This window comes from Georgenia satyanarayanai, from assembly GCF_009193135.1.
Taxonomy (GTDB): domain Bacteria; phylum Actinomycetota; class Actinomycetes; order Actinomycetales; family Actinomycetaceae; genus Oceanitalea; species Oceanitalea satyanarayanai.
This window is the reverse complement of sequence record NZ_VUKC01000017.1, coordinates 1-57,671: the sequence shown is the minus strand read 5'-3', so window position 1 is coordinate 57,671 and position 57,671 is coordinate 1. Positions and strand designations below refer to the sequence as shown.

General features: G+C 74.4%; 41 protein-coding genes, 1 pseudogene and 1 riboswitch (1 of these 43 running past the window's edge). Of the genes and pseudogenes, 29 read left to right on the top strand and 13 right to left on the bottom strand.

Translation table 11 applies throughout. The features are described 5' to 3' along the window. Nucleotides 1–98: the 3' portion of an ABC transporter ATP-binding protein gene (locus tag GD632_RS14215; protein ID WP_152192876.1), read on the top strand. The gene continues 679 nt to the left of window position 1, outside the view; only the last 98 of its 777 coding nucleotides appear in the window; the start codon falls outside the window, past its left edge; the stop codon is at nucleotides 96–98. A 78-nt stretch (nucleotides 99–176) separates the two neighbouring features. On the opposite strand, the gene GD632_RS14210 is transcribed toward GD632_RS14215, so the two are convergent. Next, nucleotides 177–635, bottom strand: a complete 459-nt coding sequence (locus GD632_RS14210) for a Dps family protein (protein WP_152192875.1) — start codon at nucleotides 633–635, stop codon at nucleotides 177–179. Nucleotides 636–887: 252 nt separating this feature from the next. Between GD632_RS14210 and leuS the strand changes: the two genes are divergently transcribed. After that, on the top strand, nucleotides 888–3,797 hold the full coding sequence (gene leuS / locus GD632_RS14205) for a leucine--tRNA ligase (protein ID WP_152192874.1): 2,910 nt from the start codon (nucleotides 888–890) through the stop codon (nucleotides 3,795–3,797). 60 nt (nucleotides 3,798–3,857) lie between these two features. Here leuS and GD632_RS14200 read toward each other — a convergent pair whose 3' ends face one another. Beyond that, complete coding sequence (locus GD632_RS14200; RefSeq protein WP_152192873.1) at nucleotides 3,858–4,373, bottom strand: flavin reductase family protein; 516 nt, start codon at nucleotides 4,371–4,373, stop codon at nucleotides 3,858–3,860. A gap of 115 nt (nucleotides 4,374–4,488) precedes the next feature. Continuing rightward, on the bottom strand, nucleotides 4,489–6,369 hold the full coding sequence (locus tag GD632_RS14195) for an HNH endonuclease signature motif containing protein (RefSeq protein WP_226924888.1): 1,881 nt from the start codon (nucleotides 6,367–6,369) through the stop codon (nucleotides 4,489–4,491). A gap of 109 nt (nucleotides 6,370–6,478) precedes the next feature. Continuing rightward, nucleotides 6,479–6,603, top strand: a riboswitch (SAM riboswitch). Between the two features lie 285 nt (nucleotides 6,604–6,888). Here GD632_RS14195 and GD632_RS14190 point away from each other — a divergent pair. From GD632_RS14190 to GD632_RS14175, 4 genes are all read left to right on the top strand, one after another. Further along, the gene (locus GD632_RS14190; protein ID WP_152192871.1) at nucleotides 6,889–7,860 is read left to right on the top strand and encodes an LLM class oxidoreductase; all 972 of its coding nucleotides are present in this window, start codon (nucleotides 6,889–6,891) and stop codon (nucleotides 7,858–7,860) included. A gap of 81 nt (nucleotides 7,861–7,941) precedes the next feature. Continuing rightward, nucleotides 7,942–8,841 carry a DegV family protein gene (locus GD632_RS14185; RefSeq protein ID WP_152192870.1) on the top strand — a complete coding sequence of 300 codons (900 nt, stop codon included), beginning with the start codon at nucleotides 7,942–7,944 and terminating at the stop codon, nucleotides 8,839–8,841. Between the two features lie 112 nt (nucleotides 8,842–8,953). After that, nucleotides 8,954–9,907: a ComEA family DNA-binding protein gene (locus GD632_RS14180; protein WP_152192869.1), complete on the top strand. Its 954-nt coding sequence runs from the start codon at nucleotides 8,954–8,956 to the stop codon at nucleotides 9,905–9,907. Beyond that, on the top strand, nucleotides 9,904–12,267 hold the full coding sequence (locus tag GD632_RS14175) for a ComEC/Rec2 family competence protein (protein ID WP_152192868.1): 2,364 nt from the start codon (nucleotides 9,904–9,906) through the stop codon (nucleotides 12,265–12,267). Before GD632_RS14180 ends, GD632_RS14175 begins: the two co-directional genes overlap by 4 nt. Here the strand turns inward: GD632_RS14175 and GD632_RS14170 are convergent. The 5 genes from GD632_RS14170 to GD632_RS14150 all read right to left on the bottom strand — a co-directional run bounded on the left by GD632_RS14170 (nucleotide 12,258) and on the right by GD632_RS14150 (nucleotide 17,046). Further along, nucleotides 12,258–12,767, bottom strand: a complete 510-nt coding sequence (locus GD632_RS14170; protein ID WP_152192867.1) for an NUDIX hydrolase — start codon at nucleotides 12,765–12,767, stop codon at nucleotides 12,258–12,260. The two genes, GD632_RS14175 and GD632_RS14170, sit on opposite strands and share 10 nt — an antisense overlap. Then, entirely contained in the window at nucleotides 12,764–13,765 is a 1,002-nt protein-coding gene (holA, locus tag GD632_RS14165) for a DNA polymerase III subunit delta (RefSeq protein WP_152192866.1), read from the bottom strand. The genes GD632_RS14170 and holA overlap by 4 nt, the downstream gene beginning before the upstream one ends. Nucleotides 13,766–13,827: 62 nt before the next feature. Next, the gene (locus tag GD632_RS14160) at nucleotides 13,828–14,784 is read right to left on the bottom strand and encodes a DMT family transporter (RefSeq protein WP_152192865.1); all 957 of its coding nucleotides are present in this window, start codon (nucleotides 14,782–14,784) and stop codon (nucleotides 13,828–13,830) included. A gap of 87 nt (nucleotides 14,785–14,871) precedes the next feature. Then, the gene (rpsT, locus tag GD632_RS14155) at nucleotides 14,872–15,132 is read right to left on the bottom strand and encodes a 30S ribosomal protein S20 (protein ID WP_152192864.1); all 261 of its coding nucleotides are present in this window, start codon (nucleotides 15,130–15,132) and stop codon (nucleotides 14,872–14,874) included. Nucleotides 15,133–15,318: 186 nt separating this feature from the next. Further along, the gene (locus GD632_RS14150; RefSeq protein ID WP_193311493.1) at nucleotides 15,319–17,046 is read right to left on the bottom strand and encodes a BCCT family transporter; all 1,728 of its coding nucleotides are present in this window, start codon (nucleotides 17,044–17,046) and stop codon (nucleotides 15,319–15,321) included. 98 nt (nucleotides 17,047–17,144) lie between these two features. Between GD632_RS14150 and GD632_RS14145 the strand changes: the two genes are divergently transcribed. Further along, nucleotides 17,145–17,708: a hypothetical protein gene (locus GD632_RS14145; protein WP_152192863.1), complete on the top strand. Its 564-nt coding sequence runs from the start codon at nucleotides 17,145–17,147 to the stop codon at nucleotides 17,706–17,708. A gap of 23 nt (nucleotides 17,709–17,731) precedes the next feature. On the opposite strand, the gene GD632_RS16065 is transcribed toward GD632_RS14145, so the two are convergent. Beyond that, nucleotides 17,732–17,875, bottom strand: a complete 144-nt coding sequence (locus GD632_RS16065; RefSeq protein WP_193311497.1) for a hypothetical protein — start codon at nucleotides 17,873–17,875, stop codon at nucleotides 17,732–17,734. 130 nt (nucleotides 17,876–18,005) lie between these two features. Here GD632_RS16065 and lepA point away from each other — a divergent pair, with 130 nt between their 5' ends. Both lepA and hemW read left to right on the top strand, forming a co-directional pair. Further along, entirely contained in the window at nucleotides 18,006–19,880 is a 1,875-nt protein-coding gene (lepA, locus tag GD632_RS14140; RefSeq protein WP_152192862.1) for a translation elongation factor 4, read from the top strand. After that, complete coding sequence (gene hemW / locus GD632_RS14135) at nucleotides 19,877–21,115, top strand: radical SAM family heme chaperone HemW (RefSeq protein ID WP_152192861.1); 1,239 nt, start codon at nucleotides 19,877–19,879, stop codon at nucleotides 21,113–21,115. Before lepA ends, hemW begins: the two co-directional genes overlap by 4 nt. A gap of 30 nt (nucleotides 21,116–21,145) precedes the next feature. On the opposite strand, the gene GD632_RS14130 is transcribed toward hemW, so the two are convergent. The 3 genes from GD632_RS14130 to GD632_RS14120 all read right to left on the bottom strand — a co-directional run bounded on the left by GD632_RS14130 (nucleotide 21,146) and on the right by GD632_RS14120 (nucleotide 25,259). Next, the gene (locus tag GD632_RS14130; protein ID WP_152192860.1) at nucleotides 21,146–21,787 is read right to left on the bottom strand and encodes a hypothetical protein; all 642 of its coding nucleotides are present in this window, start codon (nucleotides 21,785–21,787) and stop codon (nucleotides 21,146–21,148) included. 284 nt (nucleotides 21,788–22,071) lie between these two features. Beyond that, entirely contained in the window at nucleotides 22,072–24,363 is a 2,292-nt protein-coding gene (locus tag GD632_RS14125) for a DEAD/DEAH box helicase (protein WP_152192859.1), read from the bottom strand. Beyond that, nucleotides 24,360–25,259, bottom strand: a complete 900-nt coding sequence (locus GD632_RS14120; RefSeq protein ID WP_152192858.1) for a DUF3097 domain-containing protein — start codon at nucleotides 25,257–25,259, stop codon at nucleotides 24,360–24,362. Before GD632_RS14120 ends, GD632_RS14125 begins: the two co-directional genes overlap by 4 nt. A 138-nt stretch (nucleotides 25,260–25,397) precedes the next feature. Between GD632_RS14120 and hrcA the strand changes: the two genes are divergently transcribed. The 7 genes from hrcA (at nucleotide 25,398) to era (ending at nucleotide 32,235) form a co-directional block, all read left to right on the top strand. Beyond that, nucleotides 25,398–26,414 (top strand): heat-inducible transcriptional repressor HrcA, encoded by a 1,017-nt coding sequence (gene hrcA / locus GD632_RS14115; protein WP_152192857.1) that lies wholly within the window; start codon nucleotides 25,398–25,400, stop codon nucleotides 26,412–26,414. Nucleotides 26,415–26,459: 45 nt separating this feature from the next. Further along, nucleotides 26,460–27,578 carry a molecular chaperone DnaJ gene (dnaJ, locus tag GD632_RS14110; protein WP_152192856.1) on the top strand — a complete coding sequence of 373 codons (1,119 nt, stop codon included), beginning with the start codon at nucleotides 26,460–26,462 and terminating at the stop codon, nucleotides 27,576–27,578. Beyond that, the gene (locus GD632_RS14105) at nucleotides 27,578–28,336 is read left to right on the top strand and encodes a 16S rRNA (uracil(1498)-N(3))-methyltransferase (RefSeq protein WP_152192855.1); all 759 of its coding nucleotides are present in this window, start codon (nucleotides 27,578–27,580) and stop codon (nucleotides 28,334–28,336) included. Before dnaJ ends, GD632_RS14105 begins: the two co-directional genes overlap by 1 nt. 195 nt (nucleotides 28,337–28,531) lie before the next feature. Continuing rightward, a complete protein-coding gene (locus GD632_RS14100) occupies nucleotides 28,532–29,578 on the top strand; it encodes a PhoH family protein (RefSeq protein ID WP_152192854.1) in 1,047 nt (348 codons plus the stop codon). After that, nucleotides 29,575–30,027: an rRNA maturation RNase YbeY gene (gene ybeY, locus GD632_RS14095; protein ID WP_152192853.1), complete on the top strand. Its 453-nt coding sequence runs from the start codon at nucleotides 29,575–29,577 to the stop codon at nucleotides 30,025–30,027. Before GD632_RS14100 ends, ybeY begins: the two co-directional genes overlap by 4 nt. 1 nt (nucleotide 30,028) lies before the next feature. Further along, the gene (locus tag GD632_RS14090; RefSeq protein ID WP_152192852.1) at nucleotides 30,029–31,333 is read left to right on the top strand and encodes a hemolysin family protein; all 1,305 of its coding nucleotides are present in this window, start codon (nucleotides 30,029–30,031) and stop codon (nucleotides 31,331–31,333) included. Next, the gene (era, locus tag GD632_RS14085; RefSeq protein WP_152192851.1) at nucleotides 31,330–32,235 is read left to right on the top strand and encodes a GTPase Era; all 906 of its coding nucleotides are present in this window, start codon (nucleotides 31,330–31,332) and stop codon (nucleotides 32,233–32,235) included. Before GD632_RS14090 ends, era begins: the two co-directional genes overlap by 4 nt. 90 nt (nucleotides 32,236–32,325) lie before the next feature. Here the strand turns inward: era and GD632_RS14080 are convergent, their stop codons facing one another. Continuing rightward, complete coding sequence (locus GD632_RS14080; protein WP_152192850.1) at nucleotides 32,326–33,270, bottom strand: hypothetical protein; 945 nt, start codon at nucleotides 33,268–33,270, stop codon at nucleotides 32,326–32,328. A 356-nt stretch (nucleotides 33,271–33,626) separates the two neighbouring features. Between GD632_RS14080 and GD632_RS14075 the strand changes: the two genes are divergently transcribed. From GD632_RS14075 to GD632_RS14015, 13 genes and pseudogenes are all read left to right on the top strand, one after another. Further along, the gene (locus GD632_RS14075) at nucleotides 33,627–35,108 is read left to right on the top strand and encodes an alpha/beta hydrolase family protein (RefSeq protein ID WP_226924885.1); all 1,482 of its coding nucleotides are present in this window, start codon (nucleotides 33,627–33,629) and stop codon (nucleotides 35,106–35,108) included. Nucleotides 35,109–35,164: 56 nt separating this feature from the next. Further along, nucleotides 35,165–35,968, top strand: coding sequence for a PP2C family protein-serine/threonine phosphatase (locus GD632_RS14070; protein ID WP_152192849.1), 804 nt, complete (start codon nucleotides 35,165–35,167; stop codon nucleotides 35,966–35,968). After that, complete coding sequence (locus tag GD632_RS14065) at nucleotides 35,965–37,599, top strand: FHA domain-containing protein (RefSeq protein ID WP_152192848.1); 1,635 nt, start codon at nucleotides 35,965–35,967, stop codon at nucleotides 37,597–37,599. Before GD632_RS14070 ends, GD632_RS14065 begins: the two co-directional genes overlap by 4 nt. After that, a complete protein-coding gene (locus tag GD632_RS16425) occupies nucleotides 37,596–39,104 on the top strand; it encodes a serine/threonine-protein kinase (RefSeq protein WP_152192847.1) in 1,509 nt (502 codons plus the stop codon). The genes GD632_RS14065 and GD632_RS16425 overlap by 4 nt, the downstream gene beginning before the upstream one ends. Before the next feature lie 8 nt (nucleotides 39,105–39,112). After that, nucleotides 39,113–39,823 (top strand): hypothetical protein, encoded by a 711-nt coding sequence (locus GD632_RS14055; RefSeq protein ID WP_152192846.1) that lies wholly within the window; start codon nucleotides 39,113–39,115, stop codon nucleotides 39,821–39,823. A 132-nt stretch (nucleotides 39,824–39,955) separates the two neighbouring features. Next, complete coding sequence (locus GD632_RS14050) at nucleotides 39,956–46,162, top strand: Ig-like domain-containing protein (RefSeq protein WP_152192845.1); 6,207 nt, start codon at nucleotides 39,956–39,958, stop codon at nucleotides 46,160–46,162. Nucleotides 46,163–46,206: 44 nt separating this feature from the next. Further along, entirely contained in the window at nucleotides 46,207–47,202 is a 996-nt protein-coding gene (locus GD632_RS14045) for an AAA family ATPase (protein WP_152192844.1), read from the top strand. 3 nt (nucleotides 47,203–47,205) lie between these two features. Then, complete coding sequence (locus GD632_RS14040; protein ID WP_152192843.1) at nucleotides 47,206–48,477, top strand: DUF58 domain-containing protein; 1,272 nt, start codon at nucleotides 47,206–47,208, stop codon at nucleotides 48,475–48,477. Then, nucleotides 48,474–50,732, top strand: coding sequence for a transglutaminase-like domain-containing protein (locus tag GD632_RS14035; protein ID WP_152192842.1), 2,259 nt, complete (start codon nucleotides 48,474–48,476; stop codon nucleotides 50,730–50,732). The genes GD632_RS14040 and GD632_RS14035 overlap by 4 nt, the downstream gene beginning before the upstream one ends. Then, a complete protein-coding gene (locus tag GD632_RS14030) occupies nucleotides 50,732–55,153 on the top strand; it encodes an FtsK/SpoIIIE domain-containing protein (protein WP_152192841.1) in 4,422 nt (1,473 codons plus the stop codon). The genes GD632_RS14035 and GD632_RS14030 overlap by 1 nt, the downstream gene beginning before the upstream one ends. A gap of 117 nt (nucleotides 55,154–55,270) precedes the next feature. Further along, nucleotides 55,271–55,567, top strand: a complete 297-nt coding sequence (locus GD632_RS14025) for a WXG100 family type VII secretion target (protein ID WP_152192840.1) — start codon at nucleotides 55,271–55,273, stop codon at nucleotides 55,565–55,567. Nucleotides 55,568–55,650: 83 nt separating this feature from the next. Continuing rightward, nucleotides 55,651–56,874, top strand: a complete 1,224-nt coding sequence (locus GD632_RS16420; protein WP_152192839.1) for an FHA domain-containing protein — start codon at nucleotides 55,651–55,653, stop codon at nucleotides 56,872–56,874. 1 nt (nucleotide 56,875) lies between these two features. Continuing rightward, nucleotides 56,876–57,671: pseudogene (locus GD632_RS14015) on the top strand (hypothetical protein); the annotation flags it as partial.

Here is a 57,671-nt window from a genome sequence, read left to right as displayed (position 1 = left end):
CAGGCCCGCTGGGCGAGCTCCTCAACGGCACGGACCAGCACCCGACGGTCCGCGAGCTGGCCGAGGCCGCGCCCCTCGCCGTCCAGCGCTTCCGCTGACCGGCCCACCCGCGCCCCGTACGCCGCGAGCCGGACCCCTCCTGGAGGAGTCCGGCTCTCGGCGTACGTGTGGGTGGGTCAGCTGGGGTCGCCGCTCGCGGCGCGGAACATCCACGCCTGCTTCTCGAGGCCGCTGGCGACCGTGACGAGGAGGTCGTGGCTCAGCGGGTCGCTCTCCTCGACGGCGTCGAGCTTGGACTTGATGCGGTCCGCGACCGACTGGAGACGCTCCTCGAACTGGCGGATGACCTTGTCGTCGGGGAGGCGGCCGCCGGAGAGCGCCTCGACCTGGGTGGAGCTCGCCACGGTGGAGGCCCGGCCGTCCGGCTCGCCGCCGATCGCGACGAGCCGCTCGGCGACGTCGTCGGAGGCGAGGCGCACCTCGGCGGTGACCTCGTCCAGCTGGAGGTGGACGGAGCGGAAGTGGGACCCGTAGATGTTCCAGTGGGCCTGCTTGGCCTGCAGGGACAGGTCGATGAGGTCGACGAGGGTCTCCTGGAGGCTGGTGAGGACCTTCTCCGTGGGCTTGGCAGCCATCTGCTCTCTCCCTTCCGCGGCGCACGTCCCGTGCCCGCGACGACGATGACGAACGCTGTCGAGCATATGGCGGGCCCTGGGCGGCCGCCTCCCGCAGCCGCTGCGGTAGGGTGGGCCGCATGTCGCGACGGGTCCTCCTTACGCAGCCGCGCTGACCACAGCGGGCGCCGACGGCGCCGCGCCAGCGCGGCCCACCTCCCTGCGGGGAGGTTTTCTCATGCCAGGAGCGACCACCCCCACCGTGAGGATCACATGAGCACCGAGACCCCCGTCCCCGCGGAGCCCCGCTTCCGCTACACCGCCCGGCTGGCGAGCGAGATCGAGCAGGCCTGGCAGGACCGGTGGGAGGAGCTCGGCACCTTCCACGCGCCCAACCCCGTCGGCGACCTCGCCGGTGACACGACGGACTCGACCTTCTACGTGCTCGACATGTTCCCCTACCCCTCGGGCAAGGGCCTGCACGTCGGGCACCCGCTGGGCTACATCGCCACCGACGTCGTGGGCCGCTACCAGCGGATGAAGGGGAGGAACGTCCTCCACGCGCTGGCCTACGACGCCTTCGGCCTGCCCGCCGAGCAGTACGCCGTCCAGACCGGGCAGCACCCCCGGATCACCACCGAGGAGAACATCGCCACCATGCGCCGCCAGCTGCGGCGCCTGGGCCTGGGCCACGACGACCGCCGCTCCTTCGCGACGACGGACACCGACTACGTCCGCTGGACGCAGTGGATCTTCCTGCAGATGTACCACGCCTGGTACGACGAGGACGCCGAGCGTCCCGGCGGCGGCCGCGGTGCGGCGCGTCCGATCAGCGAGCTGGAGGCAGCGTTCGCCGACGGCTCCCGGCCCACGCCGTCGGGCCGGGCCTGGTCCGACATGGACGCCGACGCCCGCGCCGCCGCCCTGGACGCCCACCGCCTCGCCTACGTCTCCGACGCGCCGGTCAACTGGTGCCCCGGGCTGGGCACCGTGCTGGCCAACGAGGAGGTCACCGCGGACGGGCGCTCCGAACGTGGCAACTACCCGGTGTTCAAGCGCAACCTGCGCCAGTGGATGATGCGGATCACCGCCTACGCCGACCGCCTCGTCGACGACCTCGACCACATCGACTGGCCGGACAAGGTCAAGACGATGCAGCGCAACTGGATCGGCCGCTCGGAGGGCGCCGTCGTCAGCTTCGCGCTGCCCTCGCGGGTGAGCGCGGGGGAGGCGCCCGGCGGCGCCGCGGACCTGGCGCTGGACGTCTTCACCACCCGCCCCGACACGCTGTTCGGCGCGACCTTCATGGTGCTCGCCCCCGAGCACCCCCTCATCGACGACGCCGTGCCCGCCTCGTGGCCCGCGGGTACCCAGGAGTCGTGGACCGGTGGGCACGCGAGCCCGGTCGCGGCCGTGGCCGCCTACCGTGCGCAGGCCGCCGCGAAGACCGACGAGGAGCGCCAGGAGGAGGGCCGCACCAAGACCGGCGTGTTCACCGGCGCCTTCGCGACCAACCCCGTCAACGGCGCCCAGCTGCCCGTGTTCGTCGCCGACTACGTCCTCATGGGCTACGGCACCGGCGCGATCATGGCCGTCCCCGGCGGCGACGCCCGCGACTACGAGTTCGCCCAGACCTACGGGCTGGACGTCGTCCACACCGTGCAGCCGCCCGCCGAGCACGTCGAGGGCGCCTGGACCGGTGACGGCGAGATCATCAACTCCGCCAACGACCAGATCTCCCTCAACGGCATGGGTGTGGCCGAGGCGAAGGCCGCGATCACCGACTGGCTGGCGGCCCGCGGCCTGGGCGAGGCCCGCACGACCTACCGGCTGCGCGACTGGCTGTTCTCCCGCCAGCGCTACTGGGGTGAGCCCTTCCCGATCGTCTACGACGAGGAGGGCCGCGTCCACGCGCTGCCCGAGGGGATGCTGCCGGTCGACCTGCCCGAGGTCCCGGACTTCTCCCCGCGCACCTTCGACGCCGACGACGCGACCTCCTCCCCGGAGCCCCCGCTCGGGAGGGCCGAGGAGTGGGTCAACGTCGAGCTCGACCTGGGTGACGGCGTCAAGACCTACCGCCGCGACACGAACACGATGCCCAACTGGGCCGGCTCGTGCTGGTACGAGCTGCGGTACCTGGACCCGACCAACACCGAGCGGCTGGTCGACCCGGCCAACGAGCAGTACTGGATGGGCCCGACCGGAGAGAAGTCCTGCGGCGGGGCCGACCTGTACGTCGGCGGCGTCGAGCACGCCGTGCTGCACCTGCTCTACGCGCGCTTCTGGCAGAAGGTGCTCTTCGACCTCGGGCACGTGTCGAGCGTCGAGCCCTTCCACAAGCTCTTCAACCAGGGTTACATCCAGGCGTACGCCTTCGCCGACGCCCGCGGCCAGTACGTCCCCGCGGACGAGGTCGAGGAGGTCGCGGCCGAGGACGGCTCCGGTGAGGTGAGCTACCGCTGGCAGGGCCAGGAGGTCACCCGCGAGTACGGGAAGATGGGCAAGTCCCTCAAGAACATCGTCACGCCCGACGACATGTACGAGGCCTACGGCGCCGACACCTTCCGGGTGTACGAGATGTCGATGGGGCCGCTGGACCTGTCGCGGCCGTGGGACACGCGCGCCGTCGTCGGCTCCCAGCGCTTCCTCCAGCGGCTGTGGCGCAACGTCGTCGACGAGGAGACCGGGGAGCTGCTCGTCACCGACGAGCCGGCCGACGAGGAGACCCGCCGCCTGGTCGCGCGGACCGTCACCGACGTCGAGACCGAGATGGCCGCGATGCGGGTCAACACCGCCATCGCGCGTCTCATCGTGCTCAACAACCACCTCACCGGCCTGGCGGCGAGCCCGCGCGAGGCCGTCGAGCCGCTGCTGCTCATGCTGGCGCCCGTCGCCCCGCACATCGCCGAGGAGCTGTGGCGGCGGCTCGGGCACGAGGGCTCCCTGGCCCACGAGCCCTTCCCGGTCGCCGACCCGGCGCTGCTCGTCGAGGACACCGTGACCTGCGTGGTCCAGGTGGCCGGCAAGCTGCGGGACAAGCTCGAGGTGCCGGTCTCGATCGACGCCGACGAGCTCGAGCGGCTGGCGCTGGACACCCCGGGCGTCAAGCGCGCGCTCGGCGACCGGGGGATCCGCAAGGTCATCGTGCGGGCCCCCAAGCTCGTCAACGTGGTGCCGGCCTAGCCACCACGCGACGTACCGAGAGCCGGACTCCTCGCGAGGGGTCCGGCTCTCGGCATCTGCTCAGCCCTCCAGGCGGGGGAAGGTGCGGTCGAGGTAGACGAGCGGTTCCGTGCCGTCCTCGCGGTGGGCGAGGACCGCGCGCAGCGTGATGAGCAGGCTGTCGCCGACGGGCACGCGCTGCTCGACGACGCCCCTGATCCAGGCGGTCGTCCCCGGCAGGACGGGTTCGCCGGTGGGCAGCGAGCAGAACTCGAGGCCGGCGAAGCGGTCGGTGTCCCGGGCGGCGAAGCGGCGGGCGAGGTCCTGCTGGTCCTGGCTGAGGAAGTTGACGACGACGCTCGGGGCGCTGTCGAGGATGCGGCGCGACGTGGAGCCGGCGGCCACCGAGAAGGCGAGCATCGCGGGGTTCGCGGCGACGGAGATCACCGAGGTCGCGGTGAAGCCCGCGGGACCGTCCGGGGTGGAGCAGGTGACGACGGCGACGCCCGCGGGGTGGCGGCGGAAGACGGCCTTGAACTCCTCGCTGCTCACCGACTGGGGCAGGGCAGTGGGGCTGGCGGGCTGCTCGGCGGTCATGAACGGTCCTTCGCGGTCGAGTCAGGGGGCTGTCCCATTGTCGGCCAGGCGTGCCCGTCGTGGGTGCTCAGCGGGTGTGACCTCCCAGTCCCTGGACGCGCCCCGGGCACCCGTCTCAGAAGGGCGGCGCGGAGTCGTCGGTGCCGGTCCGCACCCAGGTGACGCGGCCGTGGTGGTCTCGCTGGTAGACGTGCCCGCTCGGGGTGGTCCACCGGAAGCTGCCGCCTCCCAGGTGCTCGAGGCGGAACTGGCCGAGCGTCTTGAGGACGTGGTGGGGCCGGCACCCCGCACCGAGGTTGGCGGCGCTCGTGGGTCCCTCGGGGAACGGGACGACGTGGTCGAGGTCGCAGCCGTGCGCCGGTCTGGAGCAGCCCGGGACGACGCACGTGCGGTCGCGGACCCGGACGAACTCGGCCAGGGCGGCGGGCGGGCGGTAGCGGGTGCGGCCGACGTCGAGGACCTCGCCGCTCAGCGGGTCCGTGACGATCCGCTGCCAGATGCCCTCGCTCATCGCCAGCGCGCGGGCGACGTCGGGGGTGATGGGGCCGTAGCCCTCGAGCTCGGCGACCTCGGCCAGCGGGGGGTCGTCGGCAGGTTCGTCGGCAAGGCTGTCCACCGGACGGTCGTGGGCAGGGCTCGCCCCTGCGGCCTTGTCGGCTTCTCCCGCGAGGTGGTCCAGGCACTCGCCGAAGGCGGGGAAGGCGCCCTGCGTCTCCGGCGGGAGGACGAGGACCGACAGCGGCACGTCCACCCGGATGACGGCACGCCTCCCGCCGATGGTGCCGATCGGCATGTGGAGCATCCGGAGGTAGTCGCTGACGGGCTGGAGGTCCGGCGTGCCGGTGGCGGCCGACGGGGCGTCCGACGCGCCGTCGTCGGCGTCGTCCACCCGAGCGTTCCCGCCGCCCGCCTCCGCGGCGGGCACCACGTCCGTGTCGCTCGGCTCCGGCAGGCCGACGTAGCCCTGCTCGAGAGCGGTGTGGCCCATGAGAGCGAGGACGTCAGCACGGAGCTGGTCGATGGTGCGGCCGTCCCCGGCCGCCTCTGCGCTGCGCGCGGCCGCCTCCAGAGCGAGGTCGAGGCCCGCGGCGTCGGTGGCGGGAAGGAGTGCGTGGATGGAGGCCATGCCGTCGGGCAGCGGACGCGGGTGGTCCACCCGCCGCTCCTCGCGTGCGCGCCGGTGCCGCTGGACCGCCCGGCTCGGGTTGATCGCGATGATCGCCCTCTCCACGGCGCGGGCGAGCTGGCCGGGCGTCTGGTGCAGGGCATCGGGCAGGACCACGCGCTGGACCTCCCAGGCGACGTCCGCCGGCTGGTCCGCGAGGTGGCGCGCGAGCACGGCCGCCTTGGCCGGGTCGATGACACCCTGCCGGAGCGCCTGCGCCGTCTGGTCGAGCTTGTCCCGGAAGAGCTGGGCGTGGCCCACCATGCGCCGCGCCGCGAAGCGCGTGATCCCCAGCCGCGGAGCGAGCTCGGCGGCGGCGGAGTCCGCCGCGATCGTCCCGCCCGGGAGCGGGTGGTGCGGGTTGATGCCCGGTCGCCCCGCGAGAACCCCGCTGAGCTCGGTGGCCCGGGCCGTGGCCCAGGACGACAGCCGCTGGTAGCCGGCCACGATCTCGACCAGCCCGTACAGGTCGACGGCGCGTGGGTCCAGAGCCTCGAGCGCCGCCGCGAGATCAGGCCCCGGGGGCAGGGCGGTGAGCAGGCGACCCAGCTCTGCGCCGTCGTCGCCGTCGAGGGGGTCCGCATCCCTGTGCCGGGCGGGGCGGCCGGCCAGCGCGAGCGGGTCGGGCGGAAGGGGCGGGAGCTCGGCGGGTCCGTCGTCCGCGACGGGGATCTCCTGGGACCAGCGCTCGTCGGGGCCGGTTCCCGGTGGGAGGGGGTCGGCTGGGAGGGGAGGGAGCTCGGCGGGACCGTCGTCGAGCACGAGCCAGGGCGGCGGACCGGCGAGGTCGGCCGCACTCCACCCCGGGCCCTCGGCCTGCGTCGCCGCCATCTTGCTCACCACCTCCGTGAACCTGATGACCCCACCGTATGACCGACCACTGACATTCGAGCGCGTGACAGTTGACACATGAAGTGAGACCCCGCTAGCGTCGGCCCCAGGTTCAGAGCACCAGTGCGCACCTCGAGTGCGCTAAGCCCCGGCTTGCTGGTCGGCAACCCGCCACGTGCGGCGGGTGCCCCGGGTGATGACCTGGTCCCGTGACCGTCGGGACAACGGAGCGCACCGTGACGGTGCCAGCACGCGAAGGACGTACCAGGATGACCACGCACCTCAGCCCCCGGCAGACCACCAGCCGTCGCGGCAGCAGCATGTGCATGTGCGGTCGTCCGTGTATGTCGGTCTGAGACATACGGAAGCGACGCCCTCGGCGCGAGCCGCGCTGACGCGTCACCCCTGATCCAGCCCCCGAGCCGCCGGCGAGTGACACGCCAGGCGCCGGACCAGGCGTATCAGGTCTCGACGTCCTTCCCGGCGCCCCCAGGCGCTGTGACCTTGATTGGTGCTGCCATGACTGCTGCGTTCCTGCCCACCCGTACCACCGCGACGACCTCGACCACCGCGACGATCGCCCTCGACCTCTCCGGACTCGGCGCCCCCGCCCACGACCGGGAGGCGGCCGCCGGCCTGCCCGCCGAGCAGGCCAACCTCGTCCGCCTCGCCTCCTACGCCCGTGCCGCTCACAAGGGCGGGGTCTCCTTCGTCACGCTCGGTGAGGACTTCCGCCTCCGGGCCGACGTCGGACCGCGGGCCAACGCCTGGCTCGACCCGGTCATCGCCGCCCGCCGCATCAGCCCGAGCGCCGGCGGCACGGGCCTCGTGCCCACCGTCCAGGTCGGCCGCGCCGACTCCGCTGTGGCCGCCGAGCTGGCCCAGTTCAACCGCAAGAGCGGCTCGTGGGCCGGCCTGCAGATCGCGCGCGGTGAGCAGGCGCCGGTGGCCGCGCTGCCCCAGCTCGGGGACCTGCTCGAGGAGCTCGTCCGCAGCACGGCGGCCCGCTCCAGCCAGCGGCCCACCGTCGTCGTCCCGCTCGAGGAGGAGGCCGACCTCGCCGCCGCGGGCGAGCTCGCCGACGTCGTCCGCCTCCGCGAGGCCGACCTGAGCTGGGCGCGCGAGCTGCGCTTCGCCGTGCGCTCCGCCGCGCGCGCCGCCGGCCGTGGCCCCGTCCGCGTCCTCGTCGACCTCCGGACCGTCATCGCGGCCGACTACGAGTCCGCCCGTGCCCGGGCGGACCTCCTCACCGACATCGCCGGTGGCGACGCCGGGTGGGCGGGCTCGCTCGAGGCCGTCGGCACGGTGGGCGACGTCGTCGCGACCATCGAGAAGTGGGTCGAGGCGGGCGCCGCGGACGGCTTCGTCGTCCTCCCCGGCTCCATCCCCGCCGACGTCCAGCGGCTGCTGCGGGGGATCATCCCGGCGCTGCAGGCACGGGGCCTGGTGACCGTGGCGGGAGCGTCGGAGACGCAGCCGGTCCCGGCGTGACGCGGGGACGGCGGCCGCGAGCCCGGGCACGGTCTCGTGCCCGGGGCCGGCAGCTCGAGCCCCGGGTGCGATGATGGGGTGATGCCCGGCGTCGTGGTCCTCACCGACTCCACGGCCTCGCTGTCGCCGCAGACGGCGCAGCGCCTGGGGATCCGGGTGGTCCCCCTACGCGTCCTGATCAACGGCGCGGACCACCCCGACGACGACCTCAGCCGCGAGGGGCTCGCCGCGCACCTCCGGGCGGGCGGGACGGCGACGACGTCCGGCCCGTCCCGGCAGGCGCTCACCGACGCGATGGAGGCGGCCGTCGACGACGGCGCCTCCGCCGTCGTGTGCGTGCACCTGTCGGCCGAGCTGTCGGGAACCGTCGCGCACGCCCGCCGGGCGGCCGAGGAGGTCACCGGGCGCCGCGGGACCCCCGTGCACGTCGTCGACACCCGCACGGTCGGCGGCGGGACGGGTTTCGCGGCGCTCGCGGCAGCCGAGCGTGCGGCGCGCGGGGTGAGCGCCGACGGCGTCCTCGCCGCAGCACGGGAGACGGCGGCCCGCAGCAGCGTCCTCTTCGCCGTGCCGGACCTCCACCACCTCGCGCGGGGAGGACGCATCGGTCCCGCACGGGTCTTCCTCGGCTCGGCCCTCGGCGTCCGCCCGATCCTCGCCCTGCGGGGCGGGAGACTGGCGGTCGCCGAGACGGCCCGCGGGGCGGCGCGGACGCAGCGGCGGATCGTCGAGCTCGCCGTCCGGGCGGCGGGCGGGCCGGGTGCGGCGGCGCCCCGCGGCGACGGCGGACCGGTCCGGGTGGCAGTCCACCACTTCGCCGACACCACGACCGCCGACGCCCTCGCCGCTGCGCTCGAGCAGCGCCTGACCGAGACGGGTGCGCGGGTGGCGAGCATCGTCCGCAGCGAGGTCACCGCCGTCGTCGGGGCGCACACGGGTCCCGGTGTCGTCGGCGTGGCGCTCGCCCCGGCGGGTGACTGAACCGCGGTCCACGGCGCCCGCACTGCTCCACAGGACGACGGCGGACCGGGCAGTCCCCGGTGGGGCACCCGCCGTCGGGGTCGCGTCCGCCGCGGTCCGTACGGTCACGCGCATGGCACCGACGAGGCGGACGGACTCCGCGGCCAGGCTGCGGGCGCTGACCCGCCGCGCCTACACGGCTACGTCCGGGCACCTCGACCTCGACGACGACGCCGGGCGCGAGTTCGACCGCATCGTCAGCGGGGAGCAGCGGGGGGACGACCGCGCGGCGGAGGGCCTCGTGAGCAGGCGGGCCGGCAGCGGAGCGGCGGTGCGTGCCGGTGGTGGCCGGCGGGGTGAGGGCACACAGGAGCGGCCGGTGCGCCGGTGGACGGTCTCGGGCCGGGCGGTCGTCGTCGTGCTCGCCGTGGTGGCGGCCTTCGCCGGCGCGGTGGTCGCCCGCGCGATCGCCCTCGGCCCGTCCGACGCCGTCCCGGTGCCGCAGGTGACCCCGATGATCGACCCCGGTCCGTCCGAGGCCGTACCGCCCGAACCGCTCGCCACGGAGACCTCGGAGGGGACCGCGGAGGGCGAGCCCGTGGCAGGGGAGATGCCCGAGCCGGCCGGCGTCGTGGTCGTCCACGTGGCGGGGGCCGTCCACGAGCCCGGGGTGGTCGAGCTGCCCACGGGGGCCCGCGTCGCCGACGCTGTCACCGCAGCGGGTGGCGGGCAGGAGGACGCCGAGCTGGCCGCCGTGAACCTCGCCCGGCCGCTCGTCGACGGTGAGCAGGTGTACGTGCCGCGGGTGGGGGAGGCGCCACCGGGCGGCGCGGGCGGCGAGGGACCGGTGCCCGACGGCGGCGGACCGGTCGCGGGCGAACCGGCCGCCGAGGGCGGGGTCATCGACCTCAACTCGGCCGACCTCGCCGCGCTCGACACCCTGCCCGGGGTGGGTCCGGCGATCGCGCAGCGGATCCTCGAGTGGCGCGACGCGAACGGTCCCTTCCACTCCGTCGAGGAGCTGCTCGAGGTCTCCGGCATCGGTCCGGCCACGCTGGAGAAGCTGCGGGAGCGGGTGCGGGTGTGACCCTCGACCTGCGCCTCGTGCCCGCCGCGCTCGCCGCGTGGACGGTCGCCTTCCTCGGGGTGCTGCCGCCGCCACCGGTCGCCGTCGCCGGTGCCGTGCTGCTCCTGCTCGTCGCCGCCCGCACCGCGTGGTCGCTGCGCGGCGGGGGACGACACCGCGACCGGGCCGGGCCCACGCCCCAGGCCACCGCGGCGCTCGCACTCGTCGTCGCCGCGCTCACACTCGGAGCCGCCGGCGCGCACGTCCACCAGCGGGCGAGCGGGCTGCTCACCGAGCTCGTCGCGGCCGGCGCCGTCGTCACGGTGAGCGGGCCGGTGACCGGGGACCCCGCCCTCCTCACGGACCCTCCCGAGCGCGGGGGAGGTGAGCGGGCCATGGTGCCGGTGCGAGCCGACCTCGTCGTCGGCCGTGGGCTGACCGCCCGTGCGCGGGCGCCGGTCCTCCTGCTCGCGCCGCCGAGCTGGGCCGACGCCGAGCTCGGCGCGCGGGTGCGCCTCACCGGACGGCTCGTCGCCACCGAGCCGGGGGAGGACGTCGTCGCGCTCGTCATCGTCCACGCCGACCCCGAGGTCGAGGCTCCGCCACCGGCCCACCAGCGCCTCGCGAGCCGGATGCGCGGCGGCCTCGTCGCCGCCGTGGAGGACGCACCGGCCCAGGCCCGGGGTCTCGTGCCCGGCATCGCCGTCGGTGACGACTCCCGCCTGCCACCCGAGCTGGACGACGCGATGACGGCGGTCTCCCTCACCCACGTCACCGCGGTCTCCGGCGCGCACGTCGCCATCGTCCTCGGTGCCGTGCTCGCCGGGCTCAGCTGGGCGCCGCGCTGGTTGCGCGCGGCCGTCGGCGGGGCGGTGCTCGTGTGCTTCGTCGTCCTCGTGCGGCCGGAGGCCAGCGTGCTGCGCTCGGCGACGATGGGCGCCGTCGCGCTGCTCGCCCTCCTGCTCGGCCGGCCCGCGCGGGCACTGCCCGCACTGTGCAGCGCGGTCGTCCTCCTGCTCGTCCTCGACCCGTGGCTGGCCCGGTCCTACGGGTTCGTCCTCTCGGTGCTCGCCACGACCGGCCTCGTCGTCCTCGCCGGGCCGTGGGCCGCCGCCCTGTCCCACCGCCTGCCGCGCACCCTCGCCCACGTCGTGGCCGTGCCCGCCGCGGCGCAGGTGTGCTGCGCTCCGGTGGTCATCCTTCTCGAGCCCGCGGTCGCCACGTACGCGGTACCCGCGAACGTCCTCGCCGCACCGGCGGTGCCGCCGGCCACCGTGCTCGGCGTCGTCGCCACGGTCGTCTCCCCGTGGCTGCCCGGCCTCACCGAGCCGCTCGCCGCGGCGGCCGGCTGGTTCACCGGTTGGATCGCCTGGGTCGCGACGGGGTGGGCCGAGCTCCCCGGCGCGCGGCTGCCGTGGCTGGGTGGGCTCGCCGGTGCGGTGCTGCTCGCCTCGGTCACGGTGCTCGCCCTCGCCATCGCCAGCCGCGGGCACCGGGCCCGGGTGGTCGGGGCGGGCGTCGGCGCGCTCGTCCTCGTCCTGGCGGTCGTCCCCGGCCCGCGCCGGGCGATCGGCGGTCTGGTCGCCGGCGTCCCCGGCGACTGGCTCGCGATCCAGTGCGACGTCGGCCAGGGCAGCGGCTTCGCCCTGCGCAGCGGCCCGCGCTCCGCCGTCGTCGTCGACGTCGGACCTGCGGGGCCGGCTGCCGCCGACTGTCTCGTGGGCGCCGGGGTGCGGGAGGTCGACCTCCTCGTCCTCACCCACCTCCACGCCGACCACGTCGGCGGGCTGCCGGAGGTCCTCGACGCCGTCGACGTCCACCACGTCCTCCTCACCCCCCACGACGGCCCGCCCACCGCCGAGCGGCAGGTCCTGGCGGCGCTCGCGGAGGAGGGGGCCACCGTCGAGCGTGTGGGCACCGGGACGGACGGTGAGGTGGCCGGGGTGCGGTGGCGCGGCCTGTGGCCGACACCGCGGGCGGTCGAGCTCGCCACCCGGGGTGACGACGACGTCGCGAACGACCTCTCGCTCGTCGTGCACCTGGAGACCGCGGACCTCTCGGTCCTCGCGCTGGGGGACCTCGAGCCGGACGGGCAGCGCGGCCTCCTCAGCGAGCTCGCCGTCGCCGGGTCGGTACCGCCCGGCGGGGTCGACGTCGTCCTCGTCCCGCACCACGGGTCCGCGGCGCAGCTGCCTGCGCTCGCCGAGGCGGTCGGTGGGCGGCTCGCGCTCGTCAGCGTCGGCGCGGACAACGACTTCGGGCACCCGGCCGCGCCGACGCTCGAGCTGTACGGACGCGGCGGCGCCCTGGTGCTGCGGACCGACGAGTGCGGCGCCGTCGTCGTCGTGCCGGGCGACGACGGGCTCGCCGCTCAGTGCTGAGCGAAGCCGAAGGTCGTCACGGGGGTCAGCGTGCCGGCAGCGAGGGCGTCTAGGACCAGCCGCTCGTGCGGGACCACCGGCTCGGGGAGCGAGCCGAGCGCGTCCAGGCGCACCCAGCGCAGGTCCGCGGCCTTGTCCTCCTGGAGGCGCGGCTCGCCGCGCCAGCTGCGGCACCCCAGGAAGAAGTCGACCCGCTCGTCGATCGCCAGGCCGGTGCCCTGCGTGCGGTGCATGACGGTGAGGGGCAGCAGGTCCGCGGGAGCGACCGCCACGCCGAGCTCCTCGGCGGCCTCCCGCACGGCTCCCGCGAGCACGCTCTCCCCGGCCTCGACGTGGCCGGCCGCCCCGCACGCCCAGTGCCCGTCCATGAACCCGGTGCCCGCGCGGAGCTGGAGCAGCACGCTGTCCGTGCCGTCGGGCTCCGCGCGCAGGAGGAGGACGTAGGCCGCGGGCACCACGCGGTAGCGGTGGACCGGGCCGGCACCGGACGCGTCGCTCACCGCCGGCCCCGGCTGGCGGCGATGCGCAGCACCGCCCGCTCGACGGCGAAGACCGGGTCCCGGCTCAGGCCCTTGACCTCGGCGTCCGCCGCGGCGACGGCGGTGATCGCGCGGGCCAGCCCCTCCGGGCCCCAGCCGGCGAGCTCGCGCCGCGCCTGGTCCACCTGCCACGGCGCCAGGCCCAGGCCGCCGGCGCCCCCGCGGCCCGACATCGCCTCGACCTTCGCCATGGTGCGGAGCTTGACCGCCAGCGCCGCGACGATGACCACGGGGTTCGCGCCCGTCTCGACGGCGTGCCGCAGCAGGGTGACGGCCTGCCCGGCGTGGCCCGAGATGGCGGCGTCGGCGACCTTGAAGCCCGTCGCCTCCACCCGTCCGCCGTGGTAGCGCTCGACGACGTCCGCGCCGATGCGGCCGGTGGTGTCCGCGACGAGCTGGGTGCACGCGGCGGCGAGCTCGCGCAGGTCCGAGCCCAGGGCCTGGACGAGCGCCTGGATCGCGTCCTGGTCGATCTGGCGCCGGGCGCGCCGGAACTCCGCGGCGACGAAGGCCGCCTTCTCGGCGTCGCGCTTGACCGGCTCGCAGGCGACGACGGGGTGCCCGGCCTTGGTCACGGCGTCGAGCAGGCGTTTGCCGCGCACGCCACCGCCGTGCTGGAGGACGAGGGTGACGTCGTCGGCGGGGGCCCGCAGGTAGGTGATGGTGTCGTCGATGAGGGCGTCGGTGCAGCTCTCGACACCGGTGATGACGATGCAGCGTGCCTCCCCGAACAGCGAGGGGCTGGCGAGCATCTCCAGGCGCCCGAGGTCGTAGGCGGCGGCGTCGAGGCGGGTGACCTCCGTACCGGCGTCGGCCTCCCGGGCCTGCTCGACGACGCGCGCGACGGCGCGGTCGCTGAGCACGCCCTCGGCGCCGCGCACGAGGACGACGGGAGCGAGCGGGGCCTCGTCCCAGCTCAGTCCGGACGGGGCGGCGCTGCGGCGGGTCTTCGGGGGCACGCCCCAAGCGTGCCACGGACCGCCCACACCCTCGGCACCGTCCCGCGAGGCCCGCGCGGCAGCTACCGTCGCGCCCCGCGGCGGGGGAGGGAGGCGAGGGAGATCGCGACGAGCGCGAGGAGCGTCCCGGCCACGGTGGTCGGGCTGACGGAGGAGCCGGCCACCGGTGCGAAGAGGTCGAGCGCGAGGGACCCGATGAGCTGGCCGGCGATCGAGCCGAGCCCGAGCACGAGCACGCCGGTGCGCGGGACGATCGCCGCCGAGCCGGCGATGAAGACGATGCCGTAGAGCCCGCCGGTGTAGAGCCACCACTCGCCGGGCAGCTCCTCGGGCAGCCCGTCGCCGCGCACGAGCACCGCGACGACGAGCGCCACCGTGCCGGCGACGAAGTTCGACACCGTCGCCGTCAACGGCGAGCCGCCCACGGCCCCGACCCGCGCGTTCGCGGCGTGCTGGAAACCCGTGAGCAGCCCGGCCACGAGCGGCAGCAGGGCGGGCAGGAGCAGCTCCTGCCACGGCCGCTCGCCGGTGAAGGAGGAGGACGCCGCGAGCACGACCGCCACGAGCACGAGACCCGCCCCGACCAGCCGCTGCGTCGTCGGCCGGCGCCGCACGTCCTGGGCGAACCCGATGGCGTCGGTGAGCAGCCCGCTCAGCGTCTGGCCCGCGACGACCGCCACCGTGAACACCGCGACCCCGAGGACGGCGACGACCGCGGACTGGGTGAGGACGAGGACGGCGCCGATGGTGCCCGCGAGGAGGTAGGCGGGCGGCAGCTCACGCCGGCGCACCGCGCCCGGCAGCCGCAGCACCCCGCGGCGCACGCGCGGCAGTGCCAGCGCGACCACCGTCATGACGACGAGCCCGCCACCGAAGCTCATCGCGGCGGCGAGGACCGGGTCCTCCAGCTGCGCGCCGAGGTCGCCGTTGATGCGCGACTGCACGGGGACGACGGCGCCGATCGCGGCAGCGAGGAGTGCCGCCAGCCAGACGGGCAGGGCGGCGGTCCGGTGGGGCATCGGCTCTCCTCGAGCGTGTGGGCGGAGCGACGACGACGGCGCCGCTCCCCGGTGGGGAACGACGCCGTCGTTGGGAGGGCCGGGTCTCTACAGGCCGGCGACCTGCTTGGCCAGCTTCGACTTGCGCTGCGCGGCCTGGTTGGCGTGGATGACGCCCTTGCTCGCGGCCTTGTCGAGCTTGCGCCCGGCGGACTGGAGCGCGGTGGCCGCGGTCTCCTTGTCGCCGGCGGCGATCGCCTCGCGCACCCGACGCACGTGCGTCTTGAGCTCGGACTTCACGGCCTTGTTGCGGAGACGCGCCTTCTCGTTGGTGAGGATGCGCTTCTTCTGGGACTTGATGTTCGCCACGTGTGGACTTCTCCTACGTTTCGCCGAAGCGATCAGACAATGGGTCGGTGAGGGCTGTGCCAGCGACCGGGACTGGGGAGTGGGGACACCCGTGGTCGGCCGCTAGCCGGCCCCCGCACGACCGGCGGAGGCTCAGCGAGGTACTTTACCAGGTGCCGGGCCGGTGCGGGGCCGGTGTGGCGCCCGTCATCCGCGGGCGGGGTCCGGCGTCGTCGGATCGTCGTCGTCCCCGGCCATGACGGGGTCGACCGGGATGGGGTCCTGGCCCGGCTCGATCTCCGGGACGACGGTGAAGGTGTCGTTGTCGTACTCGTCGTCCTCGGCGCGACGCGCCGCCTCCTCCGGCGGCAGCACCCGCCGCCAGCGCAGCGCGCGGATGGGTGGCGCCTCCCCCGCGTCCTCCTTGAGGGCGGCGAGGATCGTGTAGATCATCACGTACCCGATGATGAAGAACGGCAGGCCGACGACGATGATCACCTGCTGGAGCGCCGCGAGCCCGCCCTCGCCGGTGGCCGCGAGCATGGTCGCGGCGACGGCACCCATGGCGATCGTCCAGAACACCCGCTGGCGGCCGGGTGCCTCCTCCTCGTAGCCGTTGCTGATCGAGTCGATGACGAGGCCGGCGGAGTCGACCGACGTCGTGAAGAAGATGACGACGAGGACGACGGCGAGGATCTGCGTCGCCGTGGTCCACGGGAAGTGCTCGAGGAAGACGAACAGGGCCGTCGCGACGTCGCCCTGCTCGACCACCGGGCCGACGAGCTCACCCGGCGTCTCCTGCTCGATCCCGAAGGACGCCCAGCCGAAGACGCCGAACCACACGATGCTGAAGAGCACGGGCGCGGCGAGCACACCGCTGACGAACTGGCGGATGGTGCGGCCCTTGGAGATCTTCGCGATGAAGATGCCGGTGAAGGGGGACCACGAGATCGTCCACGCCCAGTAGAAGACCGTCCACTGGTTCTGCCAGCCCGAGCCGTTCGCGGTGTCGTTCCAGAAGGCGAGCTGCGGCAGCGCGGAGGCGTAGATCCCCACCGACTCGATCGTGCCCTTGACGAGGAAGAGCGTGGGACCGGTGGCGACGACGAAGCACAGCAGGCCCACGGCGAGGACGATGTTGAAGTTGGACAGGCGCTTGATGCCCTTCTCCAGCCCCACGCTCACCGAGACGACGGCGATCGCGGAGACCGCGACGATGATGAGCACCTGGACGAGCCGGCTCTCGCCCAGCCCCCACAGCGAGTTGAGGCCGCTGTTGATCTGCAGGGTGCCCAGACCCACCGAGACCCCGACGCCGAAGATCGTGCCGACGACGGCGACGACGTCGATGGCCGCGCCCACGGGGCCGTGGATCTTCTCCCCGAGGAGCGGCTGGAAGATCGAGCTCACCCGAGGGGGCAGGTTGCGCCGGTACATGAAGTAGGCGAAGCCCAGCGCCGGGAGGGCGAAGATCGCCCACGTGTGCAGCCCGAAGTGGTACAGCGTGAAGGCGATGGCCTCGCGTGCAGCCGCCTGCGTCTGGCCCGCGACGTCCTGCATCGGCGGGTTGGCGTAGTGGTTGATCGGCTCCGCCACGCCCCAGAACATGAGGATCGAGCCGATGCCGGCCGCGAAGAGCATGGCGAACCAGGCGACACCGGAGTGCTCGGGCTTCGTGTCGCCCAACCGCACCCGCCCGAAGCGGCTCGCCGCGAGGTAGACGAGGAAGAGCAGGAAGACCGTGACCCCCAGGATGTAGAACCACCCGAGGTTCGACATGATCCATCCCGACGCACCGGCGAAGGCCGCGTCCACCTGGTCGGTGAACAGGATCGTGCCGACGACGAAGAGGATCGCGATCAGTGCCGCTGGGAAGAAGATCCGGGGACTGGTGCGCAGTCCGAGCGCGTCGTGCATCCGGTCGAGCGGCTTCATGGTGGGGAGAGCTCCTCCGTGGGGAACCGGAATGGTCGCCCCGACGTTAACCGGGGGCCCGGGGGACCGCCTCCCGGGCAGCGTGGGAGGCTGGTGCCATGAGTGCGACCAACGACGCGATGAACCAGATCGTCGTCAACGTCGTGCGCCTCGCGCGCCGGCCGGGGTACCTCCTCCTCGTCGGCGCCGCGGTGCCCGTCGGTGTCTTCCTCCTGTTCGGCGTGCTCCTCGGCCTGGACGCCGTGTCGTGGACCGGGTGGGTCCCCTTCGCCCTCGCGGTCGTGCTCGCCGTCCCGGTCGCCGTCCTCGCCGTCCGCCGGGAGCGGCTGCAGCGCGCGACGGCGGACATCGGGGACGGTCCGGTGACGACGGCGGGTGGCGTCGTCGTCGTGACGGGCGAGCCGACCCAGGCGGCCCTCGAGGAGGAGCTCGCCACGCTCACCGACGCGATGGACGAGGGACGGGTCCGCACCGCCCGGTGGTTCCCGCGGGTCGAGGCCACCCAGCGCGCCCTGCTGCGCGCGGCGGGCGGCCCCGTCCGGGCGCCCTACCTGCGGGACGACCTGCGCGTCACGCTCGTCGCCTTCCTCGGCACGGTCGCCGCGATCCCGCTCGGCGTCCTCGGCTCCTTCATGAGCGCCTTCGCCCTGCTGCTGACCTGAGCGACGCCGAGCGGGTGGGACGGCTACGGCTGCGGCTCGGCGCGCAGCTCGTCGGCGATCTCCTCCTCGGGCCGCGGCGGGACCGTCTCGTCCTCCTCGAGCACCACGGGGTCCTCGAAGTGGGCGGACGGCGCGTTGACGGTGGGCTCGTCGGGCAGGTTGGACATCGGTGATTCCTCTCCTCGGTGGACAGGCCCTGCCGGAGGCGCCGGTTGCCGCCGCCTCGTGGGACCATGGGTGGCAGTGTGTCCTCGCGGAACCGGTTCCGCGCGTCGTCGTCGCTTTGAAGGAACGTGAGTGTCCCCGATCCCCAGCCCTGCGCTGACCGCAGCGATCGCCCCTGCGGCGACCGCGCCCGAGCTGCTGCGCAACTTCTGCATCATCGCGCACATCGACCACGGCAAGTCGACGCTGGCCGACCGCATGCTCCAGCTCACCGGGGTCGTCGAGGACCGCGCGATGCGCGCCCAGTACCTCGACCGGATGGACATCGAGCGGGAGCGCGGCATCACGATCAAGTCCCAGGCCGTGCGCATGCCGTGGCAGGTCGGGGAGGCCGCCTACGCGCTCAACATGATCGACACGCCCGGCCACGTCGACTTCACCTACGAGGTCTCCCGCTCGCTCGCCGCCTGCGAGGGGGCGCTGCTCCTCGTCGACGCCGCGCAGGGCATCGAGGCACAGACCCTCGCCAACCTCTACCTGGCGATGGAGAACGACCTCACGATCATCCCGGTCCTCAACAAGATCGACCTGCCCGGCGCGCAGCCGGAGCGCTACGCCGAGGAGCTGGCGAACCTCATCGGCGGTGAGCCGGAGGACTGCCTGGCGGTCTCGGGCAAGACCGGCGTCGGCGTCCCCGAGCTCCTCGACCGCATCGTCCGCGACATCCCGGCCCCGGTCGGGGACCCGGACGCCCCGGCCCGGGCGATGATCTTCGACTCGGTCTACGACACCTACCGCGGCGTCGTCACCTACGTGCGCGTCGTCGACGGCGCGATCAAGCCCCGCGAGAAGCTCACGATGATGTCGACCGGCACGAGCGTCGACCTCCTCGAGATCGGCGTCAGCTCCCCGGAGCCCAAGCCCACCAAGGGCCTGGGCGTCGGCGAGGTCGGCTACCTCATCACCGGCGTCAAGGACGTGCGCCAGTCCCGGGTCGGTGACACGGTGACCAACGCGGCGCGACCCGCCGAGGAGGCGGTGGGCGAGTACCGCGACCCGCAGCCGATGGTCTACTCCGGGCTGTTCCCGGTGGACGGCTCGGACTACCCGGTGCTGCGCGACGCCCTGGACAAGCTCAAGCTCAACGACGCGGCCCTGGCCTACGAGCCCGAGACCTCCGTCGCGCTCGGCTTCGGCTTCCGCTGCGGCTACCTCGGCCTGCTCCACCTGGAGATCGTGCGCGAGCGCCTCGAGCGCGAGTTCGACCTCGACCTCATCTCCACCGCGCCCAACGTCGTCTACAACGTCGTCACCGAGGACGGCACGCGCACCCAGGTGACCAACCCGAGCGAGTACCCCGACGGGAAGATCTCCGAGGTCTACGAGCCGGTCGTGCGCGCGACCATCATCACGCCGTCGGAGTTCATCGGCGCCGTCATGGAGCTGTGCCAGCAGCGGCGCGGCACCCAGGACGGCATGGACTACCTCTCCCCGGAGCGGGTGGAGATGCGCTACCACCTGCCGCTGGCCGAGATCGTCTTCGACTTCTTCGACCAGCTCAAGTCCCGCACCCGCGGCTACGCGTCCTTCGACTACGAGGCCGACGGCGAGCAGGTCGCCGACCTCGTCAAGGTCGACATCCTCCTCCACGGGGAGAAGGTCGACGCCTTCAGCTCGATCGTCCACCGCGACAAGGCCTACCCCTACGGCGTCGAGATGGCCGGCAAGCTGCGCGAGATCATCCCCCGCCAGCAGTTCGAGGTGCCGATCCAGGCGGCGATCGGGGCCCGGATCATCGCCCGCGAGACCATCCGCGCGCTGCGCAAGGACATGCTCGCCAAGTGCTACGGCGGTGACATCTCCCGCAAGCGCAAGCTCCTGGAGAAGCAGAAGGAGGGCAAGAAGCGGATGAAGAACATCGGCCGGGTCGAGGTTCCGCCGGAGGCCTTCATCGCCGCCCTGTCCTCCGACACCCCGACGGGCAAGGACTCCAAGGGCAAGAAGTGAGTCCCGCCCTGCCCGCGGGCGAGCCCGTCCCTGCGGACGGGGCACTGCCCGCGTCCGCCGCCGTCGGCTCGGCCGACCGTGACCTCGGCGTCTACCTCCACGTGCCGTTCTGCCGGGTGCGCTGCGGGTACTGCGACTTCAACACCTACACCGCCACGGAGCTCGGGGGCGGTGCGAGCCAGGCCGCCTACGCCGACACCGCCCGCCGGGAGATCGACCTCGCGGCCGGGGTGCTCTCGCGGGCCGGTGTCGCCCAGCGTGCGGTGTCCACCGTGTTCGTCGGGGGCGGCACGCCCACGCTGCTCCCGGCCGCTGACCTCGCCGCGATGCTCGCCCACGTGCGGGCGACGTGGGGCCTGGCCGCCGGCGCCGAGGTGACGACGGAGGCCAACCCGGACTCGGTGACGCCGGGCTCCCTCGAGCAGCTCGCCGCCGCCGGCTTCACCCGCGTCTCCTTCGGGATGCAGTCCGCCGTCCCCCACGTCCTGGCCACCCTCGACCGCACGCACGACCCCGCGCGCCTGCCCGACGTCGTCCGCTGGGCGCGCGACGCCGGGCTCGACGTCTCCGTCGACCTCATCTACGGCACCCCGGGGGAGTCGGCCGCGGACTGGCGGACCAGCCTGGAGACCGCCGTCGCCCTCGAGCCGGACCACGTGTCCGCGTACGCGCTCGGGATCGAGCCGGGCACGAAGATGGGGGCGCAGGTCCGCCGCGGGGAGCTGCCCATGCCCGACGACGACGACGCCGCCCTCAAGTACGAGGCCGCCGACGACGTCCTCACCTCGGCCGGACTGTCCTGGTACGAGGTGTCGAACTTCGCGACCGCGCCGGAGCACGCCTGCCGGCACAACCTCAACTACTGGCGTGGTGCGGACTGGTGGGGGGTCGGGCCCGGGGCGCACAGCCACGTCGGCGGGGTGCGCTGGTGGAACGTCAAGCACCCGCGCGCCTACGCCCACCGCCTGGAGCAGGGGCTGAGCCCCGGTGCGGGGCACGAGGTCCTCGACGACGCCGCCCGTGAGCTCGAGCGGGTGCTGCTCGGCGTGCGGCTGGCCGAGGGGCTGGAGCTCGCGCCGGGGACGGGACGCGTGCCCGGACGTCACCGCGAGGCCGTGGCCCGGCTCATCGCCGAGGGGCTCGTCGACATGCCGGCCGCCCGGGCCGGCCGGATCCTGCTCACCCGCCACGGGCGGCTGCTCGCCGACACCGTCGTGCGCGCGCTCACCGACTGAGCCGCTCCGGCCGGGAGCGGTGCCGCCGCGTCAGCGCGAGCCGCCGCCCCACGCGAGCGTGCCGTCGACGAGGCTCACCGCCTGGGCCGGGCCCTCGGCCTGGATCTCGATGACGGCGTCGTGCGCGGTGTGCTCGACCGGCACCGACACGACGACGGTGGCGGTCCGCGGAGCGTCCTCCTCGTCGGTGTCGAAGAGCACGGCGGCGTCGTGCCCCTCGAGCTTGACCACCCCCGTGGTGCCCGGCCCCGAGTCACCGGTCGGGCGGGTCTCGTACGTGGCGACGAGGAACACCCGGCCATCGGCGGCGCGGACCTCGTCCGCCCCGACGTCCCCGGGCGCGAAGTCCGCGTGCAGCGACGACGCGATGTCTGCGTAGAGGTCGGCGGGGATGGAGGGGAGCAGGCTGGCCGAGGTGACCTCCACCTCGAGGCTCGCGCTCCGCGCCCCGGTCCCGTCGCCCTGCTCGACCGGCGTCAGGTCGAGCGCGCCGGCGTCCGTCGTGGCGACGAACCTGTCCGGCGCCGCGGGGAGTGAGGGATCGGCCGCGTCCACGGTGCGGGTCTCGGCGGCCGGGCCCGGGGAGACGTCCGCGCCGTCGTCGTCGGAGCCACACGCAGCGAGGAGCAGAGTGGTGGCGAGCGCGGCGGTGAGCAGGTGGCGGCGGGGCATGGGTCCTCCGGGGCGGTGTGCTGGGTCACACCCAGGGTAGAGGGGCGTCGCGGGTGCGCGGGACGGACGTCCACGAGACACACGCGCTTGGACCGGCCCCGGCCCGGACTCATCCGGGCGGCGCCGAGGACACGAGAGCCCTCGGTCGCGTGGTGGCGGTCAGCGGAGCGGTCCCCGCGGTCGGCCGGCGGTGGCGGACACGGGCGCCACTGCTGACCGTCTGGACGACCCCGTCGCACGCGTCGAGGACGCACAGCGCCGCCGCTGCCGGCAACCGCGCCGGCTCAGCTGCCCGCGAGCCCGTCCCACGCCGGCCCGTACCCGAGGCGCGCCTGCTCGGCCGCGACGACGCGCGTGGCGAGCTCGGCCTCGGTGACGTCGACGGCGCCGAGGGCCGCCTGCGCCAGGCTCGACTCCCCGGCGAAGGCGTCGAAGACCTCGCGCTTGCCGGCGAGCAGCTCCTCGATGCGCTCGTCGACGCTGTCCTCGGTGAGCAGCCGGTGCACCTGCACCGGCCGCTGCTGGCCCATCCGGTGCACCCGTCCGACCGCCTGGTCCTCCACGGCCGGGACGAGCTGCGGCTCGGTGATGACGACGACGCTCGCGGCCTGGACGTTGAGCCCCACCCCGCCCGCGGCGACCTGGCTCACGAGGACCGAGCCCGCCGGCCCCGCGGCGAAGGCGTCGACGATCTCCTGCCGCTCGGCCGCGGGCACCGACCCCGTGATCGGGCCGAAGGCGTGCACCCCGGGCAGCCGCTCCACCTGCTCGGCCACCCGGGCGACGACGTCGAGGAAGTAGGAGAAGACGGCGACGCGCTGCCCGCCGTCCTGCGCCTCCGCGACGATCTCGAGCAGCCGCTCGAGCTTCGCGGAGTCGGCGGGGTCGGGAACCGTGAGGTCCGCCCGGCGCATCGCCATGAGGTTGCCCGCGGCGACGGCGTCCCGGTACCGCCGCTCCGCGACCGGCGTCATGGTCTCCCACTCGTCGACGACCACCCGCGGCGGCAGCTCGACGAGCACGTCGTCGAGGGTGCGACGCAGATAGACCGGGGCGAGGTGCCGTCGGAAGGTGTCGGCGCCGGCGAGGCCGAGGTGCGGCGGGAGGGAGGCGACGAGCTCGGGCTGCAGCATGCGGGCCAGCGAGCGGAGCTCCTCGACCCTGTTGAGCAGCGCGGTGCCGGTGAGGAGGAGCGCCCGTGGGGTCCGCTGGGCCCAGGCGGCGACCTGCCGGGTGCGCTGGGCCTGGGGGTTCTTCACGTAGTGGGCCTCGTCGACGACGAGCAGGGCGGGCACCGGGGATGGCGACAAGTCGGCTGTCGGCGACAAGTCGGCTGTCGGCGACAGGTCGGCTGTCGGCGGGAGGGTGGCTGTCGGCGGGAGGGTGGGGGCGGGGGCGCCGGGGAGGGGGATCGCCGGGAGGGTGGCGAAGGTCGTCACCGCGACGCCGCCGTCGCGGTGCCAGGCGGCCAGGGCCTCCTCGCGGCCGGGGCCGTGGACGCGGTGGACGCGCAGCTCGCTGTGGAGCGCGACCTCCCGGCACCAGTTGACGACGACGCTCGCCGGGCATACGACGAGCGCCCGGTCCTCGCCCGTCGCCGCGAGGTGGGCCATGACGGCGATGGCCTGGACGGTCTTGCCCAGACCCATCTCGTCCCCGATGAGCGCACGGCCCTGGTTGAGCGCGAACCTCGCCCCGAACGCCTGGTAGCCGCGCAGCCGCGCCCGCAGGAGCGACTCGTCGAGCGGGAGGGCGTCGATCCGCTCGACGAGCTCGGCGGGGAGGGTGCCCTGGGCCGCGGCGCCGCCCAGCCCGGGCACGAGCTCGTCGAGCAGCGCGTAGTAGCGGGCGGTGTGGGTCTCGAGGTGCTCCCACACGGTGAGCGGGCCGGGCTCGGCGAGGAGCGCGGTGAGCTCGCGCACCGTCGCGGGCAGGCCGGTCGCGGTGAGCCACGGCTCCCACCGGGCGAGCGCCTCCAGCGCCTCCCGGGCGCGGTCGCGCGTGCTCGGCCGGCGCAGGAGCAGCCCGAGCCGGCTGCGTGCCGGGGCCGCCCGGTGCACCTGTCCCGCGACGGTCGAGGCGAAGTCGGCCAGCTCGTCGCGGTGTGCCTCCAGCGGGCCCGACAGGCGGTCCAGCCGGTACAGCAGGGACGCGAGCCCCAGCCCGAGCGGCCCGTCGCTGCGTGGCTCGATCCGCACCGGCACGCCCGCCCGGAAGGTCCCGGCCAGCCGCTGCGCCGCGGCGGCCGCCGCCCGCGCGGTGTGCGGGCCGACCCCGTCCAGGGCCTCCAGCCGCTCCGCGCCCGCGTCCAGGACGTCTCGCACCGTCCGCACCCCGGCGTCCTCCAGGGCCTGCAGCCGCAGGTTGCGCTCGGTCGTCTCCCGCAGCCGGGCCACCTCGATCCCGCCGAGCTCGCCGCGCACCCGCTCGTCCCGGTATGCGTCGACGCGCGCGACGACACCGTCCCGCAGCGCCGCCTCCGCGCGCAGCACCGCGGCGGCGGCCTCCACCAGCTCGGCCCGCTCCGCGAGGAGCTCACGGGCGTCGGCGCCGGGCCGCACCGCCGTCGTCGTCATCCCTGCTCGGGGACCTCGGTGACGAAGTCGATGAGCTCCTCCATCCGCCCGAGCAGGGCGGGGGAGAGGTCCCTGTAGCTGCGGACGGTGCCGAGGATGCGCTTCCAGCCGCGCGCGACGTCGGCCTGGTCGGCGTGCGGCCAGCCGAGCGCGGCGAGCGTGCCGACCTTGATGTCGGTCCCGCGCGGCACGTCCGGCCACGCCTCGATCCCCACCCGCTCGGGGCGCACGGCCTGCCACACGTCGACGTAGGGGTGGCCGAGCACCTTGACGTGACGGGCGGAGCGCCCGAGCGTGCCGAGCGCCTCCTGCACGAGCCGCGTCTCCTTGGACCCCGCCACGAGGTGGTCGACGAGCACCCCGGCGCGGCGCGTGGGTCCGGGCGCGAAGTCGGCGAGCACCTCGGCGAGGTTGTCCACGCCCTCGAGCAGCTGGACGACGACGCCCTCCACCCGCAGGTCGTCACCCCACACCCGCTCGACGAGCTCGGCGTCGTGCCGCCCCTCGACCCAGATCCGCGAGGCGCGGGCGACCCGTGCGCGGCTCGTGTCGACGGCGATCGAGCCCGACGCCGTGAGCCGCCGCCCCCCGGCCGTCACCGGACCGCGGGGTGCTGCCCGTCGCGCGGGCGGGACGAGGTGCACCGGCTTGCCGTCCACCCAGAAGCCCGAGCCCAGCGGGAAGGTGCGCGTGCGCCCGGCCCGGTCCTCGAGGACGACGACGTGCATCCCGCCGGACTTCTCCACGGCGGTCACCGCCCCGACCCAGCCGGTCTCGACGTCCTCGACGACGAGGCCGAGCTCGGCGGGCTCGTCGCGGACCGTGGGACGGTGGGCGTAGGAGCCGGTGCGGTGGGGGTCGGAGGACAGGACGTCCGAGCCGTAGCGATCCTTCACCCCCGCAGGGTAGGCGCGCGGTGGGGGAGGTCACGAGACACCCGGGGGCGTGGCGCGTAGAATTAGCACTCCGGGCCGGCGAGTGCTGACCGCCGGCCCTCGCCGAGCCGGCCACGAGCGCCGTGAGGAGGGACCCCGTTGGCTGACCGTCGACTCGATGTGCTCAGAGCCATCGTCGAGGACTACGTCCACACGCGTGAACCGGTGGGCTCCAAGGCACTGGTCGAGCGTCACTCGCTCGGGGTCTCACCGGCGACCATCCGCAACGACATGGCCGTCCTGGAGGAGAGCGGGTACATCCACCAGCCGCACACCTCCGCCGGGCGCGTGCCCACCGACAAGGGGTACCGGCTCTTCGTCGACCAGCTGTCCACCTTCAAGCCGCTGTCGCAGGCCGAGCGGGGCGCCATCCAGCACCTGCTCGAGGGCGCGGTCGACCTCGACGACGTCGTCGAGCGCACCGTGCGCCTGCTCGCCCAGCTCACCCACCAGGTCGCCGTCGTCCAGTACCCCTCGCTGCGCAACTCCGCGCTGCGGCACGTCGAGCTCGTCCCGCTCTCCGAGCACCGGCTCCTCGTCGTCATCATCACCGACGCCGGCCGCGTGGAGCAGCGTGCGCTCGAGGTCGACACCCCGCTCGACCTCGGCGTCGTCGCCGAGCTCCGCGCGCGCATCAACGCCGGCAGCATCGGGCGGCGTGCGGCCGACATCGGCTCCGCGCTCGAGCACACCTCGAACCGCTTCGCCCCCGAGCACCGCCCGCTCGTCGCCCGCGTCGTCGAGGCGCTGACCGAGACGCTGCGGATGGACGCCGAGGAGCGCATCGTCATGGCGGGGACCGCGAACCTCGCCCGCTCCGACGTCGACTTCTCCCGCACCATCGGGCCCGTCCTCGAGGCGCTCGAGGAGCAGGTGGTGCTCCTGCGGCTGCTCCACGAGATGGCCGAGGACGACGCCGTCGCCGTGAGCATCGGCGAGGAGAACCGGCACGAGTCGCTGTCCGAGGCATCGATCGTGGCGACCGCCTACGGTGGGGGGAGCAGCGAGGGAGTGGCCCGCCTCGGTGTGCTGGGCCCCACACGCATGGACTACCCCTCGGCCATGACCTCCGTGCGGGCCGTGGCCCGTTACCTGTCGCGGATCCTCGCCGGCTGACCGGCACCCGACACCGCCCGCAGAACCCCCACAGGAAGTGACCTGGTGAACGACTACTACGAGATCCTCGGCGTGCCGCGTACCGCGACGCAGGAGGAGATCAAGCGTGCCTACCGCAAGCTGGCGCGCAAGCTCCACCCGGACGTCGCCGGGCCGGAGGCGGAGGACCAGTTCAAGGAGGTCGGGCGCGCCTACGAGGTCCTCTCCAACCCCGAGAAGCGGCAGATGTACGACCTCGGCGGGGAGTCGGCGCTCGGCGGCAACGGCGGGGGCGGGGCCGGCTTCGGGTTCTCCGACATCTTCGAGACCTTCTTCGGCGCGGCCAGCGGCGCCGGCCGCGGCCCCGCGCCGCGCGGCCGACGCGGCCAGGACGCCCTCATCCGCCTCGAGGTCGAGCTGCGGGACGCCGTCTTCGGCGTCGAGGAGGAGGTCCAGGTCGACACCGCCGTCCTGTGCGGCACCTGCAACGGCACGTGCACCCGCCCGGGCACCAGCGTCCAGACCTGCGCCGTGTGCCACGGCCGCGGCTCGGTCCAGCGGGTGGCGCGCTCCTTCCTCGGCAACGTCATGACGACCTCGCCCTGCTCCGCCTGCGGCGGCCACGGCACCACCATCCCCGACCCCTGTCCCGAGTGCTCCGGCCAGGGACGCGTGCGCAACCGCCGCACGATCCCCGTCTCGGTGCCTGCGGGCGTCGACACGGGCAACCGGATCAAGCTGACCGGCAGCGGCGAGGTCGGTCCCGGCGGTGGCCCGGCCGGCGACCTCTACGTCGAGCTCAAGGTGCGCAACCACCCCGTCTTCGCGCGGCGCGGCGACGACCTCTACGCCCGCGTCGAGATCCCCATGACGGCTGCCGCCCTCGGCACCGTCCTCCACCTCGAGACCTTCGACGGCCACGAGGAGATCGACATCGCCCCCGGCACCCAGCCGGAGGAGGTCATCACGCTCGAGGGCCTCGGCGTGGGCCGCCTCAACGGGCCCGGGCGCGGCGACCTCAAGGTGCAGGTCGACGTCGAGGTCCCCACCGCGCTGGACGACCGCCAGCGCGAGCTGCTGCTCCAGCTCGCCACGCTGCGCGGTGAGGAGCGGGCCGAGCCCCGCCTCACCCCCGCCTCCAGCGGCGTCTTCTCCCGCCTGCGGGACCGCTTCTCCGGCCGCTGATGAGCGCGCCCGTCTTCCTCGGCGCGCCCGCCGACCTCGCGGCCGCCCAGGCCGGGGCGGTGCTCACCGTCCGCGGCCCCGAGGCGCGTCACGCCGTCACGGTCCGTCGCGTGCGCGCCGGTGAGGTCGTCGACGTCGTCGACGGCGAGGGCACCCGCGCCCGCGGCGAGGTCGCCTCCGCCGCGGGGGAGGAGCTCGCCGTCCGGGTCACAGAGGTCACCCGCGAGCCCGCGCCCGCGGTGCGGCTCGTCCTCGTCCAGGCCCTGGCCAAGGGCGGGCGCGACGAGCAGGCCGTGGAGACCGCCACCGAGGTGGGGATCGACGCCGTCGTGCCGTGGCAGAGCGAGCGCTGCGTGTCCGTGTGGGCCGGGAAGAAGGCCGCCAAGGGCCGCGAGCGGTGGCAGGCCGTCGCGCTCGCCGCGACCAAGCAGTCCCGCCGGGCCAGGGTGCCGGAGGTCGAGGAGCTCGTCGTCGGCAAGCAGCTGCTCGCCCGGGTCGCGTCCGTCGTCGACGCCGGGGGCGCCGTCGTCGTCCTCCACGAGGAGGCGACCGTGCCCCTCGCTGCCGCCGCGCTGCCGGAGGCGGGCGAGGTGCTCCTCGTCGTCGGCCCCGAGGGGGGCCTCAGCGCGCGCGAGGTGCGCGACCTGTCCGAGCGGGGCGCCGTCGTCGTCCGCCTCGGCCCCCACGTCATGCGCACCTCGACCGCCGGCCCGGTCGCCGCCGCCCTGCTGGCCGACCGCCTGGCCCGCTGGTCCTGACCCCCACTTTCGCAGTTGGTGACCTGACTGACGGTTATGGCTGCTGAGCAGTCGCCCAACTCACCAACTGCGAAGTTCGGGGGGAGCTGGAAGCGGGGACGGGTGCGAACCGGGAAGTTTCCGCTCGACCTCGCCGTTATGCTCGTGTGTACGTCTTCAGCCCAGCCAGGAGGAACCGGGGCCGCGCCCCTGCCCATGCCACACAGTGACGACGCGTCCAGGCCGGACGCGATGCTCCAGCACCAGATCACGATCCCCGACGACGTGCCCATGGTCTTCCTCCTCGGCCAGCGTGACGAGGTCCTCCGGGCCGTCGAGTCGGGCTTCCAGGCGGTCGACATCCACGTCCGCGGCAACATCGTCTCCTTCTCCGGCCCGGCCGGTGACGTCGCGCTCGCCGAGCGCCTCGTCGACGAGCTCGCCGAGGTCGCCCGCAGCGGCCAGGCGCTGACCGCCGACGCCGTCGAGCGCGCCGTCCGGATGCTCACCGCGCCCACCGCCGAGCGTCCCGCCGACGTCCTCACCTTCGACATCCTCTCCAGCCGCGGTCGCACCATCCGGCCGAAGACGCTGGGCCAGAAGTCGTACGTCGACGCGATCGACGAGCACACCATCACCTTCGGCGTGGGCCCGGCCGGCACCGGCAAGACCTACCTCGCCATGGCCAAGGCCGTGCACGCCCTGCAGTCCAAGCGCGTCAACCGCATCGTCCTCACCCGCCCGGCCGTCGAGGCGGGGGAGCGGCTGGGCTACCTGCCGGGCACGCTCAACGACAAGATCGACCCCTACCTGCGGCCGTTGTACGACGCCCTGCACGACATGCTCGACCCCGAGTCGATCCCCAAGCTCATGGCCGCGGGGACCATCGAGGTCGCGCCGCTCGCCTACATGCGCGGCCGCACGCTCAACGACGCCTTCATCATCCTCGACGAGGCCCAGAACACCTCGCCCGAGCAGATGAAGATGTTCCTCACCCGGCTCGGTTTCAACTCGCGCGTCGTCGTCACCGGTGACGTCACGCAGGTCGACCTGCCCAGCGGCACGTCCTCCGGGCTGCGCGTCGTGGAGGGCATCCTCGACGGCATCGAGGACGTCGCGTTCTGCCGCCTCACCTCGGCGGACGTCGTCCGCCACCGTCTGGTCTCGGAGATCATCGACGCCTACGAGCGCTGGGACGCCGGGCCGAGCGGCAGCAACCGCGCGCAGCGACGGACCGGCGCGCGCCGGGAGGGACGGGCATGAGCACCGAGGTCGCCAACGAGTCCGGCTACGAGGTCGACGAGCAGGAGTTCGCCGCCCTCGCCCGCTACGTCCTCGAGCAGATGCATGTCCACCCCCAGGCCGAGCTGTCGATCATGTTCGTCACCAGCGACGTCATGACCGAGCTCCACGTCAAGTGGATGGACGAGCCGGGCCCCACCGACGTCCTGTCCTTCCCCATGGACGAGCTGCGCCCCGGCCAGCCGGGCGAGGAGCCCACCGAGGGCATGCTCGGGGACATCGTGCTGTGCCCCGAGGTCGCCGCCGCGCAGGCCAAGGCCGCCGGCCACAGCACCGCCGAGGAGCTCCTCCTCCTCACCACGCACGGCATCCTCCACCTCCTCGGCTACGACCACGCCGAGCCCGAGGAGGAGAAGGAGATGTTCGCGCTGCAGCGCAAGCTGCTGCTCACCTTCCTCGCCGAGCGCTGACATGGACGGACTGCTCTCCGACATCCCCGAGTGGTGGTTGCTCGTCCTCGCGCTCGTCGCCCTCGTCCTCACCGCCGTGCTCGTCGCGGCCGAGGCGGCGCTGCGGCGCATCGGGCGCACCGCTCTCAGCGAGCTGCACGTCGCCGGCCGGCCCCGCGCCGACCGTGTCGAGCAGCTCGCCGACGCGCGCGAGGCCGCGCTGCCCGCCCTGGCCCTGGCACGTGTCCTCGCGGAGATGACGACGGCGGTCGCCATCACGCTCGTCGTCGCCGACCTCGTGCCCGAGTGGTGGCAGGTGCTGCTCGCCGCCGTCGTCGTCACGGCCCTGCTCGTGGCCATCGTCGCCGGCTCCGGCCCGCGGCGCCTGGGCACCCGCCAGCCCGGCCGGGTGCTCCACGCCCTCCTGCCGCTCGTCGGTGTCGTCCTCGCCGTCACCCGCCCCGCCGTCGTCGTCGCCCGGGCGCTCACGCCCAAGCCGAGACTCACCGAGGCGGAGGCCCGCGAGGAGGCCGCCGAGGACCTGCGCGACATGGTCGACCGCGTGAGCCAGTCCGAGCAGCTCGCCGACGAGGAGCGCACGATGCTCCAGTCGATGTTCGAGCTCGGCAGCACTCTCGTGCGCGAGGTCATGGTGCCGCGGCCGGACATGGTGACGATGGACGCCGGCCGCCCGCTCACCAAGGCCCTCGCCCTGTTCGTGCGCTCCGGCTTCTCCCGCGTGCCGGTCGTGGGGGAGTCCGTCGACGACGTGTGCGGGATCCTCTACCTCAAGGACGTCCTGCGCCGCACGCACATGCGGCCCGACGCCGGGTCCGACCTCGTCGAGTCCGTGGTCCGCGAGGCCGTCTTCGTGCCCGAGACGATCCTCGTCGACGACCTCCTGCGCGACATGCAGGCGAAGAACTTCCACATCGCGATGGTCGTCGACGAGTACGGCGGCATCGCCGGGCTCGTCACCATCGAGGACCTGCTCGAGGAGCTCGTCGGTGAGCTCACCGACGAGCACGACCGCGCCGAGCCCGTCGTCGAGGAGCTCGACGACGGCCTCGTGCGCGTCCCCGCCCGGCTGCCCGTCGACGAGCTCGGTGAGCTCTTCGGCCTCGAGCTCGACGACGACGACGTCGACTCCGCGGGCGGCCTGCTCGCCAAGGCGCTGGGCAAGGTCCCGATCCCCGGGGCCGAGGTCGAGGTCGCCGGCCTGCACCTGCAGGCCGAGCGCGCCGGCGGACGACGCCGCCAGATCGCCACCATCCTGGCCCGGGCCGTCGAGGCGCCCGAGCCTGACGAGGAGAACGAGAGCTCATGACGTACTCGTGGCCCGAGGGCTACCGGGCGGGGTTCGCCTCGATGGTCGGACGCCCCAACGCGGGCAAGTCGACGCTGACAAACGCGCTGGTCGGGCAGAAGGTGGCGATCACCTCCGGCCGACCGCAGACCACGCGGCACGCCGTCCGCGGCATCGTGCACCGGGAGGACGGCCAGCTCGTGCTCGTCGACACCCCGGGCCTGCACCGGCCGCGCACCCTGCTGGGGGAGCGGCTCAACGACCTCGTGCGCGACACGATGAGCGAGGTCGACGTCGTCGTCTTCTGCCTGCCCGCCGACGAGAAGATCGGCCCGGGTGACAAGTTCATCGCCCGCGAGCTCGCCGAGCTGCGCACGCCCGTCGTCGCCGTCGCGACGAAGAGCGACACGGTGAACCGCGAGCGGCTCGCCGAGCACCTCCTCGAGATCGACGCGCTCGGCGACTGGGCCGAGATCGTGCCGGTGTCGGCGAGGAAGGGCGAGCAGGTCGACGTCCTCGCCGACGTCCTGCTCGCGCAGATGCCCGAGTCGCCGCCGCTGTACCCCGAGGGGGAGCTCACCGACGAGCCGGAGGTCGTGATGATCGCCGAGCTCGTGCGCGAGGCCGCCCTCGAGGGCGTGCGCGACGAGCTGCCGCACTCGCTGGCCGTCGTGGTCGAGGAGATCGTCGAGCGTGAGGGCCGCAAGGACCTCCTCGACGTGCGCGTCAACCTCTACGTCGAGCGGGACTCGCAGAAGGCGATCATCATCGGCCGGGCCGGCTCGCGCCTGCGCGAGGTCGGCACCCGTAGCCGCCGCGGCATCGAGATGCTCCTCGGCACCCGGGTGTACCTCGACCTCCACGTCAAGGTGGCCAAGGACTGGCAGCGCGACCCCAAGCTCCTCGGCCGCCTCGGCTTCTGACCCGCACCCCCTCGTCTCGCGAGTACGCACTTACGGTCATGGCCGTCGTCGCAAAACGGCGTCAGACTGGCCGTATGTGCGTACTCGCGTTCAGGAGTGGGGGCGGAGGGCGGTGCCGTACAGGAGCTCCGGTACGGGGGTCAGCTCTGCGCGCACCTCGCGCGGGAGTGCCGAGAGCATGCGTGCGAAGGTGCGGTCCGGGTCGAACACGTCGCGCTTGCTGAACCGCCGGAGTGTGTTGTCCGGGTTCTCGCGGATGAGGTTCTCGCGGTGCTTCTCCGCCAGGACTGCGGCCACTGCTCCGTCGAGCGAGTCCACCAGGCCGTCGCCCGGCACGTACTTGACCTCGCCGTCGTACTCGAGGAGGACGACGTAGACGACGGTCGAGCCGTCAGCGCGCCGCAGGGTCCATCTCCATCCGAGGTCGACGTAGAAGGTCCCCTCACGGGTGTGCACCGGCATCTGCACCTCGGGTGCGGGCAGGCCACGGGAGACGGCGACCCATCGGAGCACCGATTCCATCGGCGACTCGGCGTACGGGTCGGCAGCGGCGATGACGGCACGCGCTTGCCGTCGGCCTCGCGGTGGTCCCGTGTCCACCATCTGCCGGAGGCAGCGCCGCAGCTCGGCGACGCGCGCAACCTCCGCCTCCTTGGTCCGTCGATCGGCGTGGAGGACCGCGCGCATGCCGCTGTCTGCGACGGCGAGCGCGTCTCGTGGGCGCATGGTGCGGGCACAGTCCGCGATCGTGCGTTCGAGCGTCGTGACGCGTCGTCCGTCGAGGGTGGTCACGTCGTTGTGCGCGAGCCTCGCGTGACTACGCCAGAGGGAGCTCTTGGCGTGCAGGTTCGGCCGGGTGCTCTGGCTGACTTCCGGGCGCTCCGGAACGGTCAGCACCCACAGCCCGTGGAGGAGAGCTGCGGAGGCGTGGCTGAAGGCGGCGTCGTTGCTCAGCTTGCTCTGTGTCGAGGCGATCATGGCCAGGGCGTGGCCCTCTGCCTCCTCCCAGTGCTTGCCCACCGGCAGTGGTGGCACCAGTGCGCCGCGGCGCACGCTGACCGATTCCCCGGACCGGAGTGCTGCTCGCGCCGCACGTCTGCCGACCACCGAGGTGAGGGAAGCGGTCGGAACGCCGCGAGGTTCGATGATGAGGCCCATGAGCAGATCGTCCGCGCGGCCGCACCGGCGAGCGGCGGCGGTGCCGCGGTCCGGTGGGTACCGGTGTCGCGACCCGCACATCTGCAGCACCCCGCCTCCACGCGAGTACGCACATATGGGCGAGTTTCAGGTCTTCCGAGGCCACCCCGCTGACCGTATGTGCGTATTCGGCGGAGAGGGGGAAGAGGAGGGGGGAGGGCGGGGTGGGGTGGGGGTGCGACTACCCTGGCTCGGTGAGGTCGTGGAGAGTCGCCGTGACGGTCGTCGCGGTCCTGCTGTTCGGGCTCATCGGCACCGTCGCCGGCCCGGGATGGCACCCCCAGCCGCTCCAGCAGACGCTCGTCGTCCAGACGCCCGACGTCGCGATCGGCGGTGACGTCGCCACCGACCCGGTCGGCACCTACGAGACCCGGACGGAGACCTTCACCGTCGAGCTCGACGGCGCCACGGTCCGGGCGACGGTCCACGAGCCCCTCGGTGCGCCCGGCCTGCGCCCCGGCCTCGTGTTCATGCACGGCGCCGGTACCGCCACGCACGACAACTTCTGGCAGATCACCGAGGCGCTGGCCAGCGCGGGCGTCGTCTCCCTGGTGCCGGACAAGCGGATGGACACCTACAGCGCCCGCTTCCGGGACTACCCGGCGATGGCCGAGGACTACATGCACAGCTTCCGCGAGCTCGCGGCCCGGCCGGGCGTCGACCCCGGCCGGGTGGGCTTCTACGCCGAGAGCGAGGGCGCCTTCATCGCCCCGGTCGCCGCCGCGGAGAACCCCGAGGTGGCTCACGTCGTCCTCGTCTCCGCGCCCGTCGTCCCGGCGCGGGAGCAGTTCGCCCTCGCGACCGACACCTACCTGCGCAACCTCGGCGCCCCCGAGCAGCTGCTGCGCGCCGTGCCCCGCCTCCTCGGCAGCGAGATCCCCGGCGGCGGCTTCGTCTACGCCGACTTCGACGTCAGCCCCTACCAGCAGCGCATGGGCCAGCCCGTCCTCATGGTCTACGGCACCGAGGACGTGTCGATGCCCGTCGTGCAGGCGCCCTCCAAGGTCATCGAGGACCTCGCCGAGGCGGGCAACGACGGGTACACCGTGCGCTACTTCGCGGGCGCCAACCACGGCATCCGGATGGACGACGAGCTCGCCCCCGGCTTCCCGGAGGTGCTGGCGCGGTGGGTGCAGGGCCTGCCCGAGACCGCCGACGCCCAGCCGCGCATCGCCGGCGGCCAGCCCGAGCAGCGCTTCCGTGCCGAGCCGGTCGACAGTCCCCGCTGGTACGCCTCGGGCGACATGATCGTCCTCACGCTCGTGGGTCCGCTCGCGCTCCTCGCGCTCGGGCCGGTGCTCTGGGTGCTCACCCGGCTCGTGCGCCGCCCCAGCGAGCGTCTGCCCTCCCCGCTCGCCCGGACCACCGGGGCGCTCGCCATGGGGGTGCTCGCCGTGTGGACCCTCTTCCTCTCCTACCTGCTCGTCGTCGCCGACCTCGCGCTCAACTACGAGACCAACCCCTTCGCCGTCCAGGGCGGCTGGCTGGGGGTGCAGGCCGTCGCCATCGGGACGACGGCGGTGGGCGTCTGGTCGGCCACCACCTGGCTGCGCGTGCGGCGCAGCGGGGTGCGGACCGGGACGGTCGGGACGATCACGCTCGTGGGGGTCCACCTCGGGGCGCTCGTCCTGCTCCTCGCCGCCGGCTACTGGGGCGTCTTCCCCACGGTCTGGTGACCGCGGGGCCGTCCGCGCTCCCGTAGGATCCCCCTCGGAACAGCGAGAGGAAGCGGATGCAGATCCACTGGGGCGTGGCCACCGACGCGGGTGGTCGACGCCAGGCGAACGAGGACTCCGTGCTCGCGCAGCCTCCGGTCTTCGCGGTCGCGGACGGCATGGGCGGGCACGCGCGCGGCGACATGGCCAGCCGGACGGTGGTCACCGAGCTCGAGGGCCTCGCCCGCTCGGACCGGCCGCTGCGCCCTGAGGACGTCTCCGCCGCGATCGCCCGCGCCGGCGAGCGGATCCGCGAGGCGATGGCAGGGGAGGACGCCGTGGCCGGCACGACCGTGGCCGGGGCGATCCTCACCGAGGAGGACGGCCAGCCCTTCTGGCTCGTCTTCAACGTCGGCGACTCGCGCATCTACCGCTGGACCACCCAGGAGCTCGAGCAGGTGAGCGTGGACCACTCCCTCGTCCAGGAGATGGTCGACGCCGGCACGATCAGCCGCGCCGAGGCCCGCCGCCACCCGCAGCGCAACGTCATCACCCGAGCGGTCGGCACCGGTGCCGTGCCCGACATCGACTTCTGGATGCTCCGCGCCGGAGGCCCCGACCGTCTCGTCCTGTGCAGCGACGGCCTGTTCGGCGAGCTCGACGACGGCGAGATCGCCGAGGTCGTCGCCGCGGCCGCCCACCCCCACGAGGCCGCCGCCACCCTCCTCGACCGTGCCGTCCAGGGCGGGGGCGCGAACGACAACGTCTCCGTCGTCGTCGTCGCGGCCGGAGGGGACGACGACGTCGACAGCACCGAGCGGCGGGCGAGCGAGGACCACGGGTCGACGCTCCCGCGCGCCGAGTCAGGAGCCGGCCGATGACGGCGCACGAGTACCTGCCGGGGGGCTGGACGGCCCTCGTCACGGACGGCGCCCTCGCGCTCCTCCACCCCGGCGTGGCCGACGACGTCGCGCGCGAGCTGTGGCAGCTGACGACGACGGGGCGGCGCCTGGGCGCCTGGGTCGAGTACCTCGCCGCGCGGGGCATCGCCACCCTCCCGTCCTTCGCCATGGTCGAGACGCACCCCGACGGCCTGCGCGTCCTCGTCCGCGGCGACGTCGACGTCGACATCGCCGGCCACGTCGTCTCCGCCCGTGGCTACGCGACCTGGCGCGAGGAGGTCGTGCCCGCGGCCAGCGACGTCACGATCCGTGCCGCGGCCGACGACGGCGGGTGGCTGCCCCTCAGTGGCGGCATCGTCCGCGCCGCCGCCGTGCGGCTCGCCGTGGGCCAGGAGGTGCCCGCCGCGCCGCTCGAGGAGGAGGACGACGACGTCGAGCTCACCGTCGCCCGCATGCCCGCCCTCGCGGCAGCGGTCGGCGTCTCCGCGCCCACGCCGGCCGAGGCGGAGGACGCGCCGCAGCCCAGCGACGTCGCCCCGCCGGCGCCGCAGCCGGCCGAGTCTCCGAGCGCGGTCTCGGGCGCGGCCACCGACGCGTCCGAGGATGTCGCGGTGCCGGGCGCGCCGGGCGCCGGAGCGGGACCCAGCACGCCCGGCACGGCGGCGGCGATGCCCGCCTGGCTCTCCGGTGGCACGACGCCCGTCCAGCAGCCGGCAGCCCCCCTCGCCGAGACGGCGGCCACCCCGGAGCAGCCCCCCGCGGAGCCGGCACCCGGCGCGGGGGACGGCGGCGCCGCGGCCGTCGCCGAGGAGGAGCCCGAGGACTCCGACGACTACGACTTCCTCCTGTGGTCCACCGAGCAGGTGCAGGCCCGGGAGACGACCCCGGTCCCCGAGCCCGAGCCGGGGCCCGAGGCCGCGGAGCAGGGTGCTCCCGAGCCGGCCGCTCCCGAGCTGCCCGCACCCGAGCCGGCGGACGACGGCGGCCACGCCGACCTCGAGGCCACCCGCGAGCCGGAGCCCGAGGAGCACACCGGCACGACCGGCGGCATCATCGACTCCGTCCCGGGCCGCCTGCGCCCTGCCGGCCCGCCGCCCGTCCCGGCCGCGCTGCCCACCCCGCCGGCCGCCCCGGCCGGCGCGCCCGTCGACCTGCCGCCCCCGCCGGACGACGGCGACCACGACGGCGAGACCATCCTCGCCTCGGACCTTCCCGTCACGGACGTCGAGGTCGCCGTCGAGCCGGTCGAGCGTCCCGCGCCCCTGCTCGAGCTCGTCCTGTCCACCGGGCCGCGCATCGAGATGGACCGCCCGGTGCTCCTCGGCCGCGCGCCCGAGGCGGCGCGCTTCGCCGGCACCGAGGTGCCGCGCCTGGTGAGCGTGTCCAACCCCGAGCGCGACATCTCCTCCACGCACGCCGAGGTCCGGCCGGCCGGCGGGCACGTCGTCGTCACCGACCTCAACTCGACCAACGGCACGGTCGTCCACCGCCCCGACCAGCCCTCCGTCCGGCTCCAGCCCGGCACGGGCGTGCCGGTGGGGGAGGGCGCCGTCATCGAGCTCGGCACCGGCGTCACGGTGACCGTCGAGCGGCCCGAGGGCGCGCAGTGAGCCCACGGCGCCAGCCCGCGCCGGCGCCGGAGCTGCCGGGCTACGCCGTCGAGCGGCTGCTCGGCTCCGGCGGCTTCGCCGACGTCTACCTGTACTCCCAGCGCATGCCGCAGCGGCAGGTGGCGATCAAGGTCCTCACCCACGAGGCCACGCAGGGGCAGTCCCGGGAGCAGTTCGGCGCCGAGGCCAACCTCATGGCCCAGCTGTCCACGCACTCCTCGATCGTCACGATCTACCACGCGGACACGGCCGCCGACGGGCGCCCCTACCTCGTCATGCAGTACTGCCCGCTGCCCAACCTCGCCGAGCGCGTCAAGGTGCGCCCCCTCGGCGTCCCCGAGGTGCTCGGCATCGGGGTGCGGCTGGCCGGCGCCGTCGAGACCGCCCACCGCGCGGGCATCGTCCACCGCGACATCAAGCCCGCGAACATCCTCACCACCGAGTACGGGCGCCCCGCGCTCACCGACTTCGGCATCGCCGGGCTCACCGGCGCCGACGAGTCCGGCGGCGTGTCGATCCCGTGGGCGCCGCCCGAGGCCGTCGAGGGCCAGTCCGCCGGGGTGGCCGGCGACGTCTACTCCCTCGCCGCCACGCTCTACACCCTCCTCGCCGGCCGCTCGCCCTTCGCCCGGCCCGGCGGCCCGAACTCGCGCCTCGACTTCACCATGCGGATCAAGCGCGACGCGGTGCCACCGATCGGCCGCACCGACGTCCCCGCCTCCCTCGAGCAGCTCCTCGCGCGCGCCATGGCCAAGTCGCCGGCGGCCCGGCCGGCGACCGCGCTCGAGCTCGCCCGCGCGCTCCAGGTGGTCGAGCAGGAGCTGCGCCTGGCGATGACCGACATCGAGGTGCCCGACACCTCGTGGCTCTCGCCCGCCGCCCCCAGCCCCGACGACGGCTCCGACGAGGGCCGCACGGTCGTGCGCGCCGTCACCGAGGTCGACCCCACCGGCGCGCCGCCACCCCCGCAGCCCGCGGACGACGAGCCGCACACCGTGCTGCGCCCCGTCCGCGACGCCTGGGAGCCCGAGGACCTCACCGAGAGCACCCGCAGCCGCCGCGCCGTCGCCACCGACGACGGCGACGCCGCCCCCGAGCGCCGTCGCCCCGCGCGCCGGTGGGTGGTCGCGGGAGCGGCCGCCGCCGTCGTCGTCGCGGGCGGGATCGCCGTGGCCGGCCAGCTGCGCGGGGAGGAGGAGCCGGAGCCGACGCCGACGTCGACGATCGGGACCGTCGTCATCCCCGACGTCGTCCCCGGCCCCGTCGACCTGCGCGGCGAGCGGGTCGACGACAACCGGGTCGAGTTCACCTGGGCGGCGCCCGACGTGCCCGGGGACCTGACCTACTCGTGGGTGCGCACCGACGGGAACAAGGTCGGGGAGAGCCAGCCGGTGGACGAGCCGCCGCTGGCGCTGGAGGCCGGCGGACGCGTGTGCGTCGAGGTCCGCACGATCACCGAGCAGGGCATGGTCTCGGCCGAACCGGCCGAGGCGTGCGTCGAGTGAGGGAGACGATGAGCGAGGACAGCACGCTGCAGCTGGAGTTCTGCGGGGAGTGGTTCCCCATCGCCCGCGACGAGCCGTTCTACATCGGGCGCGAGGGCGTCCTCGAGATCGACGACAACCCCTACCTCCACCGGCGCTTCCTGCGCATCGCCTTCGTCGAGGACCTGTGGTGGATCGAGAACGTCGGTGCGCGGCTCTCCGCGACCCTGGCCGACAGCGAGGGGAACACCCAGGCGTGGCTCGCCCCCGGCGCCCGCCTCCCGCTCGTCTACGCCGGCACGACGATCCTCTTCACCGCGGGACCGACGACGTACGAGATCAACCTCGTCAACCCCGACCCGACCTTCGCCCCGGCCAAGGCCGAGCCGGTGCACGTGGGGGACACGACGATCGGGCCGGTGGCCCTCACCGAGTCCCAGCACCTCCTCGTCCTCGCGCTGGCCGAGCCCGTGCTCTCGGGCCGGGGGAGCGCGGCGATCCCCACCTCAGCCCAGGCCGCCGAGCGGCTGGGCTGGGCGCTGACGAAGTTCAACCGCAAGCTCGACAACGTCTGCGACAAGCTCGACCGCAACGGTGTGCGGGGGCTGCGCGGCGGCCCCCAGCAGCTGGCGGTCAACCGGCGGGCGCGGCTCGTCGAGCACGCCGTCGCCTCCCGCATCGTCAGCCCCGACCAGCTGCTCGGGCTGGACGAGGAGAAGGCCCGCAACGCCTCCTCCTGAGGGTGGGCAGTTCTCCCCATCCCTCGGGAGGACCTTCGTCCCCTGCCTTTGCTAGTCTCCGGAGCGGCGCCGGGGGTCCGGTGAGGTCGTCGGCCCCCAGCATGCCTCCACACACGACACAGGGCGGAACACGTGCGACTCGGACGCGGGCGGAACAGCGGTGCAGACGGCCCTGACGTCCCCGGGCGCTCGCGCCGGGCCCAGACCCCCCAGCGGCCGGGCCGCGCCGCCGCCGACCCGAGGCGGCGCCAGCGTGTCGTCTCCACCGCGACGGTCACCGTCCTCGGCGCCGGTCTCGTCGTCGCCGGGGTGCTGTACGACGGCGTCGCCACCGCGGACGTCGACCTCAACGACGGCGGGGTGTGGGTGACGAGCCAGGAGCACATGCGCCTGGGCCGCCTCAACAGCCAGGTCCAGCTCCTCGACGGTGGGCTCGCCGCCCGCAGCGCGAGCTTCGACGTCCTCCAGGAGGGCGGCGACGTCTTCCTCGTCGACGAGGGCACCGGCGTCCTCCAGCAGGTCGACCCCGCTACCGTCCTCACGACGACGACCGTCTCCCTGCCCGGTCCGCGCCAGATCGAGATGGCCGGCGACACCCTCGCCGTCCTCGACTCCCGCAGCGGCCAGCTCCACACCGCGCCCGTCCTCGGCGCCGGCGGACTCGCCGACGAGGAGCGCGAGGCGACGGCCGGGCTCGGTGCCAACGCCGTCATCGCCGTCGGCGTGGACGGCACGACCTACGGCGTCTCCCCGGGCGACGCCACGCTCGTCACCATCCCCGCCGGCTTCGACCCCGAGGGCGAGGAGGAGCCCGCCGTCGCCGAGCTCGGCATCGACCCCGCGCGCCTCACCGACGCCGAGATCCAGGTGAGCGCGGTCGGCGACGAGCCGGTCGTGCTCGTGCGCGACGAGCAGGACCGCGTCACGCTCCTGCGGCCCGGGACCGAGCCGCTCGAGCTCGCCGACGTCGCCGACACCGCCCAGGTGGCCCTCCAGGCGCCGTCCGCCGCCGCCCGCGACGTCGTCCTCGCCGCCCGGGACGGGCTCGTCCGCGTGCCCCTCGGCCGCGGGGAGCCGAGCGTCGACCGCGTCTCCCAGCCGGGCACACCGACCGAGCCGGTGGTCGTCGCCGGCTGCAGCCACGGCGCCTGGGCCGGCGGCACCGGGGTCTACCAGTCCCGCTGCGGGAACGGTGAGGTCGTCGAGCAGCCCATCGACAAGACCCTCACCGACGCGCGGCTCGTCTTCCGCGTCAACCGCGACGTCGTCGTCCTCAACGACCTCGTCGCCGGCACCGTGTGGCTGGTCAAGGACGCGATGGAGATCGTCGAGAACTGGGACGACGTCGTCCCGCCGCAGGCGGCGAGCGACGACGAGGAGGAGTCCCAGCAGCAGATCGAGGAGCAGCTCCCGCTCGACCGCGAGCAGGAGAACCGCGACCCGATCGCCCAGGACGACGAGCTCGGCGTGCGCGCCGGGTCGACGACCGTCCTCGAGGTGCTCGCCAACGACACCGACCCCGACGGCGACCTCCTCACCGTCTCCTCCTTCGACGCGCCGGCCGAGTCCTTCGGCACCGTCCGCCCGATCATGGGCGGGCGCGCGCTGCAGATCGCGGTCGCCGACGGCGCGAGCGGCGCCGCCGCCATGCGCTACTCGGTGAGCGACGGGCGCGGCGGGGAGGCCGAGGCCGTCGCCCGCGTCACCGTCGTGCCCGCGGAGGCGAACCGGCCACCGGAGCAGGTGCGCCCGGCGACCCTCACGCTCGTGTCGGGCGCGACCGGCAGCGTCAACGTCCTCGACACCGTCATGGACCCCGACGGCGACGAGCTCGTCGTCGTCGGTGCGACCGCCACCACCGACGACATCGTCCGCTTCACGCCCGACGGCGCCGTGACCTTCGTCGACTCCGGCGTGACCCCCGGCATCAAGCCGGTGACGGTCGAGGTCTACGACGGCACGGACACCGCCGAGGTCGAGCTCGACGTCGACGTCCGTCCGGAGGGTGCCCTCCCGCCCGTGCCGGTCTTCGACTTCGTCACCGCCATCGCCGGGGAGGAGACCGTCGTCGAGCCGCTGGCCAACGACACCGACCCGGGCGGCGAGGCGGAGCCGCTGCGCCTGGCCGACGTCCAGCAGGTGCCCGGCGCGCAGGTCGTCCCCGACTACGACGCCGGCGCCTTCCGCTTCTCCGCGGACACCGCACAGACGTACTACCTCACCTACATCGTGGTCAACGACGCCGGTGCCTCGGCCACCGGCCTCATCCGCGTCGACGTGCGCGAGCCCGCCGAGGCGGCGCCGGTCGCCGTCCAGGACGTCGGCCTGCTGCCCGCCGGGGGCCAGGTGCTCGTCGACGTCCTCGCCAACGACGAGGACCCCAGCGGTGAGCTCCTCGCCGTGCGGCAGGTCGACGTGCCGGAGGACTCCGGGCTCACCGTCGCCGTCCTCGAGCACCGGATCCTCAAGATCACCGCGAGCCAGGATGTCCAGACGACCCAGCGCCTCACGTACGAGGTGTCCAACGGCGAGTCGAGCGCGACCGGCGAGGTCGTCGTCATGCAGGTGCCGCCCGACTCGCTCGTCCAGCCCCCGGTCGCCCAGGCCGACGTCGCCAACGTCCGCGCCGGCGACTTCGTCACCATCCCCGTGCTGTCCAACGACTCCCACCCGGCGGGCCTGGAGTTCGAGCTGTCGCCCGAGCTCGTCGAGGAGCCGCAGGCCGGGCACCTCTTCGCCTCCGGGGACACGCTGCGCTTCCGCGCGCCGGAGCAGCCGCAGACCATCAACGCGGTCTACGAGGTCGTCGACGAGGCCGACCAGCGCGCCTCCGCCCAGGTGACGATCTACGTCCAGGCCGACGACGGCGAGCGCAACGCCCCGCCGCAGCCGCTTCCCATCGAGTCGCGCGCCTTCGCCGGCGAGCGGGTGCGCATCCAGGTCCCGCTCTTCGGCATCGACCCCGACGGCGACTCCGTCCAGCTCCTCGGCGCCGACCGGGCGCCGACGAAGGGGCGCATCGTCGAGGTCGGCCCCACGTACATCGACTACGAGGCCTACTCCCGCTCGACCGGGACCGACACCTTCACCTACGCCGTGCGCGACCGCATGGGCACCTACGCCTCGGCGACGGCGCGCGTCGCCGTCGTCCCCCCGCCCGAGCTCAACCGCCCGCCGCAGGCGGTCGACGACGAGGTGCTCGTCAGGCCCGGCCGCATCGTCGACTTCGACCCGCTCGTCAACGACACCGACCCGGACGGTGACCCGCTCTACCTCGGTGACCCCGCCTTCGACGAGGTCGAGGAGCTCGAGGTCGAGCAGCTCGACAGCGGGCGCCTGCGCATCACCACCCCCGAGCAGGAGGGCACCTTCGTGCTGCCCTACCACGTGAGCGACCAGCGCGGTGGCACCTCGACGGGCATCATCACCGTCAGCGTCTCGGCCGACGCGCCGCTGCAGGCCCCGGTCGCCGTCGACGACCTCGTCCGGGCGATCACCATCCTCGACCAGGAGCGGGTGACGATCCCGGTCCTCGACAACGACTTCGACCCGGACGGCACCCGTGAGGACCTCACGGTCGGCCTCGAGGGCTCCCCCGAGAACGCGCGGGTGGTCGACAACGAGGTGCAGGTCGACGTCCAGGCGTCCCGCCAGGTGCTCACCTACTCGGTGACCGACCTCGACGGCCTCACGTCCTACGCCTTCGTCGACGTCCCCGGCCTGGAGGACTCCGGGCCGGTGCTGCGCACCGACGTCGACCCCATCGTCGTCGCGACGGGGGAGACCCGCGAGCTCGAGCTCGCGGACTACGTCATCGCCCCGAGCGGCAAGGAGGTCCGGCTCACCGACGCGGAGAAGGTGCGCGCGACGAACTCCGACGGCAGCTCGCCCGTCGTCGGCCCGACGACGCTCACCTTCACCTCCGCGCCCACCTACGCGGGGCCGGCGACCCTCACCTTCGAGGTGACCGACGGCGAGAGCGCCGAGGACCCGGAGGGCCTCACGGCGGTGCTCACCCTGGACATCACCGTCGAGTCCACCGAGAACACCCCGCCGACCTTCGACGGCGCCGCGATCGAGGTCGTGCCCGCCGAGGGGCCGGTCGGGCTCAACCTGCGCCAGCTGTCGGAGGACCCGGACACGGGCGACTTCAACCAGCTGCGCTACGAGCTCACCGGGGTGCCCGAGGGGATCGACGCGAGCCTGGACGGCCCCAACCTCACGGTCTCCGCGCCCGTCGACACCCCGCGCGGGACGGCGGGCAACATCGAGCTCACCGTCTCGGACTCCAAGGCCGAGCCGGTGCCCGGCGTCGTCGAGGTGACCGTGGCGGCGTCCAACCGGCGCCTCGCGTCGGTCAACGACGTCGACCTCGGGGAGATCGAGCAGGGCGAGTCGGAGTCGGTCGACGTCCTCCGGGGCGCCTTCAACCCCTTCCCCGGCGAGCCGCTCACCGTCGTCGGGGCGCGCAGCGAGACCGGTGGGCCCGAGCCCGTCACGAACGGCGACACGGTCACCGTCACCGCTGGAGCCGACTTCGTGGGCCGCGCCGCTGTGCGCTTCACCGTCCAGGACGCGACGGGTGACCCGCTGCGCGACGTCGAGGGCCGCATCTCCTACTCCGTCATCGGTGTCCCCGAGCGCCCCGCGCCCCCGCGCGTCGAGGAGGTGCGCGACCGGACGGTCGTCCTCACCTGGTCCGCCCCCGCGGACAACGGCGCCCCGATCACCGGGTACCGCGTCGAGGCCAACGGCGTGAGCCAGCAGTGCCCGACGACGACGTGCACCATCGGCGGCCTCACCAACGACGTCGAGTACACCTTCACGGTGACGGCGACCAACAAGGTCGGCGACTCCGAGCCCTCGGGTCCGTCCGCGGTCGCGCGCCCCGACGTCAAGCCCGAGCGCCCCGCGGCGCCGACCCTCACCTTCGGGGACGGCCAGCTCGAGGTGGACTGGACGACGCCGGTCAGCCGCGGCTCGGACGTCACCTCCTACGACCTGCAGATCGCCCCGTCACCGGGTGGCGGGCAGATCTCGGTGAGCGGCAACTCCCACACGTGGAGCGGTCTGCAGAACGGGCAGTCCTACACCGTGCGCGTGCGCGCCCACAACGACGCCCCCGACCCCAGCGAGTGGTCGGAGTGGTCGGCCCCGGAGGTGCCGGCCGGCAAGCCCGAGCAGCCGGTCGCGCCGGTCGCCCAGCGCGTCGACTCCCCGGTCAACGCCCAGATCACCGCCTCGTGGTCACCGCCGGCGAACAACGGCGACGCGATCGCGTCCTACGACGTCGTCATCCGCCGTGACGGGTCCGCCTTCAAGTCCTTCACGGTGCCCGGGGGCCAGACCTCCTTCACCGAGGACGCGCCGGCCGGCAGTGACTACACGGTGACCGTGGCCGCGACGAACAAGGCCGGGACCTCCCCGGTGAGCCCGCCGTCGGCGTCCGTGCGGTCCTTCCTCCAGCCCGACCGTGTCCCGAGCGTCACCGCGCAGGCCACCGGGAGCGACGGCCAGGTCCAGCTCGCCCACCAGAACCCCGCCGACAACGGTGACCCGATCCGCCGCTTCGAGGTGAGCGTCAACGGCGGCGGGTGGAGCCAGCTCGCCTCGAACAAGCTCATCACCGGCCTCAACGACGGCTCGAGCTACACGTTCTCGGTGCGTGCCTGCAACACCTACTGCGGTGAGGCCAGCCCGGCCTCGGCGGCGGCCGTGCCCTACGGCCCCTTCGGGCAGGCGACGATGACCGCGCAGCGGCACGGTGCCCACAACACCTACGTCGATACCGTCACCGAGCAGCCGGGTGCGACGTTCAGGTGGACCACGCCCGACGGCAACGGGCGAGAGGTGACCAGCGTCCAGCTGAAGATCGGCAACGGCGGCTGGGAGAACGTCCCGGCCAACGGCAGCCGCAAGGTCGACGGCGACTGGGGCACCACCTACGAGGCCCAGATCCGGGCCCAGCGGGCCGACGGCGAGGTGCGGACGGCGAACGCCTCCGTGCGGACCATCGACGCACCGGTCCGCCGCCCGCCCCCGCCCCCGCCGGACCCGAGCGTCCGGATGCTCAAGGGCGACGCCACGCGCCAGCCGTCGTGCACCCACAGCTCGTGCGCATTCCTCAAGTTCTCGTGGGCGGACATGCCGAGCGGCACCTACACCGTGCGGTTCACGGCGTCCAACGAGCCCGGTGACGGCACCTGGCGGACCTACACCCGCTCGCTCTCCGGCTCCGGCAGCTGGCAGAGCGGCACCTTCCGCGGACAGCCCGGGGAGCGCGTGGGGGTGTGCGTCACCGGCAACGGTGTCAACGCCTGCGACACGATCACCTGGTAGCCCGAACGACCTTCCCGCACGCCGCCCAGACACACGGAGCCCGCATGACCGCGACCGAGCAGCAGACCACGATGACGCCCGACCAGGCGGCGTGGTTCGCCGACACCTTCGAGAGGATCGTCTCCGCCGTCGGCGGGGCCGTCGTCGGCAAGGCGGGCGTCATCCGGCTCGTCGTCACGACGATGCTCAGCGGCGGCCACGTGCTCCTCGAGGACGTCCCCGGGACGGGCAAGACCCAGCTCGCGCGCTCGCTCGCCGCGGCCGTGCAGACGACGAGCTCGCGGATCCAGTTCACCCCGGACCTGCTGCCCTCCGACGTCACCGGGGTGTCGATCCTCGACCCGAAGACCCAGCAGTTCGAGTTCCACAAGGGCCCGATCTTCGCCTCCGTCGTCCTCGCCGACGAGATCAACCGCGCCTCGCCGAAGACGCAGTCCGCACTCCTGGAGGTCATGGAGGAGGGGCGCGTCACCTTCGACGGCGTGCCCTACGACGTCGGGCGCCCGTTCATCGTGCTCGCCACCCAGAACCCCGTCGAGCAGGCCGGCACCTACCGCCTGCCCGAGGCGCAGCTGGACCGCTTCCTCATGAAGACCTCGGTCGGCTACCCGGACCACAACGCGACGGTGAGCATCCTCGCCGCCGCCTCCACCCGGGACCGGGCGGGCGGCGTCACGCCGGTCATCACGGGCGCTGCCGTCGTCGAGATGATCGAGCTCGCCGGCACCGTCCACGTCGACGCCGCCGTCCTCGAGTACGTCTCCCGCGTGGTCGCCGAGACCCGCCGGGCGGAGAACGTCACCATCGGTGTCAGCGTCCGCGGCGCGATCTCCCTCATCCGCGCCGCCAAGACGTGGGCCGCCGCGCACGGACGCAACTACGTCGTCCCCGACGACATCAAGGACCTCGCCGAGCCGGTCCTCGCCCACCGCATCGTGCTCGACGCCGAGGCGGAGTTCGAGGGGGCGACGGCGGCCGGTGCGATCCGCGGCGTCCTCGCCGAGATCGCCCCGCCCACCCGCCGCGGCGGCGACCAGTAAGCCGTGAGCGAGCCCTCCACCACCACCCGAGGCCGCGCCGCCCTCTCCGGACGACTCGCGGAGACGAGCGCGCTGCGGTCCCTGGTCGACCGCACCCGCGCCCCCCGGCTCGGGATCGGGCGCGCCGCCAAGGCGGTGAGCGTCGCCGGCTGGGCGGTGCTCGCCGTCGGGCTCCTCGCCTGGGTCGCCGGGCGCCGCCTCGGCTGGGTCGAGCTCGTCGTCCTCGGCGCCACGCTCGTCACGACCTTCGTCGCGGCGCTCGTCTTCACCCTCGGCCGCCACCCCTACGAGGTGAGCCTGCGCCTGAGCGACCGGCGCGTCGTCGTCGGGGAGCGGGCGATGGCGGGGGTCACCGTCCGCAACGCCGCCGCGCACCCGGTGCTGCCCGCCCGCGTCGAGCTGCCCGTCGGCGCCGCCGAGGTCGGCTTCCACCTGCCCGGCCTCGGTGCCGGTGAGGACCACGAGGAGATCTTCGCGATCCCCACGAGCCGGCGCAGCGTCATCCAGGTCGGTCCGGTCCGCACCGTCCGCGGCGACCCGCTCGGGCTCATGCGCCGCGGCGTCGCCTGGGGCGACCCGCAGGAGCTCTACGTCCACCCGCGCACCGTCGTGCTCAGCTCCTCCGCCGCCGGCTTCATCCACGACCTCGAGGGCAAGCCGACCCGTGACGTCACGAGCGCCGACCTGTCCTTCCACGCCCTGCGCGAGTACGTCCCCGGCGACGACCGCCGCTACGTCCACTGGCGCACCTCCGCCCGCGCCGGCAAGCTCATGGTCCGCCAGTTCGAGGAGACCCGCCGCTCCCACCTCGTCGTCGGGATGAGCCGAAACGAGCGCGACTACGCCGAGGACGAGGAGTTCGAGACCGCCGTCTCCACCCTCGGCTCCCTCGCCCTCCAGGCGATGCGCGAGGAGAAGGACCTCACCACCCTCACCAGTCACGAGACCCTGCGCGCCGTCTCCGCTGGCCAGTACCTCGACGCCCTCACCCGCGTCGAGCGTGACGGTGGCCCCACCGGCGTGCTGTCGATCGCCCACCAGATCAGCCGGGAGGTCGAGCGCGCCTCGATGGTCGTCCTCGTGTGCGGCTCCACCGTCACCCCAGAGCAGATCCGGGCCGCCGGCGCCGTCCTGCCCGTGGACGCGCGCGCCTTCGCCGTCCAGGTGGTCGCCGGCGCCGAGACGGCCGTCCACACTGTCGGCGTCGTCACCGTCCTCACGATCGGCGAGCTCTCCGAGCTGCGCCGCGGATTCCGGAAGGCCGAGCGCCGGTGAGCGACTACCTCGCGCTGCTGCGCGCCCGCTGGGTCGACGTCCTCGTCCCCGTCGGGCTCGTCCTGCTCGCCCTCGTCCCGCTCGTGCCCGTCTACGGCAGCGGCCGCCTCGTCGCGGCCGCGCTCGGCGGAGCGGTGCTCGGCACCCTGGTCGCCACGCTCGGCGCGTGGCGCCGCTGGACCACCCTCACCGTGGTCGCCGCCACCCTCGGCGCGACCGTCCTCGGGTCCTCCCTCGGCGCCCCGACGACGGCGCTGGCCGGGATCGTCCCCACCCCCCAGACGCTGGGGGCGGTCGGCAGCGGCGCGGTGACGTCGTGGAAGCAGGTCGTCACCCTCGCCCCGCCGCTCGGGGCGGTGGGCACCACGCTCACCGCGCCCTACCTCCTCGCCCTGCTCGCCACGCTCGTCGCGGTGACGGTCTCGCTGCGCACCCGCCGGCCCGCGTGGGCGCTCCTCGCGCCCGCCGTCGTCCTCGCCGGAGCCATCCTCCTCGGCACGGCCCGTGAAGTTCTCGCGCTCCCGCTCGCCCTCGTCGGCGCCCTCACCGGGCTGCTGTGGGCGACGTGGCGCACCGGCCGGCTGCAGCAGGGACGCCCCGTGGCGGTCCTCGTCCTCGTCGCGGTCGCCGCGGCCGGCGGCACCGGCGTCGGGCTCCTCGCCCCCGGTGACACCCACCGCGTCGTCCTGCGCGAGATCATCGAGCCGCCGCTCGACCCGCACGACTACCCCAGCCCGCTCGCCGGCTTCCGCTCCTACCTCAAGGACCACCGCGAGGACACGATCCTCACGGTGACCGGACTGCCCGCCGGGGCGCCGGTGCGGCTGGCGACGATGGACGCCTACGACGGCACCACCTGGGCCGTCGCGGGCAGCGCGGACGGCAACGCCGCCGGCTCGGGCACCTTCACCCGGATCGGGGAGCGCGTCGAGGCCACCGTGCCCGACGACGCGACGACGGTCGAGGTGGAGCTCGGCGAGTACGCCGGGGTGTGGCTGCCGACGGTGGGCCGCACCTACGACGTCGAGTTCGCCGGCCCGGACGCGACCGAGACCGCCCGCAACCTCTACTTCAACCGCGCCTCGTCCACCGGCATCGTCACGAGCGGCCTGCGCGGCGGCGACAGCTACTCCCTGCTCGCCACGCCCGTCGTCGAGCCGCCCGTCAGCGCGCTCGAGGGCGCGCCGCTCGGCCGCGTCGACCAGCCCGAGCTGTCCGGGGTCCCGGAGATGGTCATCGCCGAGGCGTCGTCGATGATCGCGGCCGCCGAGACGCCGCTCGCGCGGGTCCAGGCCCTCGTCGGCAGCCTGCAGGAGGGCTACTTCTCCCACGGCCTCGAGGGCGACGCGCCCTCCCTCGCCGGCCACGGCGCCGCCCGGCTCGCCCAGATGGTCACCGAGGAGCTCATGATCGGGGACGAGGAGCAGTACGCGGCGCTCATGGGCCTCCTCGGCCGCGCCGTCGGCCTGCCCACCCGGGTGGTCATGGGTTTCGTGCCGGAGGCGGCGGGCGGCAGCGGCCCGGTGGAGATCACCGGCGACGACGTCACCGCCTGGGTCGAGGTCGCCTTCGAGGACCACGGCTGGGTGCCCTTCTACCCGACGCCGGACGAGGACCGCATCCCGCAGGTCGAGGAGCCCGAGCCGCAGGACCGCCCGCAGCCGCAGGTGCTCCAGCCGCCGCCACCCGCCCAGGAGCCGCCCGACGCGCCGCCGATGGACCGCGACGAGGTCGACGCCGACGAGGAGGACGTCCCCGAGGACGAGCCGCTGAGCTACACCCTGCTCATCGTCCTCGGCGTGGGGGTCTCGCTCCTCGTCCTCCTCCTGCCGCTCCTCCTCATCGTCCTGCTCAAGGTGCTGCGCCGGCGCCGGCGCCGCACCCGCGGCAGCGGCTCCGGCCGCGTCGCCGGCGGCTGGGACGAGGTCGTCGACCGCGCCCGTGACCTCGGTGTCCCGGTCACCGGGTCGGGCACCCGCCACGAGCAGGCCCGGGAGCTCGAGGACAGCCTCGCCGGCGGGCGCAGCACCCGGCGCCGCGGCACGCGGCCGGTGGACGTCTCCGGGCTCGACGCCGGCTCGCTCGCCCGGCACGCCGACGCCGGCGTCTTCGGCCCGGTGCTGCCGGACGAGGGTGCTGTCACCGGGTACTGGGAGCACGTCCAGTCCACCGAGGGCCGCCTGCGCCGGGCCGTGGGCCGGCGCCGCTGGCTACGCTCACGGGTCTCGCTCACCTCACTGCGAAAGGGCCGCTGATGCGGATCAAGCTCACGCTGCTGCGCACCGCCGCCGAGCCGGCCGACCTCGCGGTCACCGTCGACGGCACCGCCACGGTCGCCGAGCTCGCGCGCGCGCTCGCCGAGACCGACCCCGTCCCCACGCTGCTGTCCGAGCAGGAGCGGCGCGAGCTCACCCTGCGCGTCCACGGCACCCCCGGCTCGGAGGACCGCTCCACCCGGCTGCTGCTGCCCGAGGACGCCGCCGCCGAGACGGTCCGCTCCGGCTCGGTCGTCTCCCTCGCGCAGGCCGCGGCCCGCTTCGACGGCGCCGGCGGGGACCTGCCCGCCGCCGCGCGCCTCACCGTCATCGACGGCCCCGACGCCGGCCTGGAGGTCACCCTCCCGGAGGGCACCTCGATCATCGGCCGCGGCAAGGGCTGCGACGTGCGGCTCTCGGACCCCACGGTCTCCAAGGAGCACGCGCGCCTCGCCGTCACCGACATCATCGAGGTCGTCGACCTGCGCAGCGCCAACGGCCTGCTCATGGGCGACGGCCTCGTCCAGCGGGCCGCGCTGCTCCCGGAGGACACCGTCACCCTCGGGGACACGACGATCCGCGTCACCCGCATCGCCGCGAGCCGCCACGCGGCGCCCGGCGCCGCGCACGTCGAGTTCAACCGCTCCCCGCGCCTGGCACCGGTCTACGCGGGGGAGGAGCGCGACGCCCCCAAGCCGCCCGAGCCGCCGAAGCCGGCGAAGTTCCCCTTCGTCATCCTCATGATCCCGCTCCTCATGGCGCCCGTGTTCATCTACTTCGGCCGCGGCGCCCTGGGCCTGGTGTTCATGGCGATGATGCCGCTCATGGTCGTGGGCAACTACCTCGACAAGCGGACGACGAACAAGCGCGAGTACCGGGCCGCCATCGAGCAGTTCGGCCAGTCGGTCGACGCGATGCGCGCCGAGCTCGAGGCCGAGCGCGAGCGGGAGCGGGTGACACGGCTGGGGGAGTCGCCGGCCGTCCAGGACATCCGCGGCTCCGTGCTCGCCCTCGAGCCGCTCCTGTGGACCCGCCGGCCCGAGCACGACGCCTACCTCGACCTGCGCCTGGGCCTGGGCACGCTGCCCTCGCGCAACGAGGTCTCGCTGCCCGCGCGCAACGCCGCCATCCCCGAGCACTGGGAGATGGTCGCGGCCCTGCGGGAGGACTTCCGGGAGGTCGACGGGGTCCCCGCCACCGTCCAGCTGCGCGAGAGCGGCGCGCTCGGCCTCGCCGGGCCGCGCCACGTCCTGGACGACGTCGCCCGCGCGGCCGTCGCCCAGCTCGTCACCCTTCACTCCCCGGCCGAGCTCGTCCTCACCGTCGCGACCTCCGCCGCGAGCGCGGCGCGCTGGGACTGGACGAAGTGGCTGCCGCACGTCGGCTCGGTGCACTCCCCGCTCGACGGCGCGCACGTCGGGTCCAACCAGGCCGGGGTCATCCAGCTCGTCGGCCGGATCGAGGGGCTCCTCGACGCGCGCCGCCGCGCGGCCGGGGCCTCCCGTACGCTCCAGCTGCCCACCGTCGTCCTCCTCGTCGAGGACGACGCCCCCATCGAGCGCGGGCGGCTCGTGCGGATCGCGGAGGAGGGGCCCGCCGTCGGGATCCACGTCCTGTGGTGCGCCCCCGCGCAGGAGCGCCTGCCCGCCGTGTGCCGCACCTTCGTCACCGTCTCGACGGCGGCGGACGGCGCGACGGCCGGCTACGTCCAGCAGGGCGCCGCGATCCGCCCGCTCGCGTGCGACACGGCGAGCGAGGACCAGGTCCTCGCCCTGGCCAAGCACCTCGCCGCCGTCGTCGACGCCGGCGCGCCCGTCGACGACGCCTCCGACCTGCCCGCCCGCGTCTCCTACCTCGGTCTTGTCGGCCCGGAGACGGCGGAGGGGCCCGCCGCCACCCTCGAGCGCTGGCGCGAGAACGGGTCGCTCGTCCCGCGTGACGGCACCCCGCCCCAGCGGCGCCGCCACGACGCCAACCTCCGGGCGCTCATCGGCCAGGCGGCCACCGAGCCCTTCACCCTCGACCTGCGCACCCAGGGCCCCCACGCGCTCGTCGGCGGCACGACCGGTGCGGGCAAGTCGGAGTTCCTCCAGTCCTGGGTGCTCGGCATGGCCGCCGCGCACAGCCCGGACCGGGTGACCTTCCTCTTCGTCGACTACAAGGGCGGCTCGGCCTTCGCCGACTGCGTCGACCTGCCCCACACGGTCGGCCTCGTCACCGACCTGTCCCCGCACCTCGTGCGCCGCGCGCTCACCTCCCTGCGCGCGGAGCTGCACTTCCGCGAGCACCTCCTCAACCGCAAGGGGGCCAAGGACCTCCTCGCGCTCGAGCGGACCGGGGACCCGGAGTGCCCGCCGAGCCTCATCATCATCGTCGACGAGTTCGCGGCGCTCGCCACCGAGGTGCCCGAGTTCGTCGACGGCGTCGTCGACGTCGCCCAGCGCGGCCGCTCCCTGGGCCTGCACCTCGTCCTCGCGACGCAGCGCCCCGCCGGCGTCATCAAGGACAACCTGCGCGCCAACACCAACCTGCGCGTCGCGCTGCGGATGAACGACGAGTCCGACTCCAAGGACGTCCTCGGGCTGCCCGTTGCCGCCGGCTTCGACCCGTCCCTGCCCGGACGCGGCGCCGCCCGCACCGGCCCGGGCCGGGTGACGATGTTCCAGACCGGCTACGCCGGCGGCCGCTCGACGACGGCGCGCCCCAAGCCGCAGGTCGAGGTCGAGACCCTCGCGATGGGCGCCGGCACCCGCTGGGAGCGGCCAGAGAAGCCCGAGGAGCTCGAGACCGGTCCCGCCGACGAGGGGCCCACCGACATCCGGCGGGTGGTCGACTCGATCCGCGCCGCCGCCCTCGGCGCCGCGGTGCCCGAGCCGCGCAAGCCGTGGCTGCCCACCCTCGCCGAGGTCCAGGACCTGTCCGCGCTCCACCCGCGCACCGACTCCGCGCTGCCCCTCGGCGTCGTCGACGACCCCGCCCACCAGCGCCAGGTCACGACGTACTACCGTCCCGACGTCGACGGCAACATCGCCTTCTACGGCGCCAGCGGGTCGGGGAAGTCGACGGCGCTGCGCACCCTCGCCATCGCCGCCGGCATCACCCCCAAGGGCGGCCCGGTCCAGGTGTACGCGATGGACTTCTCCTCCGGTGGGCTCGCCGCCCTCGAGGGGCTGCCGCACGTGGGCTCGGTCATCGACGGCGACGACGCCGAGCGCGTCCAGCGCCTGCTGCGCCAGCTGCGCGAGACCGTCGAGGAGCGCTCGGCGCGCTACGCCGCCGCCCGCGCCAGCACGATCGAGGAGTACCGCGAGATCGCCGGCCGCCCCGACGAGCCCCGCATCCTCCTCCTCATCGACGGCTACGGGGCCTTCCGCAGCGAGTGGGAGTCCGTGGGCGCCCGCATGCCCTACTACCAGCTCTTCCTCCAGCTCCTCGTCGACGGCCGCGGGGCCGGGGTGCACGTCGTCGTCACCGCCGACCGTGCCGGGTCCATCCCGTCCTCGGTGGCCGGCAGCCTCCCGCGCAAGGTCGTCATGCGGCAGGTCGACGCCAACGCCTACGCGATGCTCGGGGCTCCCAAGGACGTCCTGGACGAGTCCTCCCCGCCCGGGCGCGCCATCGCCGGGGGGCTGGAGATGCAGGTCGCCGTGCTCGGGGGATCGCCCAACCTCGCCGAGCAGGTCCGCGCGATCGAGAAGCTCGCCGGCACCCTGCGGCGCGCCGGGGTGCCGGAGGCGCCCGCGGTGCGCCGCCTGCCCGAGCTCGTCCCGGCCGACACGATGCCCCGGGACCTCGCCGGGCTGCCCGTCGTCGGGGTCGCCGACGACTCCCTCGAGCCGGTCGGCGTCGAGGCGCTGGGGACCTTCCTGCTCGCCGGGCCGCCGCAGTCCGGGCGGACCAACGCCCTGCACTGGCTCGTCAGCTCGGTCCGGCGCGCCCACCCCGAGGCCCGGTTCCTCTACTTCGGGGCCCGGCGCTCCGCGCTGCGCGGCCTGGACCTGTGGGAGCAGGCGGCCACCGGGGCCGCGGACGTCGCCGAGCTCGCCAAGGCGGTCGTCGCCGAGCTCAAGGAGCCGCCGCCGGAGGGGCAGGTGGGGACCGTCGTCGTCATCGAGGCGCTGTCGGACTTCCTCACCACGCCCGCGGACGCGCCGCTCGTCGAGGTCATCAAGGCCGTCAAGCGCAACGAGCACTTCGTCATCGGCGAGGGCGACACGAGCACGTGGGGCGCGTCCTGGCCGCTCGTGTCGGAGATCCGCAACGGCCGCCGCGGCCTGGCGCTGCAGCCCGACCAGCTCGAGGGCGACACGCTCTTCCGCACCTCCTTCCCGCGCGTCCAGCGCAAGGAGTTCCCGGTGGGCCGCGGCATGCTCGTCGACAAGGCCAAGGTCCGCCGCGTCCAGCTCCCCCTCCTCGGCTGAGGAGAGGGGAGATCTCCCCATGGGTGAGGCGCGACAAGGTGGCGCCGCACCCGGTAGGAATGTCCCTGTGAGACCCCGCCGGTGGGCGGTGGGGAACCGAACCCGAAGGAGAATCCCGTGGCCAACATCAACGTGACCTACGAGGAGATGCGCAACGCCGCCACCTACCTGGTGAACGGCAAGGACGAGGTCCAGACGAAGCTCGCCGAGCTCAAGACCTACATCGAGAACCTCGTCAACTCCGGCTTCGTCACCGACCAGGCCTCCGGCGCGTTCAACGAGACCTACTCGAGCTTCACGACCAACGCCACCGAGGTCATCGAGAACCTCACCAACCTCGGGAACTACCTCACCGGCGCCGCCGACCAGATGCAGGCGACCGACGAGGCCCTCGCCGCCCAGGCGCGCGGCTGACCCAGACGTCTCCGCCGGGTACGGGCCCACGGGCCCGTACCCGGCGGTGTGCGTTGCACACACCACTGGAGAGGACGACGACGGTGCGCGAGGCGCTCCTGCCGCGGGCGGCGCTGCCCTACCTGGACGTGGCGGTCCCCGCGCACACCCACCACGCCGAGCTCGCCCCGCTGCGGCGCGAGGCGCTCGACGTCCTCGCCGCCGGGTACCGCTCCACCGGCCGGACCCTCCTCGGCGTGCTCGCCTCGGCACTGACGGCCGCGGGCGGCACCCTCCTCGCCGTGCTCCCGTGGCAGGACCTCCCCGCGGCGACGACGGCGCTGCTCGCCGTCGTCGGAGCGCTGCTCCTCGCTGCCGGGCTGTGGACCGCCGCCGCCGTCCTGCGCGCCGGCCGGCGCCTCACCGCGGCCGCCGCGGCGTGGCTGCGCGTGCCCGCCGCCGGCGCGAGCGACACCGACGCCGGCCGCCTGCTCGCCGTCCTGCGCTGGCGCGCCGCCCTCGCGGGCGTCGCCGCCGCGGCGGCCGTCGCGCTCACCGTCACCCTCGCCTGGGCGCTCGCGCGGTCCGGCACCCTCGGCGGTGCCTCCCTCGCCGCGAGTGGCACCCCCGCCGTGCCGGACCCGGCCCGCGCCGTCGTCATCGGGGCGCTCGCGGTGGCGGCGCTCACCGCCGCCGCGGTGGCCGTCGGCACCTTCGGGGGCGTCCGGGCGGTGCTCGAGGCGGCCTGGACGCGCCCCACCGTGGCGAGCGAGCTCGCGGCCGCACCACCGCACCCGGCGGGGTTCGCCCCGCCGCCTCCCGCGGCGCCGGTGCCCCGCTCGTCCCCGGGGGCGCTGCCGCGCCCGGCCGCTGCCGCCGTCCCGCCCGCACCGCTCGGCCCGCCGACCGTGGAGCTCGACCTGTCCTCGCTGCGTGCCGTCCTCGCCCGGCCGGAGGACGCCGTCCCGCACGGGGACGAGGACGCCGTCGAGGTCGTCCTGCCCGACGGCCGCCGCCTGCGCCCGGGCACCACGCTCGTCGGGCGCCGGCCCCAGGCCCGGCCCGAGGACCTCGTCGACGACCTCGTCGTCCTCACCGACCAGACCGTGACGAAGACGCACGCCGCCATCACCCTCGAGGACGGCCTGGTGCGCGTCGTCGACCGCGCGTCGACGAACGGTACGCTGCTCGAGGCCCCGGACGGGGCCCTCGTCCGCTGCCGGCCGTGGCAGGTCACGACGGTGCGGGTGCCCGCGATCATCTACCTGGGCCGGACCCGGCTGCACGTGCGGGCCGGTGCCGCCCGACGTCCGCTCGAGGTCGCCTGACATGCCGCTCACGCCCGCCGCCGCCCGCCCCTGGCTGGGGCCGGACTCCCGCAACCGTCCGTGGCCGGGCCACGGCGCGATGATGATCCGCCGCGCCGAGGCGCTCGGCGACCTCTCCGCCGCGCTCGGCTCGTGGCCCCGGCTCGGCCTCGCCGCCCTCGCCTGGGCGCTGGGCGCCGGGGGAGCGGTGCTCGTGGGACGGGGCGTCGCCGCCGGCGGCTCCGCCGCCGCGGGGATCGGGCTGCTCCTCGCCGCCACGGTGCTCGGTGGGGTCGTCGTCGCCACCGGGTCGGCGCTGGTCCGGGCGACCGCCGGCTGGTGGACGCTCGCCACCGCCGTCCGCGCCGACGGCGGGCGCGTCGACGCGACGACGGCGGACCCCGACACGCGACGTGCCCACGAGGAGGCGGTCACGGCCGACCGCACCTCCGGCGCGGGTGAGCTGTGGCGCCGGCCGCTGCTGCCGCGCACCCTCGCCGTCGTGCTCCTCACCGCGGCGGCGGTCGTCCTGGCGGTGCGCGCCGTCCTCGGCTACCCCGAGGCCTCGACCCCCTACGCCGCCGACGACGTGCGCGGGAAGTGGGTGACCCAGGTGCTCCTCGCGCTCGTGTGCCTGCTGCCCGCGCTCCTCACCGCCAGCGGCCTGCGCCGCGTGCACCGCGCCCGCATGCACCGGGCAACCCACGACGAGCCGGCCTCCGTCGACCCCGCCGTCGCGTCCCTCACGCCCGCCGTCGGCAGCGGCTCGATCGTCGTCGGCGGCCGGGTGCCGGGCGCGGCGCCCCCTCCGCCCGCCG

Bases quoted from the DNA above. Each gene is read 5' to 3' on its own strand.
- GD632_RS14210 (WP_152192875.1), bottom strand. From the start codon at position 635: ATGGCTGCCAAGCCCACGGAGAAGGTCCTCACCAGCCTCCAGGAGACC.
- leuS (WP_152192874.1), top strand. From the start codon at position 888: ATGAGCACCGAGACCCCCGTCCCCGCGGAGCCCCGCTTCCGCTACACC.
- GD632_RS14200 (WP_152192873.1), bottom strand. From the start codon at position 4,373: ATGACCGCCGAGCAGCCCGCCAGCCCCACTGCCCTGCCCCAGTCGGTG.
- GD632_RS14195 (WP_226924888.1), bottom strand. From the start codon at position 6,369: ATGGCGGCGACGCAGGCCGAGGGCCCGGGGTGGAGTGCGGCCGACCTC.
- GD632_RS14190 (WP_152192871.1), top strand. From the start codon at position 6,889: ATGACTGCTGCGTTCCTGCCCACCCGTACCACCGCGACGACCTCGACC.
- GD632_RS14185 (WP_152192870.1), top strand. From the start codon at position 7,942: ATGCCCGGCGTCGTGGTCCTCACCGACTCCACGGCCTCGCTGTCGCCG.
- GD632_RS14180 (WP_152192869.1), top strand. From the start codon at position 8,954: ATGGCACCGACGAGGCGGACGGACTCCGCGGCCAGGCTGCGGGCGCTG.
- GD632_RS14160 (WP_152192865.1), bottom strand. From the start codon at position 14,784: ATGCCCCACCGGACCGCCGCCCTGCCCGTCTGGCTGGCGGCACTCCTC.
- GD632_RS14150 (WP_193311493.1), bottom strand. From the start codon at position 17,046: ATGAAGCCGCTCGACCGGATGCACGACGCGCTCGGACTGCGCACCAGT.
- GD632_RS14145 (WP_152192863.1), top strand. From the start codon at position 17,145: ATGAGTGCGACCAACGACGCGATGAACCAGATCGTCGTCAACGTCGTG.
- GD632_RS16065 (WP_193311497.1), bottom strand. From the start codon at position 17,875: ATGTCCAACCTGCCCGACGAGCCCACCGTCAACGCGCCGTCCGCCCAC.
- GD632_RS14130 (WP_152192860.1), bottom strand. From the start codon at position 21,787: ATGCCCCGCCGCCACCTGCTCACCGCCGCGCTCGCCACCACTCTGCTC.
- GD632_RS14125 (WP_152192859.1), bottom strand. From the start codon at position 24,363: ATGACGACGACGGCGGTGCGGCCCGGCGCCGACGCCCGTGAGCTCCTC.
- GD632_RS14105 (WP_152192855.1), top strand. From the start codon at position 27,578: ATGAGCGCGCCCGTCTTCCTCGGCGCGCCCGCCGACCTCGCGGCCGCC.
- GD632_RS14100 (WP_152192854.1), top strand. From the start codon at position 28,532: ATGCCACACAGTGACGACGCGTCCAGGCCGGACGCGATGCTCCAGCAC.
- ybeY (WP_152192853.1), top strand. From the start codon at position 29,575: ATGAGCACCGAGGTCGCCAACGAGTCCGGCTACGAGGTCGACGAGCAG.
- GD632_RS14090 (WP_152192852.1), top strand. From the start codon at position 30,029: ATGGACGGACTGCTCTCCGACATCCCCGAGTGGTGGTTGCTCGTCCTC.
- era (WP_152192851.1), top strand. From the start codon at position 31,330: ATGACGTACTCGTGGCCCGAGGGCTACCGGGCGGGGTTCGCCTCGATG.
- GD632_RS14070 (WP_152192849.1), top strand. From the start codon at position 35,165: ATGCAGATCCACTGGGGCGTGGCCACCGACGCGGGTGGTCGACGCCAG.
- GD632_RS14065 (WP_152192848.1), top strand. From the start codon at position 35,965: ATGACGGCGCACGAGTACCTGCCGGGGGGCTGGACGGCCCTCGTCACG.
- GD632_RS14055 (WP_152192846.1), top strand. From the start codon at position 39,113: ATGAGCGAGGACAGCACGCTGCAGCTGGAGTTCTGCGGGGAGTGGTTC.
- GD632_RS14045 (WP_152192844.1), top strand. From the start codon at position 46,207: ATGACCGCGACCGAGCAGCAGACCACGATGACGCCCGACCAGGCGGCG.
- GD632_RS14030 (WP_152192841.1), top strand. From the start codon at position 50,732: ATGCGGATCAAGCTCACGCTGCTGCGCACCGCCGCCGAGCCGGCCGAC.